Origin of the sequence: Longimicrobium sp., assembly GCF_036399255.1 — a bacterium.
In the GTDB taxonomy this organism is placed as follows: domain Bacteria; phylum Gemmatimonadota; class Gemmatimonadetes; order Longimicrobiales; family Longimicrobiaceae; genus Longimicrobium.
In genome coordinates, this window is sequence record NZ_DASWNM010000102.1 from 1 (window position 1) to 49,279 (window position 49,279).

The window sequence follows — 49,279 nt, forward strand, 5'->3', positions numbered from 1 at the left end:
GCCGGAGCGGTGCGGCGGGGCACCAGCAGCAGACAGTAGATTTCTCAGTCGGCGCGCAGGATTTCGGGCGAGCCGATGGTGCGGTGTGGCGCCTCCTTCGAAATGACATCCGGGCGCGAGCGCAGGGATTCTTAAACACACACTTACCGATCACGGCCACCAATGATATGACAATGCGCCCATTCATCCGCCGCGGAACCGTGCGTGCAGCCGCAATCGCTCTGCTCGCCTCCCTGGCGCTGCCGGCGCAGGCATTTGCCTGCTGGTATACGTGCACGGCAAAATACGGCTACCGCATGACGATCGGCGGTGAGTCGTACGTGCTTCAGTCCTGCACGCAGACCTGGCCCGATGATGCCAATCGTCCAATTACCAATTGTGTGTATTCGCAGGAGTAAACCGCGGGAGAATCCTTGTGCGGCAGGACGCAGAAACGCGGGGCCGGCATCGTTCGGATGCCGGCCCCGCGCTCGTCTGCGCCCGCTCACCGGACGGCGGATCAGCCGCGGTTCAGCGCGTCGATCTGGGCCGCGAGGTCGCGGTCGTTCACGCCCGGGCCCTGCGCCTGCGTGGCGTCGGAGGGCGCCGGGGGGAGCGGGGCAAAGGGCGCGCGCTCCTGCGCCGTGTACGCCGAGCCGTCGTCGGCCACGATCTCGGCGTCGTGCACGGTGGGCTGCGGCGCCGCGGGGGGCACCGCCGCCGAGGCGCCGGTGCCCAGCTGAAGCGAGCTCTGCGATCCCTGGCTCGGCAGCGACGGCTGGGCCGCCGGCGCGCCGGGGGGAAGCGCGATCCCCATCTTCTGCTTCATCTCCAGCAGCCGGTACTCGATGTCCTCGGACGACGAGCCCGCCTCCAGCGCCTTGAACTGCTTTTCCAGCGGGTCGCCGGACAGTTCTTCCGACACTTCGGCGGCGGCCAGGGCCAGGCGCTCGGTGTGCTCGATCTTCTGCGCCATGCGCTCGAAGGTCTGGAACGCCGACTGGTCGCTGAGACCCGCCATGGTCTCGTGGATGCGCTTCTGGGCCTGCGCGCGCTTCTGCTTGGCCACCAGCAGGTTCTTCTTGCGCTGCGCCTCCTCGATGCGCACCTGCAGCTGCCGCAGCGCGTCCTTCACCTTTTCGGTGTCGGCGGCCTGGCGCGTCCAGGTCTCGTGCATGCTGCGGGCACGCTCGGCGTACTCCTGCTGGCGCAGCAGCGCCTGACGGGCCAGGTCGTCGCGGCCCTGCTGCAGGGCCAGCATGGCGCGGCGCTCCCACTCCTGCGCCTGCTTGGCCTCGCTTTCCACCTGCGACTTGAGCTTGCGCTCTTCGGCGATGGCCAGCGCCACCTCCTGCTTGGCCCGGGTCTGCTGCTCGCGCATGTCGATGATGACCTGCTCGAGCATTTTTTCCGGGTTCTCGGCCCGGGCGATCAGGTCGTTCAGGTTGGACCGGATCAGCAGCGAAAGCTTGTCGAAGATTCCCATCGCTCGTTCAGCCGTATCGGGTTCCCCGGCGGGGGGGCGCGGCCGGGGGGCCGGGCCGTTGCGCCGGTGGCATCATACGTTCAGGTACCGCCGCCTTCAGCAGTCGCGAAAGGCGGACAGCGACTCCATCTGCGTGGCCATGGCCATGCCGAACGAGTCGATGGTGGCCTGGAACTCGTTGAAGTCCAGGTTTTCCAGCTCCAGCGACTCGGTAAGGATGACGTCGTCTTCTTCCAGCCCGTACGCCGCGTGCACCAGGTCGCTGGCGTTGGCCTGCAGCAGCTGCTTGTACAGCTGGGTGCACTTTTCGACGTCGCTGGGCAGGTCCAGCACCTTCATCCGGAACACCAGCAGCGGCGGCGCATAGCTCAGCACCACGGGCGTGCCGCCCTCGGCGCCGCCGGGGTACGCCAGCCACATTCCTTCACTTACTTCCTCGAAGTCCAGCTCCATCCGGTTGAGGAAGTTCACCACGTCCTCGCGGGTCACCATCACGTTGTCTCCGGGTTGTGGCCGTCGGGCCGCTCGGGTGCGGAAAGCTCGCCGGCGGGTCGCGCGCCGCCCTCCGAGAGCAGGCGCACCATGAACGACTGCTCTTCGGCCAGGCGGCGGACCTCGCCGTGCAGGCCATCCATCTCTTCGCGCAGGCGCTGGATCTGGGCGTCACGGCTCGCAAGCTCGTATCCGCCCCCTCCGCCTTCGCCCTTTATTGCGGTGATCACCCACCTGGCCGCCAAGCCAATGGCGATGATCATCGCGATCGTTGCAGTTCCCATCGTCCGTCGGGGTACGCGAGGCCAGGAGACAAAGTTTCACCCGCGGGGCGGCGTGTCCAGCCTCGCGCGGCGGATGGGCGGGACTTCGATCGCGCTTCGGTCAATTCGGCGCGAGCGGCGGGCGCCCCCTCCGCTCGCTTAGGCTCGCACCTCCCCCAAAACTGCTGGGGGAGGTTGGGGATGCCGATGGATCGCGGCTCGGCGAATTGCATCGAACTGGCGCGCGCCGGGGGCCCCTCCCCCGGCCCCTCCCTGTTCGTTCCTCACGGAGAGGGGAGCATTCGGTCGCGCTCCGGACGGTTCGGCGCGGGCGCCCCCTCCGGCTCGCTTAGGCTCGCCCCCTCCCCCAAAACTGCTGGGGGAGGTTGGGGTGCCGATGGATCGCGGCTCGGCGAATTGCATCGAACTGGCGCCCGCCGGGGGCCCCTCCCCCGGCCCCTCCCCGTTCGTTCCTCACGGAGAGGGGAGAATTCGATCCTGCTCCGAAATGCCTGTCGGGCGCGTCACCCTCCCCCGCGCTGTTTGCGGGGGAGGGCCGGGGCGGGGGGCGCCGGCCGACGCAGTGCGATCCCCCATCGAACCGCCCGAATCCCTGCCCCACCCCAACCTCCCCCAGACTTGGGGGAGGTGCGAGCCTAAGCGAGCGGAGGGGGCGCCCGCCGACGCAGTGCGGACCCGTTCGCCGAACCTCGGTCCCGAACCGCCGCTCCGCCTACCGGCTGGCGCCGGAGGGGCGCGAGGTGGGGCGGATCTGCACCAGGCGGCGGGCGCTGGGGGTGGCGGCCAGGCCGCCCATCGCCGTTTCGCGGTAGGCGCTGGGCATGCGGCGCCCCACCTCGCCCATCACGTCGATCACCTCGTCGGCGGTTACGGGAAAGTCCAGCCCCGCCAGCGCCATCTCGGCCGCGGCGATGGCCTGCATGGCGGCCGACGCGTTGCGGTAGATGCAGGGAATCTCCACCAGCCCGCCGATGGGGTCGCAGATCAGTCCCAGCATCCCCTGCAGGCACAGCGCAATGGCGGTCTGGATCTGCTCGTGCGAGCCGCCGTGCAGCCAGGTGACGGCGGCGGCGCCCATGGCGGCGGCGGTGCCCGTCTCCGCCTGGCATCCGCCCTCGGCGCCGGCCAGCGACGCGCGCTGGGCGATGACGCCGCCCACGCCGCCGGCCACCAGCATGGCATCCACCAGCCGCTCCTCGCCCATCCCGCCCTCGGCGAACTCGTCCACCGAGATCAGGATGGCCGGCAGCACCCCCGCCGCCCCGGCCGTGGGCGCGGCGACGATGAGCCCCATGGCGGCGTTCACCTCGAGCGTGGAGATGGCGCGGGCCAGCGTGGCCGTCACCCGGCTGCCCAGGATGTTGGGGCCGTTGTCCCACAGCTTCTTGGAGCGCCCGCCCGTCATCCCCGACGCCGACCGCACCTTGCCCTCGAGCCCCTCGTCGATGGCGCGCCGCATGACCTGCAGCGTGCGGGCGATGCGCGCGCGGATCTGCTCCTGCGGCACGCCGGTTTCGGTGGCCTCGGTGTCGAGCACCACCTGCGGCAGCGGGCGGCCGGACTGCTCTGCGTCGCGGACGAGGGATTCGATGGACTTGTGCATGGCCGGACTGCAGGGAATAGGGAATAGGGAACAGGGAACAGCCTGCAAAAACCAGCGCACCCCGACGGATCCCGGTGCCGTCCAGGGCCGTCAGGCCCGCTATTCCCTATTCCCTGTTCCCTATTCCCTGCCTCCTCAGGCGATCTTGGGAACGGCGCGGGCCCAGCGCAGCCACGGAAACCCGCGGATCGCCGCCAGGGCCGCGTCGCTCACGGGCTCGTCGGCCTCGATGGTCATCATGGCGTCCTGGTGCCGGCCGGTGCGGTCCACGCGCATGGTGGCCAGGTTCACGTGGTGGCCGGCCATGATGGTGGCCACGCAGGCAATGGTGCCGGGCTCGTCGTGCGCCAGCAGGACTACGGTGTGGTAGCCGCCGGTGAGCGCCACGGGAAAGCCGTCGATCTCGGACACCTCCACCCGGCCGCCGCCCAGCGAGGCGCCGCGCACCACCAGCCGGTCTTCGCCGCGCTCCACGTGGAAGATGGCGGTGTTGGGATGCGCGTCGTCGCCCAGATCCACCTCCTCGAACGTCCACTGCAGCCCGGCGGCCTGCGCCTCGGCGTAGGCTTCGCGCAGGCGCAGGTCGTCCGGCTCAAGGCCGACGAGGCCGCCCACGATGGCGCGGTGCGTCCCGTGCCCCTCGCCCGTGGCGGCGAAGGAGCCGTGCAGCTGAATGCGCACGCGGTCCGGCATGCCGCCCGCGACGGCGCGCGCTATCAGGCCCAGGCGGCACGCGCCCGCCGTGTGCGACGAGGAGGGGCCGACCATGGTGGGTCCCAGGATGTCGAAGAGTGATACCATGCGCGCAAGATAGGCGTGGTGGACGGCGGAGGCCAGACGGGCGACGGCAGGGGACAGGTTACAGGGGACAGGTTACAGCGAACAGGTGATCGGATGCGCGGATGCTCGATCGGCGAGGTGGATTCCGCGGTTCGCGAGTCCGCGCAGGCGGACTTTGCGATTTTCCAGCGGCGAATTCATTCGCTCCAGCGGGCGGACGGCACGTTGCCGGATCAGAATCGCACCGGAGCATCAATCGCCCGGGACCAGGCTGGCCCAGTGACAGGGTCCACGATCCACGGTCGTTCCGGCCAACAAAAGGCCCACCAGCGGGCATCGGCGGGTGGGCCTCGTTCGTACGCGGAGCGGCGGGCTACTTCGCGGCGTCGGCGCCGAAGCGGACACCGCTGAGGCGCCAGCGCAGGCCGTCGCGGCGCATCACCAGCGCCATCTGCTGATCGCCGGATTCGCGGTCGCGGTACTGCACCACGAACTTGTCCGACGCCTCGTACCTCCGCGCGATCTTCACGTCGTCGCGCCAGCTCTTGCCGTCCCCCGAATCCTCGCCGCCTTCGTTGTCCGTGGGGGTGCGGCCCTTCATCAGCAGGCTGATCCCCTCGGGCGTGACGGCGGCGTTCACCATCGGCTCCACGATCACGCCCGCCACGGCGGCGCCGATCGCGGAGAAGTGGTTGTTGTCCCGCGAGATCCCCCGCGCCACCGTGCTCTGCACCTCGCCCTTGAGGCTGGTGCGCAGCGCGGGAAAGTCCACCATGTCGTTCAGCGCCTCGCTGTCGCCACGCTCGGCGGCGGCCTGCAGCTTGTTGACGGCCATGTACGGCGTGAAGTACAGCCATCCGGCGGCGGCGAACAGGACCAGCGCGAACAGGGGAAACTTCTTCATCTCAGGAAACTCCGGGGAGGGCGATCGGGGAAAGGCGTGGGCCGCGGAAACCGATGTTCAGGCCCGCGGCGGTGCCTGTACCCCGGACGCCGGAGCAGGTGCCCGCCTTGGCGTCCGGTGGATGGATGCGACGCGCGTCACGGAGTCATCCACGTGGGGCCGGCACGCAGCTCGGCTTCATCCTCCAGCGTGTCGCGCTTCGCCTCCACCAGCTCGGCACCGCGGGGGTGGCGGACGATGTGGACGTAGCGGTCGGCATCCAGCGACGTCTGCTCTTCTTCGCGCACCGTCACCAGGCGGCCGTTCGCCCACCGCAGGCGCGCGGCGGTCCACATGCGGCCGCCGTGCCCGCCGCGGTTGAAGGTGGCGTGCTCGCGCGCGGGGGAATCGGGCGTCAGCGTCTCCCACTCGCCCGCCGCGACGAAGCGCCGGGTTTGCGGATCGAAGCGCCAGTACTCGCTGCGCGAGTTGGCCATCGCCGAGTACGACAGGAAGGCGAGGTCCGCGTAGCCGTCGAAATCCAGGTCGATGGTGGACAGGCGCTCCATGTCCACCCCCGGCGGAAGCGAGTTCTCGCGCGGCTTCAGCGTCTGGACCGTCCGCCCGTCGACGGAGACGACGATGCTGTCCACGGCCGACTCGGCGCCGTGCAGGGTTACGCCATGCGGCGGCAGAGATGGATGGATGCGGATCATCTGCCCCGCCCCGCCCGCCGGCACCGTGTCCACCGCCTGCCGCACGGGCGCGCTGTCCGCCGCGGCGACCTCCTCCGCCCGACGCGCGGGCGCTTGGTCCGGCGCAGAGCACGCCGCCAGCGCGCAGGCAGCCGCCAGCATCCCCATCGTCCGCATCACGCAGGCTCCTTCACATTAGTGATTTCGTCCAGAAAACAGATCGTTTAGCGCTTCTCCAACAACATCTCCCAGGCGCCGCAAAGGCACTGGTATTCCTTGTTCTCTCACCAACCCTAACGAATAGAGCCTTATCCGAACGACAGACTGAGACGTTTCATAGCGCTCCGCCAAGATTCGGATTGTCGAGTAGAAATCCGCGTAGCTTCCACGCTGGTTCGTAAGCCACACCACGCCTAGATGTCGATTGATTCCGATATGCCGTTGTACGGCAACGAGCGCAGTCTCCAACGTACTACTCGGTACCAAGATAGCTCCTGCGAACCGATTCGCCTGCCACTCCAGGATAGAACGTGGATTATCGCCTTGGAATCGACCCATAACGATTTCACGGGGACTATCCAAGATGATCTGATCGTCTTCTGCGAGATCAACCAAGTCGGCAGGTGGCATCTCAGCCTGACGATCTCTGAAAACTTCTGGATCTATGTTGCGATGTAGATAGAAGTGACCGAGTTCGTGAGCTACCGTGAAGGCAAGACGGGGATCGCCTTCAAGAAGTGATTTGTGGACATAGAGGATCTTTTGTGTAAGGTGGTACGCACCCAAGTAGTCTTCACCTAAATCAGCCGCGACATACTGGAACCAGCCCTCCATTTGCAGTTGTCGGACAATTCGAAAGATCGGCAGCCGTATGGGCCGCGTCAGACATTGAGGGGCGACCTTACGTAAGAACCGCTCTGCTATACGTTCTATATCATGTTCCGAATAGAACGGAATGCCTTTTCTGTCCCGTTTAACCGGCGTCATTCTTCCTCCACAAAACGCACGGCAGGCACGGTAGCCGAGGACCAATGCCCAGCACGGCACATCCCCATCGTCCACATCATCCCTGCTCCTTTGCGTCACCCGCGTCTGGCAGGCTGCCGGCGAACCGCCGCAGCGCGTCCCAGTACCGCTCGCCCGCCACCCACTGCAGGTCGTTGTGCCCGGCGTCCTGCACCCACAGCCGATGCTTGGGCGCGGGCGCCATCTCGTACAGCCGCTCCCCGTGCGCAAAGGCCACCACCTCGTCGCGCGTGCCGTGGATCACCAGCACGGGCGCCGTTACGCGCGGCAGCTTGTCCGCGGTGCGAAAGCGGTCGAACGGGACCAGCGGATAGCTGCGGACGACGCGGAAGATGGTGGTGAACGTGCTCTCCAGCACCAGCCCGGCGACGGGCCGGCGGCTGGCCAGGTCCGCCGCCACCGCGCCGCCCAGCGACCGCCCGTGCGCGATGATGCGCTCCGGCGGCACGCCCGCGGTGCGCGTCAGGTAGTGGTACGCGGCGTCGACGTCCACGTACGCGGCGCGCTCGGAGGGGCGGCCGGTGCTGAGCCCGTAGCCGCTGTAGTCGTACGCCAGCACGCTGAAGCCGGCGTCGCGCATCTCGCGCAGAAAGGGCAGGTCGTCGCCCAGGTGCTCGCCGTTGCCGTGGCTGAACAGCAGGGTGTAGCGCGCCCGCGGGTTCCGCAGGTGCACGGCCGCGATGGTGCCGCCGCCTTCGCGGGGGATCAGCAGGATCTCCGGCGTCTGCGTGTAGACCTGGCGCGGTGGCAGAAAGATGAGCCGCTCGGCGAACAGCCACACCAGCCCCGCGAACGCGGCGTAGCCGATCAGCACCAGCAGCAGGATCCGCGGCACGCGAAGTTTCGGGAACGGGCGCATGGGTCGGAGCGAGGGGAACGGCGGTCCCGGAAGATAGGGCGCGGCCGTTTCGCGGGCCATCCCGCGGGTGAACGGGTGAACGGGTGAACGGGTGAACGGGTGAACGGGTGAACGGGTGAACGGGTGAACGGGTGAACGGGTGAACGGGGAATCTATCAGGATCCTCACCGCGGACGACGCGGCGGCGTACCAGGCGCTGCGGCTGCGGGGGCTGCAGGAGAGCCCGGCGGCGTTCGGCTCCACCTACCAGAGCGAGGTGGACATCCCGCTGCCGTGGATCGCCGAGCGCCTTGCCCGTGGCGCCGGCCGCGAAGACGTGATGTTCGGTGCGTTCGATGACGGCGGGGCGCTGGTGGGCCTTGCCGGGCTGGGGCGCCAGACCGGCCTCAAGACGCGCCACCGCGCCCACGTCTGGGGGATGTACGTGGCCCCCGAAGCGCGCGGCCGCGGCGTGGGCCGCGCGCTGATGCAGGCCCTGATCGCCCACGCCCGTACCCTGGATGGCGTCGAGCGCCTCACCCTGGTCGTCGAGAGCGGAAACCAGGCCGCCCGCGCCCTCTACCACGCCGCCGGCTTCGTCACCTACGGCGTCGAGCCGCAGGCTTACAAGCTGGACGGCGACTACTGGGACTCCGAACTGATGTCGCTGGCATTGGCCGCTGATGCATCGTCCTGAGAGGAACGGGCAAAGCCCATCGGTTCCCGCGAGTGCACTGTCGTCCTGAGCCTGAGAGGGTGTTGCTAAACCCCGAAACTCACAACGAAGCGTGACTTCCTGAGGGAGCGCACCACGGGGAACCAGAAACTACACAACCCCCTGCGCGCTACCGAAGAATCTACTCTCGGCCACGCCAAGGCCAGATCCAGAGTTGCGATCCAGCCCATTCGTACTGCCGGCTAGATCCTTCGGTCGGCGCCAAGCTTCTTCGTAGCGGCGGGTCAGGCGCGGCGCCTCCCTCAGGAAGTCAATCGCGGGGTGAGGTTTGGCAACACCCTGTGAGGGAGTGCGCCACGTGCAACCAGCGGCCATCTCAGCACTTACGCGCAACCCATGGCTCCTCTCCGCCTGCTGAGGGGTCAGATTCAGAGCGCATGATCCGGCCGCTCGGGTCTGCCGGCAAGATCCTTCGGTCGGCGCTCTGAGCCAGTCGTAACAGATTGTGCGGCGCGGCGCCTTCCTCAGGATGTCAGGCCGGGGTGAGGCCCGGCAGCACGCCGACGCTTCGGCTCTCCGCATCCCCCTACCGTCCAAACTCTTCCCTCTGCTGGCGTTGTGGCGTATTTTCGATGATTGCCGCAGCACATCCGCCCACGAAAAGACCACGCCGATGGACGCACGGTTCGAGGAGCTGAGAAGGCGCGAGTTCAGCAGGCTGGACGCGCAGGGGCACGTGTACCTGGACTACACGGGCGCCGGGCTCTACTCCGAGCGGCAGGTGCGCGCCAACGCGGAGTTCCTGTGCGGCAGCGTGTTCGGCAACCCGCACTCGCGAAACCCCACCTCGCTGGCCGCCACGCAGCTGTGCGAAGACGCCCGCACCCGCGTGCTGGACTACTTCAACGCCGACCCCGAGCTGTACGAGGTCGTCTTTACCCTGAACGCCAGCGGCGCGCTGAAGCTGGTGGGCGAGGCGTTTCCGTGGGAGCCGGGCGGCCGCATTCTCCTTACGGCCGACAACCACAACTCGGTCAACGGCCTGCGCGAGTTCGCCAGCGCGCACGGCGCGGACGTGCGCTACGTGCCGCCCTGCCCCGACCTGCGGCTGAACGCGCTGGAGGAGCACATGGCGGGCGCGGACCGCAACGCGCACAACCTGTTCGCCTTTCCGGCGCAGTCCAACTTCTCCGGCGTAAAGCACTCGCTGGACGCAATCCAGCTGGCGCACGACCACGGCTACCACGTGCTGCTGGACGCCGCCGCGTTCGTCCCCACCAACCCGCTGGACCTGCGCCGGTACGCGCCGGACTTCGTCTGCATCTCGTTCTACAAGATGTTCGGCTTTCCCACGGGCGTGGGCGTGCTGCTGGCGCGCCGCAACGCGCTGGGCGAGCTGCACCGCCCCTGGTTCGCGGGCGGCACCGTGCGCTTCGTGAGCGCGCAGAACAAGGACGTGCACCTGCAGCACGTCACCGGCCGCGCGTTCGAGGACGGCACGCTGAACTACCTGGGGATCGCGGCGGTGCCCGCGGGGCTGGACTTCCTGGAGGAGATCGGCATCGAGCGCATCAACGCGCACGTCATGGGGCTGACGGAAACGCTGCTGAACGACATGCTGGCGCTGCGGCACGGCAACGGCGCGCCCATGGTGCGCATCTACGGGCCGGAGAACATGGAGATGCGCGGCGGCACCATCGCCTTCAACCTGCTGGACCCCGAGGGCGGGCTGGTGGACTTTCGCGCGGTGGAGCAGCGGTCCAACGAGGCGGGCATCTCGCTGCGCACGGGCTTCTTCTGCAACCCCGGCGCGGCCGAGTTCGCCTTCGAGTACCCGGACGAAGAGGCGTTCCGCTGCATCAAGACGCTCACCCCCGAGACTTTCAACATCCAGGTGTTCAGCGACTGCATGAGCGACCACCCCGTGGGCGCCGTGCGCGTGTCGGTGGGCATCGCCAGCAACCGGGCCGACCTGGACCGGCTGATGGAGGTGCTGTGCTCGTTCCGCGACGACGGCTGCGCGGCCCTCCCCGGCGCCGCCGCGCTCCCCGCCCTGGCCACGGTGGACTGAGCCGGATCCGCAGGAACGACCGGTATCACTTCGTCCGTAAAAAGCGGGGGGTACAGAGGGACAGTGAACAGCCAGAGGAGCAGAGGACAATCGATCTCCTCTGCTCCTCTGGCTGTTCTCCGTTCCTCTGTACTTTCCAGCGTTGTTTCTTCCGGACCGAGGGATGACGCACACGCCTTCGGCCTGCATGGATGCACGAAGCCCCTCCCGGACGCCGGGAGGGGCTTCTTCGTTCACCCGCTCACCCGTTCACCCTCTACCGCCGCTCCCGTACCGGCTCGTTGTCAGGCGGCAGAATGGGGCGCGCGGGGTCGTCGGCGGGGTCCAGCGGATCGTGCGAGACCTCGTCGTGCGTCTCGAGCTGCTTGGGGAACATCAGCGACAGCACCACGGCCCCGATCAGCACGCCCGCCACGACCAGCAGCGAGATGGCGACCGGCACGTGGAAGTACCCGCTGGCCAGCATCTTGGCGCCGATGAACATCAGCACGATGGACAGGCCCAGCTTGAGGTAGTGGAACTTGTCGATGACGCCGGCCAGCAGAAAGTACAGCGACCGCAGGCACAGGATGGCGAACACGTTGCTGGTGTACACCAGGAACGGGTCGCGCGTGACGGCGAAGATGGCGGGAATGCTGTCGACCGCGAAGATGAGGTCGGTGGTCTCGACCATCACCAGCACCACGAACAGCGGGGTGGCCGCCGTGCGCAGCGTGCCGCCGATGTTCTCCTTGACGAAGAAGTGCTTTTCGCGGTAGTCCGACGTCACGGGAAAGAAGCGCCGGATGAGCTTGAGCGCCGGGTTGGACTCGGGCTCGATGTCCATCTCGTCCTGGGTGGCCATCTTGATGCCGGTGTACACCAGGAAGGCGCCGAACACGTAGATGATCCAGTGGAACCGCTCGATGAGCAGCGCCCCCGCGGCGATCATCACGCCGCGCATGATCAGCGCGCCCAGCACGCCCCAGAACAGCACCCGGTGCTGAAACTGCGGCGGTACCTTGAAGTACGCGAAGATCAGGACGAAGACGAAGATGTTGTCTACCGAGAGCGCCAGCTCGATCAGGTAGCCAGTCAGGAACTCCAGCGCGTCCTTCTGCCCGCCGACGCCCTCGACCGGCAGGTAGTTGAGCCAGATGGCGCCGGCGAAGATGCTGGCGAGCGTGACGGTAAGGGCCGCGAACAGCCCCGCCTCGCGCACCTTTACCACGTGCGCCTTGCGGTTCAGCACGCCCAGGTCAAAGGCCAGGATCACCAGCACCAGGGCGGTGAACGCCACGTACGGCCAAACTGTTCCGTTCAAAACCGTTCCCATCCTCCACGGCCGCCGCGCATCCGCGCGGCGTAGACACGAAAAAAAAGACGAGCCCTTCGTCCGGGGCGCGGCCGGCGGCCGTCCCCTGCGACGAAGGTCTCGTCCTGACGATGAGTGCCCCTGCGGGCCTTCTGCGTCCCAACCGGACCGTGCGGGCTGTGCCCGCAGTCTTGACGATCCGGCCGCCGGCTTTCTCGCCGGTGGACTACTCCCCTTCTCGTTTTTCGAACGGTGAACCTACGGAGCAATTCTCCTGCCGTCAACGCCGCGGGGTTCCGGGTCGACGAATTCCTCGTCACCCCCGGGTTGAAGCCCGGGGTCAAAGCCCCGGGCTAAAGCCCGGGGCTGGAAAGGCCACAAGCCCCGCCCTGGGCTCGCGGAGCTCGCCCGGCGGGGCTTCAACCGCTCGCGTGGGCCACGCCCGCACTCCGGCGACAGCCAGCCTGTTCGAACATCCTCGACCCGCACGCTGACTTCCTGAGGGAGCGCACCACCTGCAATCAGAAGTCACACGATCGATTGCGCGCGACCGAAGGACCTCCTCTCCCTGCCGCGGAACCGGCTCCGGAGAACAGAGCCGGCCCCTCGGTTCTGCCGGCGAGGTCCTTCGGTCGGCGCCAGGGTCCATCGTACGAGACAGTCCGGCGCGGCGCCTCCCTCAGGAAGTCAATCGCTCCGTATTATTTAGCCGCATCCCGGGCTCAACTCGGCTCCATCATCATCACGGCGGCCATGGTCTCGATGGCGTCCCACAGGTTCTGCAGGCGCAGGTTCTCGTCCTCGGCGTGCTGGTTGTTGTCGTGGTTCACCACGGGCACGGTCACGGTGCGCGTGCCCAGTCACCCCGGGCTAAAGCCCGGGGCTGGAAAGGCCACAAGCCCCACCCTGGGCTCGCGGAGCTCGCCCGGCGGGGCTTCAACCGCTCGCGTGGGCCACGCCCGCACTCCGGGGACGGTTCGTCTCGGCGAACACCTACGAGTCCGCACGTGACTTCCTGAGGGAGCGCACCACCTGCAATCAGAAGTCACACGATCGATTGCGCGCGACCGAAGGACCTCCTCTCCCTGCCGCGGGGCCGGCTCCGGAGAACAGAGGCCGGCCCCTTGGTTCTGCCGGCGAGGTCCTTCGGTCGGCGCCAGGGTCCATCGTACGAGAAAGTCCGGCGCGGCGCCTCCCTCAGGAAGTCAATCATATATCACTCTGTATCATTTGGATGCATCCCGGGCTCAGCTCGGCTCCATCATCATCACGGCGGCCATGGTCTCGATGGCGTCCCACAGGTTCTGCAGGCGCAGGTTCTCGTCTTCGGCGTGCTGGTTGTTGTCGTGGTTCACCACGGGCACGGTCACGGTGCGCGTGCCCAGCGCCTCGCTGATGATGGAAAGCGGCAGGCTGCCGCCCAGCGTGGGAACGGCGTACACGGGCTCGGGGGTGGTGGACCGCACGGCGCGCAGCACCCCCTGCGACACGGGAAGGTCCATGGGCGTGCGCTCGGCGTTGTAGCCGCCGGGGCGCACCCGCACCCGCGCCAGCCGCGGGTGCCGGCCGCGCTCCTCGACCGTGGGCTCGTGGCCGATGACGTGGTAGCCCTGCCGGCGGATGTGTTCCATCAGCCGCTGCGCCTGCCGCCGGTGGTCGTTGCCGCGCACCAGCCGCAGGTCGAGCACCGCCGACGCCTCGGTGGGGATCACGTTGCGCGCGCCCGCCGCGATGCCGCCGCTTTCGAACCCGTTGATGTTCAGCGACGGCAGGGTGATGAGCTCCGCCAGCGAGGGGCCGGTGATCTCGGGGAGGGCGATGCCCAGCTCCGCCATCAGCTGGGGGTCGTTCATCGGCAGCTCGCGGATGGCCTGGCGCTCGGCGGGGCCCAGCGGCTCCACGTCGTCGTACCAGCCGGCGATGCTCACGCGGCCGTGCTCGTCCTTCATGGACGACAGCAGCCGGGCCAGCAGCAGCGCGGGGTTGGGCGCCCAGTTGCCGTAGTGGCCCGAGTGCAGCGGGCGCGCGGGGCCGTACACCGTCACGTCCACGTTCACGTCGCCCCGCACCCCGAACACCACCTGCTTGCGCCCGTCCTGGTGCACCGGCCCGTCCGCCACGATCCAGGCGTCGGCCCGCAGCAGCTGCGCGTGGCCGCGCAGGATGGCGTCCAGGTGCGGCGAGCCGGCCTCCTCTTCGCCCTCGAAGAAGAACTTGAGGTTGGAGGTGGGGGTGAGCCCCGCCGCCTTCAGCGCGTCCACGGCGGAAAGGATGGCCATCACCCCGGCCTTGTCGTCGCTGGCGGAGCGGGCGTACAGCCGCCACTCCGGGTCGATGGGCTGCCCGGCGGCGGGAAGGGGGACGATCTGCCCGCCCCGGTCCAGCCGCGCGGTGCGAAAGACGGGGCGCCAGGGATGGCTGCCGTGCCACGCGGCGCTGTCCGAGGGCTGGCCGTCGTAGTGGGCGTACAGCACCAGCGTGCGCGTGGCGCCGGGCACGTTCCACTCGCCGTAGACGGCGGGCGGCGCGCCCTGGGCCTCCAGCAGCCGGGGACCCAGGCCGCGGCGCCGCATCATCTCCATCAAATGCGCGGCGTTGCGGCGGATGTCGTCCGGGTTGCGCGCCACGTTGGGGAGCGCCAGGAAGTCCACGTACTCGCGCAGCAGCGCGTGCTCGTTGGCGCGCCGCCACTCGCGCACCCGCGGCGTCTGCGTCTGCGCGGGTGCGGGCGGCGGCGCAAGGAGGGCGGAGAGCAGGCCCAGCGCCAGCCCGGCGCGGATCAGGGGGGTCAGGCGGATCATGGAAAGGACGGTGGAGGTCGGGAGGGCGGCCGGTTCCGCAAGGACGATACGTGTCTGGATACGGGTATGGTCGCGACCGGAGCCGCGCCGCGCAACGATCATCCGAAAAACGGACGGCCCCGCACGAAAAACGCGCGGGGCCGCCGGGGCCGCGAAAGGGGCCGGCGCGCCGTCAGCCCACGTTCACGCCGGCCATCTGCAGCACCAGGATGACGACCACCATGGCCGCGAACACCAGCCCGGCCGCGCCGGCGAACGCGCCCACCTGCGCGCCCAGCACCCGGCGCCTGCGCATTCCGTACAGCCGCGGAAGCACGCGGCACGGAAGCACCAGCGCCACGTACGCCAGCAGCAGGGTTTCCGCGGCCAGCGCCACGTCCCAGGCGGTGGGGGTCACCACGATGGCCGCCATCAGCAGCAGGTTGGTGCCCGCGAGGTACGCGTTGAACACCGAGGCCTCCTCGACGGAGACGCGCCGGCCGGTGCTCCAGTGAAAGGCCAGGCCGTACAGGGCCAGGTACACCAGCAGCACCAGCAGGGTGAGCTCCGTGTTCACCTCCTCGGCCAGCCCGCCCATCCCGGGAATGAGCTCGGTGACCGCCGCGCCGGCCGCCTTGCTGGCCAGCACGTTGGCGATGAAGCTGAGGATGAGGAACTTGACGGGCGTCTGCAGCCGGCCGGCGGGGAACGCGTCCGGCACCGGCGGGGGAAAGACGTGGCCGGCGCGCACGGCGGGGCCCGCCATCACCGTGCGAAAGAAGCGGGTGGGGCGCGCGATCATCCACCATGCGGTAGTGGCGTACTCGCGCAGGTCCATCACGCGGTCCACGACGATGGCGTCCCACGCCTCGGCCAGGGTGTGCCTGTGCGTGGGCGCGAGCTCCTTTCCGCAGGCGCTGCAGTACGTGCCGGAATCCAGGGCTCCGCAGTGGGCGCAGGCGATCAGTCCGGTGGCGGCGGCGGGGCTCAGTTCGGTCATGCGGGGATACGGAGGAAGTACGGGATGGGACACCGCGGACGGGTGCGGTCCGCGGCGGCCGGATGCAGGCCCGGAGGGATAACATTCCGTCGGGATTTTGGGAAGTCCCGCCCGCGCCGCGTCCGGAATCCGCCGCAACACCGCAAAAGATTGGGGGTCACGCAGAGGCCATAGAGGCCACAGAGGAAGTGATACCGAATCCCGCAGTTCATTGTGCGCCCAAACTTCTACTGCCGTCTCACGCAAGGCACGAGAGCACGGAGGAGAAACCCTGTTCTCTTGTCTTCTCCGTGTCTCGGTGTGACGCCGAATCCGGGAAAACAACACCTTCATGCGTACAGAGGAACAGAGTCAGACAGAGGAACCAGGATAATATCTCGGCTCGCTTTCTCTGTCTGACTCTGTATCCTCTGTACGATTATTCTTTGTCAGGATCTGGTCTGAGGATGAGACGGCCTGTGGGGAATGCACAATCGGGCTGAGAATCTGGTATGACGCCGCTTCTCTGCTTTCTCCGCGTGAGAAGCCGTTGCGGCGAGCCGGGCTTCTGCGTGAGGGATGCGCGCCCGCAGGGCCGAGAACACGGCGCGGATGCATAAGAGGGGCGGGAACGTGGAGATGATGGTGAGCGCCGAGCCCCCGGCCCGGAGCGCAGCGGAGGGACACGCCCAAACCCGCCGTTGCCGTTCAGCGAATCAGCCGACGCGGAAGATGCCGGTTCGCGCCTCGTAGCGGCGGGAGGGCAGCCCCAGCAGCCGCACGAAGATGCGCCGCACGCCGCGCTCCACCCCGCGCGGCTGCGGGCCGGGCGCCCGGGCCGGCCGCGACTCGCCGCGCAGCCAGCGGCGCATGTCGTCGAGCTCGTCCAGCGACAGCGTTTCCACGTTCAGCCGCACCAGGTAGTAGTGCCGCCCGCCCGTCCGCGGCACCAGCGTGGGCGCCAGGGCGGCCTGCAGCGCGGTCTGGGCCGCGGCGAGCGAGCTGTAGCGCCGCTGCACGCGGCCGTCTTCCAGCGTGTACCCCTCGCCCAGCGGGGCGCGCAGCAGGGCGCGCGACACCTCCTGCGTCCCCACCAGCTGGTCGAAGGGCTCGGCCTTGAGCCACAGCTCCACCCGCAGGTGAAAGCGCAGCGGCAGCCCGTTCTGCAGGGCGTCGCGCAGGGCGCGGTCGCGCATGACGCCCTGCATGCGCACGGTGGGCCGCCAGCGCACGTTTGCGCCGCCCACCGACACGGTGAGCGGCGCAGGCGACTGCGCGGCGGCCGGCGCCGCGTTCAGCAGCCCCAGCGAAAACAGCAGGACGAGCGCGAGCCGCGCGGTTCCGATCAAAACCTGGGCGCCAGCCGGATGAAGAAGTTCACGCCGCCGCGGCCGTAGGGGTCACGCACCGGCGTGGCCACGTACAGCCCCAGGTCGCCCAGCAGGATGCCGGCGCCCACGTCCACGGCGGTGGGCTCGTCGTGGCGGTTTTCCAGGCTGGTCCACCCGGCCCCCGCGTCCACGAACAGCACCCACCCCAGGCCGGCGTCCACCAGGCGGAAGCCGGCCCAGCCGCCCTGGCCCTCCTCGTCTTCGGCGGTCTCGGCGGACTGCAAGCCCAGCCCCGCGGGAAAGGACAGGTCGCCGCGGTACTCGGCCTGGAACAGGGCAAAGCGGTCGCAGCCGTACGCGTCGAAGAAGCGCGTTCCGCCCTGGCCGCCGCGGGTGCCGGAGAACGACCGGGCGCCGCAGTCCAGCGACAGCAGGCCGTAGCCGGGAAGCGAGCCGGCGCCGCCCAGCGCGTGCTGCCGCTGCGGGGGCAGGGGGAACACCGACATGCTGCCCCCCACGGCGATGCGCAGGTTGAGCCGCTGCGAAGGGCTGATGCGGTTGTAGCGGCGCAGGTCCAGCAGCCCGCGCGTGTACTCGCCAAAGCGCACGTCGGGCGCCACCACGGGAATGCCCACGTTGCTGACGTAGGTGGGGCGCACCAGGTCCGAGGCCAGGGTGTGCTCCACCTCGGCGCGCACGTACCACCCGGCGGAGGGGTCCCACTCCTCGCTGCGGGTGTCGACGACGGCGGAGCCCAGCAGCGCCCGCAGCGGCCCCTCGGCCACCAGCGGCTGCATGCGCCAGGCGCGGTCGTTGTCCAGCAGCGCCCACGGGGTGCCGGGGGCCACGCTCTCGTGGTCCTCCCACAGCACCTCGGCCGTCAGCGCCACGGACGAGCCGGGGGGCGTGACCATGGCGTAGGCGCTCCACCCCTGGCGCTGGTAGTGGTCGCGGTGGTCCTGGTGCAGCACGAAGGTGGACAGGCTGTTCTCCAGGTCGGTGAGGTGCCCGCCCTCGATGGGCTCCACCACCGAGAACACCCGCGCGCCCACCCGGAACGCCTGAAAGCCGCCGATGAACTGCTCGACGCGCACGTCGTAGCCGAACCGCTCCGGCCCCTGCTCGGTGGGTTCCTCGCTGCGCATGATGCCGGTGGACCGCACGCGCAGCGGGTTGGAGCCGCCCGTCTCGACCTCGCCGCCAAAGTGCACCGGCAGCCCCTCCACGCGGTTGTAGCTGCGCCCGGGGGTAAGGATGAAGCGCGCGCCGCCGCGCCGGTCCGGCCGCTCGCCGCGCCCGCCGCTCACGGATCCGCCTTCGGCCCCGGGCTGGGCGCCGGCCGCCAGGATGCCGCAGACGCCGCTGACGTCCACGTGGCCGCCGCGGCGGCAGTGGGTCACAGGCTCGGCGAAGACCACCATCTCGCCGGTGACCTCGCCCATGGCCTCGCCCTGGATCTCGCCGCCCACCACGATGACGTCGCCGCCCACCCGGGCGCCGTCCACCAGCTGCAGGTTGCCGTTGACCACCACCACGCTGCCGTCCACGCGGCCGGCCAGCTGCAGGTCGCCGTCCAGCACGGCCACGTCGGACGCGACGGTGCGCCCCGCCTCCACCGCGGTGGCGCCCTCGTGGCGCTGGGTGGCCGGGTCGTTCAGCACTTCGGTAATCCGCTCGGCCAGGTCCCGCGGCAGGGCGCCGGGTTCCTGTGCCCACGCCCCCGCGGGGGCGGCAACCGCCAGCGCGGCAAGGGCGGTCAGCGCAAGGATGCGCATGGTTCACTCAAGGGGTAGGGAATAGGCGCGGCGACGTCCGCTGCCACTGCATGGGTGCAAGGCGAAGCGCGTGCCCGCGCCGCCTTCTGCTACAAACTACCGTACTCCATCCACTTGCGGAATGTACCCCGCACATCCGGCGGCGGGCGGCGTGTCACAGCGACGCGCGCTTCGGACGCGAAACCGCGGCAGTTTTCCGAGAAACCGTCGGTCGGCGCGCCCCGGAGACTGTCATTCCGAGGCCCGGCCACACTGCCGCTGGACGTTCGCGCCGCAGGTTGCAGGGCCGAGGAATCTATTCTCGGCTTGCTCGAAGCCGGACGCGGCAGCCCGCGCCAAGGCCGCGGTGGCGAAACCGCCAGACAGGGCCGGTCCGGGGCATCGCGGCAGGCCACGAGGAAACGGAAGGTAGATTCCTCGGTCGCACGCCGGATCCGGGGTGAGGGAAGGTGCAGTGCGGCGCTCCCTCGGAATGACAGATCCGGGGTGCGGCCAGCGTCCTTTCTATCAGGAGGCGCCGCGCTCCCTCAGGAAGTCATCGCTGCTCGACGACTATTGGACGCCGTCAGCGCACCACGTCCAGGCGGCGCATGCGGCGGTACAGGTTGGCGCGGTCCGTACGCAGCTTGCGGGCGGCCTCGGCCACGTTGCCGTCGGCGTGGTCCAGCGCGCCCACCAGCAGCTGCCGCTCGTACTCGTCGAGCCGGTCGCTGAGGGGGCGGTCGTCGTCGTCGTGGTAGGCGGCGGCCTCGACGGGGAGCGGGCCGTCGGCGGCCAGCAGCGCGCGGATCTCTCCCGCGCCCACCTCGGCGCCCGCGTGCAGGATGCTGATGCGCTCCAGGATGTTGGCCAGCTCGCGGACGTTGCCGGGCCACGGGTGCCGCGACAGCGCCTCCATCCCCGAGGGCGAGATGCGGGGCGGCCGCAGGCCGTGGCGGCGCTGGTTGTGGGCCAGGAAGTGCTCCACCAGCAGCGGCACGTCGCCCGCGCGCTCGCGCAGGGGCACCAGGTGCAGCGGGATCACGTGCAGGCGAAAGAACAGGTCCTCGCGAAACTTGCCGGCCGCCACCTCTGCCCGCAGGTCCTTGTTGGTGGCGGCCAGCACGCGCACGTCCACGGGAATGGGCCCGCTGCCGCCCACGCGCTCGATCTCGCCCACCTCCAGCGCCCGCAGCAGCTTGGCCTGCGCCTCCATGCTCAGGTCGCCGATCTCGTCCAGGAACAGCGTGCCCCCGTGCGCCAGCTCAAAGCGGCCGCGGCGCCGGTCGGTGGCGCCGGTGAACGCCCCGCGCTCGTGGCCAAACATCTCGCTTTCCACCAGGTCGCGGGGGATGGCGGCGCAGTTGAGCTTGATGTACGGCCCGCCGGCCCGGTGCGAAAGGCGGTGGATGGCGGCGGCCGCCACCTCCTTCCCCGTCCCGCTCTCTCCGGTGATGAGCACGCGCGCATCGGTGGGGGCGATGCGGCTGATCATCTCGCGCACCTTCTCGACCGCCGCGCTGCGCCCCACCATCTCCTGCGCGCCGCCCAGCTCCTCGCGCAGCACCTGGTTCAGCTCGCGGCTCTTCCGCAGCTCCAGCGCCGACGCCAGCGTCAGCAGCACCGCCTCGGGGGTGAGGGGCTTTTCGATGAAGTGAAAGGCGCCCAGCCGCGTGGCCTTTACCGCGTCGCCCAGCGAGGCGCGGCCGCTCATCATGATGACGGGCAGCTGCGGCGCGGCCTCGCGCAGCCGGGGAAGCGCGTCGAGCCCCGTGTCGCCGTCCATGTACAGGTCCATCAGCACGGCGTCGGGCTCTTCGGACTGCACCTCGGACAGGGCCGCGCGCGCGTTGGGCGCCTCGCGGATCTGGTATCCCTCGGCGCGCAGCAGGCTGCCCAGCATCCGGCGGATGTTGGGCTCGTCGTCAACGATCAGGATGCTGGCAGGCATGAGGCGCGGGTGCGGCGGTCCATCCAGGATGTAGCTGAGTGACACGCCTTCTACGCCACGCGCGCGGACAAGGTTTCCTCGCGCGTCCTCCAGGCCGGCAAAAGAGGGCATCACACAGAGTCAGCAGAGTCAACAGGGTGCAAGTTCCTCCGTTAACTCTGCTGACTCCGTGTGCGTTCCCCACCTGCTCCGCAGACCCTTGCTCAGAGGGTGTTGCCAAACCTCCCGGCGTGATCGACTTCCTGAGGGAGGCGCCACCCCGTACCTCGCTTGTACACTGCACCCTGGCGCCGACCGAAGGACCTCGCCAGCAGAACGACGGGGCTGGTCCCGCGGGATGAAGCCGGCCCCGCCTCGCCCGGAGAGCAGGTCCATCGGTCGCGCGCAGGCGGTTGTGTGGAATCAGGTTACACGTGGTGCGCTCCCTCAGGAAGTCAGCGCTTCTTTGTGATTTGGGAGTTTAGCAACACCCTCTCAGGAAACCGGGCCGGCCGTACCCGCACCCGACCCGCGTTGCCGACCATCTCCTGTCCCCTGTCCCCTGTCCCCTGTCCCCTGTCCCCTATCCCCTGTCCCCTATTCCCTATTCCCTGTTCCCTGTTCCCTGTCGGCCCAGGCGCACGGGGCCGGCCGGCGTGTCGGCGACCAGGGCGCCGCCGTCCAGGCGCAGGCGGATGCCGGCGCCGGTGGCCATGTCGAACGACTGCCACGCGTCCGCCGCCACGGGGGCAAAGACGACGGGCGGCGGCTCGCGCATCGGCGACAGGCCGGCGACCCTGCCGTTCTCCCAGGCGACGCGCAGCAGCGGCGTACCGCGCTCGAAGCGCATCCGCACCACCGTCACCGCCCCCGGGCCGCGCGGCAAGGTGCCCACGTGCTCCACCCCCTGCAGCGCGCCCAGCCGCGCCCGCGCGTCGGTCATGTACTCTTCGTGCAGCCCGCGCACCTCGTCGGCGGAGGCTTCCGGGCCGAACGCCTGAAGGAGCAGCGCGTAGTCGCCGCGGGCGGCGGCCTGCAGCATGGCCACGGACTGCGCGCCCAGCGCCCGCATCCGCGCGTCGGGCGCGCTGCCGTTCAGCAGCGCGTACGCGGCCTCGCCGTCCGGGCGGATGGACAGGCGCGCGCCGTCCGCGGCCACGAGCAGCGCGCCGCCCTCCGGCAGCCGGTACGTCCCCGCCAGTGCGGCGGCGCGCGCGGCGTCCCCATCCACCGTGACGGGCGGCGCGACGACGGGGCCGCCGCCAAAGATGGTGCGGGCCACGGCGCTGTTCGCCCGCTCGGCGGGGGCCTCGGTGGTGTTGCTCATCACCAGCACCACCACGCCCTCGTCCACGTAGCGGCGAAAGTCGGCGAAGAAGATGCCGTTGCCGCCGTTGTGGGCGATCAGCCTGGTGTTCCTGGTCGTGTTGAAGATGGCCCAGCCGTAGCCGTAGTGCGAGCTTCCCTCCTCGTCCTCGGGGACGTGCGGCGTCCACATCTTCCGCTTCGCCTCCGCGCTGAGGATCTGGTCCCCCGCGAGCGCCTGGTGCCAGCGGAACAGGTCGGTGACGCTGCTGAGCACGCCGCCGTTGCCGCGCAGGTTCCAGTACGGCCCGTCCGCCGCCCACAGCTTGTCGACAGGCGTGCCCCAGCGCTGGTCGTTGCGGTAGCCCACGGCCAGCTCGCCCGGGCGCCACTGCACGCCCGTGTAGCCGGTGCGCGTCATTCCCGCGGGCGCCCACAGCGCCTGGCGCAGGTACGCCTCGTACGGCATTCCCGACGCCTTTTCGACGACCATCGCCAGCAGCGAGTAGCCGGCGTTGCTGTAGCGGTAGCGCGTGCCCGGCGCCCACAGCAGCTCCGAAGCGAGGATGACGCCCGCCAGCGAGTCGCGCTCCGCCACCTGGTAATCGCCGCCGAACACGTCGCGCACCCCGGCCGAGTGGGTCAGCAGGTGGTGCAGGGTGATGGCCTGCTTGTCGGCGGGGACGTCCTGGAACCAGCGGGAGAGCGGATCGTCCACGCTCACCTTGCCTTCCATCTCCAGCCTGAGGATGGCGGCGGCGGTGAACTGCTTGGTGATGGAGCCGATGTCGAACACCGTCTCGGCCGTCACCGGCACGCCGTTCTCCCGGTCCGCCCGCCCGTACCCGTTCGCCAGCACGACCTGCCCGTCCCTGGCGACGAGAAGCGAGCCGGAGTAGCCGAAGGGCACCAGCCGCGACATGTGCTCGTCCAGCCGCCGCGCCACCTCGCGCGGGTCCTGGTCGATGGGAAGGGGTCCGGGCTGCTGCGCCCCGGCGCTCGCGGCGATCGTCATCGTCAGGGCGAGCGGGAGAAGGATTCTCTGCATCGTCATCATTCGTCTCAGGCCAGGGCTCCGCCCCGGGATGCCCGATGTGGACATCCCGCGGGGGCCGTTCTCGATGGATTTCGGTGGATGGATGCCGCCGGTGCTACCAGTGGCGGTTGGGACGGGTGGAATCGGCGAAGTGGGTGAAGATGCGGCGCATCCACGCCTCGCGGTCCATGCCGCTGAAGTCGCCGCTCCATTCGTAGCGGAGGCGGCCGTCCGCGCCGGGGGTGATGCGCACGCGGCGGGTGGCGGAGCCCACCGTCTCGCGGAAGACGATCCAGCCGCCGGGCTCGATGCGCTGCACGGCGCCGCGGTCCGGCCGCAGCGTGACGTACCGGGCAAGAAGGAGCTTCTCGGAGCGCGCGCCGTCGTGCGTGCCGGTGTGGGTCAGGATGGTGGTGGCCTCGGGATCGTCCTCGCGATCCGCGGGGACGGCGCTCTCCGCCGCCTGCGGCGCGCGCCCGTACGCCGCCAGCACCCGCCCGCGCGCCCCCGCGTCGCCGATCCACCCCGCGGCGGCGCGGTACGCCTGCGCCACCTGGGGGTCGCGCGACAGGCTGGGCGCGCCCTGGCTCAGCAGCAGCTCCTTTTCGGCGTCGGATGGCAGCGCGGCCGCCTCGCCGATCACCCGCACCTGCATGGCCGCGTCCAGCGACCCGCTCACCAGCAGCGCCACCAGCGCGCGCCGCCGGTCCGCCGCGTCGTTGATGCGCCCGGCGGCGGCCAGGTAGGCGGCGTGCACCGGGCGCTCCGCCGGCAGCGCGGGGGCAACGGTGCCCAGCAGCAGCTCCAGCTCGCGCCCGCCGCCGATGCGACGGGCGTGGCGAAAGAGCTCCATCCACCCCGCCGTCCCCAGCTGTCCGGGCGCCGCCAGGGCCGCCAGCACGCGGCGCAGCTCCGGCTCCGGCTCCACCCGCGCCGCCGCGCGCAGGTAGGCCGCGTGCACCTCCGCGTCCGCGGGGAGGCGGGGCGCGGCGCGCTCCAGCAGGGCGGGGATGGCGGCGTGGTTTTCCAGCGCGGCCACGCGGTCCAGCACGCCGCGCATGGTCGCCGCGTCCACGCCGGGGCCCAGCAGGGCGTCGGCGTACTCCGCCCGCAACGTCGCGTTGCGGGCCCGGTCCATCTCGCCCGCCACGGCGGCCGGCCCCTGCCGCGCCAGCAGGGCCGCCGCGCGGTGGCCGGCGCCGTAGCTGGTGATGCGCATCATCTGCGGGAGGGTGGCGGCCAGCCACCGCTCCGCCTGGGCGTTCCACGGCAGGTCGCGCCCGCCGGCCCGGATGGCGGGATGGATGCCGCCCTTCTCACCCGGGCGGACGACGACTTCCGTCCCCCGCCCGCCGTCGCGCAGGGCGATGCGGAACGATCCGCCCGGGCTCACGGAGCGCACCGCGTCCAGGGCGTCGCTGAAGCGGATGTCGCCCTGGATGCGCGCCGTGCCGGTGCACGAGCCGCTGGTCCAGCGCACGTGGCGCACGCCCGCGTCGTCCACCTCTTCGTCGAACGTCCCGCGCCCGGGGACGAAGCACCCGCCGGGGGAGACGGCAAACGGCTCCGCCGCGCCCGCGCGGGCCGGGGTCAGCGCCGCGATCAGCGCCAGCAGCACCCCGCCGCCGATGAGCGCCGGCGCCGCCACGTACGCCGGTACGGGGCCGCGCACCCGGTCGGCGCTGAGCACCGCGTGCAGCCGCGTCTTGAGCTGGCTGGGGCGCGCCATGGGGACGGCGGCAAGCATGGCGGCGCGGGGCGGGCGCAGCGTGCGGGCCACGTCCAGCAGGTGGCCGGCGTAGTCGGCGCCGCGCGATCCGGTCAGCAGCACCTGGTCGTCGCAGGCGTGCTCGCTTTCCAGCCGCATCCGCCGCGCGGCGGCCCAGGCCAGGGGGTTGAACCAGTGCAGCGCGCACGCCGCCTCGGCCACCAGCTGCCAGGCGCAGTCGCGGCGCCGCACGTGCGCCAGCTCGTGCGTAAGCACCGCCTCCAGCCGGTCCGCCGGCCACCGCTCCGTCCCCGCGGGGAGCAGCACCCGCGGCCGGACGATCCCCCAGGTGAGCGGCATGCACCCCTCCGCCCCCTCCAGCAGCGTGACGGGACGGTCGATGGACAACCGCCACACCAGCCGGTCGCGCATCTCCACCGCCGGCCCGTGCGCCAGCGGCCGCGCCGTGCGCCCCTCGCGCCGCACGCGGGTCACGCTGGCCGCCAGCCGCAGCAGCGCCAGCGCCGCGCCGATCATCCACGCCAGCAGCGCCACCCGGCCGAGCATGTCGAGCCTCCCGCCCCGCTCGTCCGCCGCCCCGGCGGCCTGCGCCACGGAGCGAAAGGGCTCGGCGAGGGGCGCGCCCATGCGGACGGTGGTTTCCGTCGTCTCCACCCGCGGCGCGGGCGCCGGCTGGACGGGGGCGGGGGACGCGGAGGGCGCGGGATGGGCGGGAAGGACGTCGATGCGCAGGCGCGGCAGGGCAATCCCCAGCACCGGCAGCGCCAGCAGGCCGGCGAACGCCAGCGTCCACGCCAGGTGCCGCGCGGACGCCGCCGCGCGCCGCAGGGCCAGGGTGGCGATCGCCGCGGCGGCCAGCACCACGGTGCCCTTGAGCGCCAGGTCCGCGACCGCGCTCACCGCCGCCGCCGTATCGACCGAGATCAGGCCGCTCACTTGCCCTCCTTCTGGCGCCGGATCAGCTCCTCCAGCTCGCGCATCTCGTCTTCGGAGAGCGCCCCCTCGTCGGGATCCAGCAGCGCCGCCACGGCCTTGGCGCGCGACCCGTCGAAGAAGGTGCGCACCAGCCGGTGCAGCGCCGACTCGCGCGCCTCGTCGCGGGGAATGACGGCGGCGTACAGGTAGCGCGGACCGTCCTGCGTGGCGAGCAGGTAGCCCTTGTCCTGCAGCTTGCGCAGCATGGCGCGCACGGCGCTGTAGCTGGGCGGCTCGGGAAGGTCGGCCAGCACGTCGGCCGCAGTGGCGGAGCCGCGCCGGTACACGGAGTCCATGATCTGGCGCTCCCGGCGGGTAAGGTCGCGGTAGGCTTCGCGCATGGGGATGAACGACGGAGGAGGAGGAAGGCGGTGTGCTACGTCCGTAGCACCATGCTACGAACGTAGCATCGGCTCCGGGAGACGTCAAGCGTTTTGTATCTGGTGATGGCGGAGGTGTGTCCGCGGCCTCGGCGGGAGCGAGTAAACTCGCCGCAACAAAAGCGGAAAGCCCCGCCACGGGCTCGCAAAGCTCGCCGGGCGGGGCTTCAACACCATGGGCGCTGCGCGCACGAGATCCGTCATCCCGAACATCCAGCATGGGGATGCTCCTGGCTTGTCGCGGCGCTTCGATCCTCGCGGACGATCCCTCTACTCTGTTGACTCTGCTGACTCTGTGTGAGGCCCGTCCGTTACGGAGCCTGATGAAGATCCGGAGACTCCGCGGAAACGCAGCCACCCTCCCCCGGAAGGCCGGAGGAGGGTGGCTGAATCACGTCAGGTGGCGTCCGCCGGGCTCAGGTGAGCGCGGCCTTGCGCTTGCGGCGGCGCCTGGGCTCCGGCTCGTCCTCCGGTGCCTCGGAGGGGACGAACAGGTGGGGGATGGCGATGCGGCCAAGGCCACGCGGCCCATCCCCGGCCGCGGGCTCCGGCTGCGCGGGGGCCACGCGCAGCTCGCCCACCAGGCTGCGCAGGTCGCCCGCGTTCAGGGTAAGCCGCCCGGTGGCCTCGGCCACCATGCGGCAGGCGGCCTCCTGCTGCCCGGTGGCGGCGCGCACCCCCTCCGCCGCCTCGGCGTGGACCACGGCCGTGTCGGCCACGGCGGCGATGTCGTGGGCGGCCTCGACGGCGGCCAGCGCGTTGCCGTCGGCCAGCTCCGTCACCCGGTCGGCGGCCACGCGCGTGCGCTCGGCCGCGTGCACGATGGTGGTGAGCGCGCCGTCCACGGCGTGCGCCACGCGCTCGATCTCTTCGACGTGCGCGGCGCCGGCCGCCATGGCCGCCGCGGTGCTGTTGACCTGCTGGGTGATGGTGCGCGTGAGCACCGCCACGTTCTCGGCCCCCTCGCGCGCCTGCATCGCCAGCTTGCGCACCTGGTCGGCGACCACGGCGAAGCCGCGCCCCTCCTCGCCGGCGCGCGCCGCCTCGATGGCGGCGTTCAGCCCCAGCAGGTTGGTCTGCTCGGCGATGTCGTTGACCGTGCGGACGAAGCTGCTGACGTCGGCCACGGCCTTGTTGAGCGCCACCGTCTCGCCCGCGGCGGCCTCGACGGTCGCCTTGATCTTGAACAGGGTGCCGATGGTGCGCTCCGTCTCGGCGCGGCGCGCCTGGGCCTCGTGCTCGATGCTGGCCGCCAGCGCCGCCACCTCGCGCACCTCGGCCACCATCCGCCGCGCCGTGTCGAGCATGGCGCGCAGGGCGCCGTCCACCCGCCGCAGCTGCGCCACCTGCCCCGTGGCGCCCGCCGACACCTGCTCGATGCTCTCGGTGACCTCGCCCACGGCCGCGGCCAGCTGGGTGCTGATGGACGACAGGTCGTCGGCCGACGAGGCGATGCCGTCCGCCGCCCGCGCCGCCCCCGCGCCGATGCGCGAAAGCGAGTCGCTGGTGCGGTTCATCGCCGTCGCCAGGATGTGCAGCTCGTCGGGGAGCCGGTCTTCCGTGCGCGCCGTGAGGTCGCCCTCCGAAAGCCGCCCGGCGTGCGCCGCCAGCTGGTCCAGCGGCCCCGTGATGGAGCGCAGGATGGTGAGCACCACGCCGCAGCCGATGACCAGCGCCGCCGCCAGCAGCGCCGCCAGGATCAGCCGCCACCGGTTGGCGTCGGCCTCGAGCTCGCTCTCGGCCCGGCCCACGCGGGCGCCCTTGACCTGCGCCAGCTTCCCCAGGTCCGTCAGCATGGCGGCCTCGATGGCGCGCGCTGTGTCGGTCTGCGCCACCGCCTCGTCCGCGCGCTCCAGCTGCGCCAGGCGGCGGGCGGCCACGTAGCGCACCTCGGCGTCGCTGAGCTGCTGGTCGATCCCTACCACCAGCTCCACCTCTTCCTGCGTCTGCCCTTTGCGGCGCAGCAGCTGGCGCTGGGTGCGGTGCGTCTGCCAGCGCAGCGAGTCGAACTCCGCGGCCGCGCTTTCGCCCTGCTCGATGTAGCGCGCCGCCACGGCGATCTCGCGCGCCACGTCCGTCGACAGCGTCACCGAAAGCCGCGCGTCCTGCTCCACCCCTTTCATGGAGTGGCGGATGGCGCCGCTCAGCACCGTCATCGACCGCCATCCCACCGTGCCGGCGATGGCCAGCAGCACCAGCACGATGCCAAAGCCCAGCACCAGCCGGGCGCGGATGCCCGACCACAGGCGGCGCATCAGGGGGCGGCGCATCACCGGGCCTCCAGGGGGACGAGGGTGCCGCCGCGCGCCTGCGTCATCACGAAGCCGCCGCGGTCGGGGTCGCGGTCCGGCCGAAAGCGCAGCGGCCCCGTCACGCCGCTGAACGCGCGCCCGCCGTGCACCGTGGCCAGGTAGCCGCGAATGGCCTCACGCCCAAAGCCCACCTCGGTCATGGCCTTGGCCAGCAGCTTCGTGGCGTCGTACGCCATGGCGGCGTTGGCGTCGGGCTCCACGCCGTAGCGGGTGCGGAAGGCGTCCACGAAGCGCACCGCCTCGGCCCGCGTGTCGCGGATGCTGAAGGGCACGGCCACGTACACGCCCTCGCTGGCCGCCGTGTCGGTGACCACCCCCGACCAGCCGTCGCCGGCCACCCAGCGGGTGGCGAAGCCCTGCCGCCGCGCCTCGCGCAGCAGCGCCTGCCCGCTGATCTCCGTTCCCGCCACGAACACCAGGTCCGGCGCCACCTGCCGGTAGTAGCTCACGAACGGCTCCACCCGCTTGCCGTCGCCGCCGATGGGGTCAACCCCCACCAGCTCGCCGGGATAGGCGGCGCGAAAGGCGGCGGCCAGGCCGCGGCCGTAGGTGTTGTTCTCGTACAGTACCGCGACGCGCTTCGGCCGCAGCCCGGCGGCGAAGCGGGCCAGGTTGGCGCCGTTGGTGGAGTCGTTGGTGGTCACGCGGTACACCCAGGGCGACACGCCCGTCAGCTCGGGCGAGGTGGCGCTGGGGATGACGGCCACCAGGCCGCGGTCGTACACGCGCGCCGCGCCCACCATGGCGCCGGAGTTGGCGTGCCCCACCACGGCCTTTACGCGGTCGTCGGCCAGGAACTGCTCGGCGATCTGGGCGGCCTTCACGCCGTCGCCGCCGTCATCCTGGGCCTCCACCGACAGGCGGGTGCCGCGCACGCCGCCCCCCGCGTTGATCTCGTCCACCGCCATCTCGACCGCGCGGCGCACCATGCGGGCGTAGCCCTCCTCGAAGGGGCCCGCCGTGCCGATGGCGACCTCGCCGCCGCCCCTGGCGCAGGCGGCCAGCGCAAGGGCGAGCGCCGCCGCGCCGAGCGGGCGCCCGGCCGTAACCTTCCAGTGCAAGGTGGAGCTCCGCGTCCGGGGGGGTGAGATGAAGGAGGGAGGCGTGATGTGTTTGCGCCGTGCCCTAAAAGGCGTTTGCCTTCGCACCGCAGGGGAGCGCGGTTCGGGCAGGCCGGCGGGACGGCATGGATTGGATCACAGGAGTATACACCAACAAACTTCTGTCGTCAAATGCTGCAGCATCAAACGGGAGCAGTCTCTTGGATCACGCATCCATCCTCATCGTCAGGGCATCACATCTCCTCTATTGGCAACGCCTTGATGACTTTTGGCGAAGCTGCCGAACCGCTCCGGAAACACGTAGCCGCGACGCAATCAGCGCAAGAGAAGTCGGATGAGGATGGGGATGCGCGAGGCACCACGCCGTGCACAATGCGACGCGGTGCCGCAAAACGCCCTGGCTGCCTGACGCTGCAGAAACGATGACTCATGCGAGACGCGGAGAGAACCGTTCTTCCTTTCCCTCTGCGCCTCTGCGTGACACCGGATCCTGAAAAAGAATCATCGTACAGAGGAACAGAATCAGACAGAGGACCCCAAGATGATGTTTCAGCCCGCTTTTCTCTGTCTGACTCTGTTCCTCTGTACCCATGAAGCCGTTGTTTTCCCGGATTCGGCACGAGGCCTGTTGCCGCGATGGGGGACGAACGAAAGAGCCCTCCCCCGCGCGCACGGAGAAGGGCTCGTCATCCATCCATCGAGCAGAGCCGGGCGGTCAGATCTTCCAGGAAAACCCGAACACCGGCACCAGCGGCAGCGCCCCGATCCCCGGAATCCCCCCGCCCTCCTCGCCGCCGAAGTAGCGGTAGAACAGCCCGTCGCGGCGGTCCAGGTCGTTGATGACGCGCAGGTACGGCGTCACCTGCGTGCTGCGCCCCGCCACCGTGGGCGTCCAGGTGCGCGAGATCTCCAGGTCCAGGCGCAGAAAGCCGTCGGGGACGGCGTTCAGCGGCGCGTCGGTGTCCAGGTCGACCCCGCCGGCGTTGGGCTCCGGGCCCGGGATGGAACCCCCGTCCAGCACCCCGTCCGGCAGGGTGGAGCGCGGCGACGACAGCCCGGGGAGCCCGGACCCGTACGCCAGCCGCACCCCCACGTCCGTGTGCTTCCACGCCAGGCCCTTGATCCCGGCGCTCACCGTCTGGCGTCCGTCGCCCCGGCCCCCGGCCCCCATGCCGGCCTCCGTGCCGATTTCCGATCGCCACGTCCAGGTGAGCGAGTACCCGAACCACCCCGTAAGCCCCCCGGTGGTGCGCCGCACCCACACGTCCACCCCCGAGGTGTGCGCCGTGCTGGCCAGGGTGTCGGCCGCCGCGTTGCTGGGCAGGCCGCTGAAGCGCTTGTAGAAGCCTTCCAGCCCCAGCCGCACGCCGGCGTCCATCTGCTGGTCCAGCTCCAGGGACAGGTGCGTGGCCCCGCCCACCGCAAGGTCGGTGGGAATGCGCGCCGCGTCGGCGAAGTTGCCCGGCTCGTTGTTGAAGGGGATGCGGCGCGGGACGCGGATGTACTGGTGGTAGCGCCCGCCGGCCAGCGTGAGCGTGGCCCCGTCGCCCACCACCACCGTGGCCGAAAGGCGCGGCGCCAGCGTCCCCACGCCGCCCACCGAAAAGGCGTCGGCACGCACGCCGCCGCGCAGCACGAAGAACCGGCTGGGCTGCCAGGTGCCGTCCAGGTACCCGCCCGCCGTGGCGCCCGGCGCCACGTTGCGCAGCAGCTTCTTGACCGGCTGGGGCTCGTACGCGCGGTACCGCACCACCGTGTGCTCGAACGAGGCGCCGTAGCGCAGCACGATGGGCCCTTCGGCGCGGAGAAAGTCCAGCCCCGCGCGCACCCGCTCGCTGCGGCCCACCAGGTTGAAGTAGCGGGTGCGGTCGCTCAGGGGCAGGTCGGCGTCGTAGCGCCCGCCCGCCAGCGTCATCTCCACGTCGGCGCCCTCGAAGCGGCCCCGGTAGCGAATCGACCCCGCCAGGTTGCCCCAGCCGGCCTGCCGCTCGCGGCCGCCGGGAAGCGTGTCCACCCGCACCCCCTCGGTGTTGGCGAACAGGGTGGCGCTGATGCCCCCCTCGGGGAGCGGCAGGTCTACCCGCAGCAGCCCGTCGGCGAAGTCGTAGGGAAAGGGGCCGCCGTCCAGCCGCACCAGGCTGGCGCCGTGCACCGTGCGCACCGAGCCCAGGTAGCGGGCGGCGCCCAGCGGCCCCTCCACCCGCCCCGCGGCGCTCACCATGTCCAGCATTCCCGCCGCCGCCGGGCGCTCGCGGCCGCTGCGGGTGGACAGGTCCATCACGTAGCTCAGGCCGCCGTCGTACCGGGCCGGCGCGCCGCCCAGGTACATCCGCGCGCTTCCCACCACGTCGGGCTCGAAGGTGTCGATGAGCCCGCCCATGTGGAAGGGCGCGTACACCGGCGCGCCGTCCAGCAGCACCAGCTGCAGGTTGGCCGCGGAGCCGCGCACGTACAGCGCGTCGCCGTTCACCGTCTCGGCGTCGCCGGGACGCTGCCCGATGGGGTCGCCGAACGCGGCGTCCAGCGCCGCGTGGTGGTCCACCACCAGCTCCACGTCCGGGCGGGGAGCGGCGATGCTGTCGGCGCGGGGGTCGGCGGGGGGCAGCACGCGCACGGTGGCCAGGGTGATGGGGCGGTGCACCAGCGACACCCCCACCTCCACCTCGCCCCCGGCCGGCACCGTCACCCCGATCTCGTACGGCGCGTGCTCCAGGTGCCGCACCCGCAGCATCTGCTCGCCCCCCACCACCTGCAGCCGGTAGGCGCCGGTGCTGTCGGTGATGGCGTGCACGGTGCGGCGGCCGTCGTCGGCCTCCACCACCGCAAGGCGCACGGGAAGCCCCGTCGGCTCGCTCTGCACCGTTCCACGGATCACCCCCCGGACCGTGTCCTGGGGCGGGGCGGAAGCGGTGAGCAGCGCGAGCACGACGGGGATCAGCATGAAGAGCCTGGCGTCTTCTTTGTCTCGATTTCGGGCGGGTGCCTCCGCGTGCGGCGAAGGGCGCCCCGGCTTGCTTCGGCGGCCCGCCCGGGGCGGGCCGCGAACTTTTAGTTGTCGCCGGCGCGGAACACCGGCTCGGTGGCGGAGCCCGCCACCCGCGGCGCCAGCGAGCGCAGCCGGCCGCCCTCCTTGGCCGCGTACACCCGGCCGTTCACCTCGACGAACGCCGCGTCGGCGCTGGCGGGGAGGGTGACCACCAGCTCGCCGGGCCCGGCGCCCTGCACCTCGATGCGGCCCGGTCCGGTAAGGAAGCGCGCCGTGGTGGCCGCGCCGGTGGCGGTGACCTCGGCGCGGGCGCCGGGAACCAGCTTGGCGCGCACCCGCAGCTCGGGCGACGAGCCGCTCACCGCGATGCGCACCCGCCCGCCGGAGGGAAGGATGGACACCGCCTTGGGCGCCGCCTCCACCACCTCGGGGGCCGGGGCCGGCGCGGGCGGGAGCGCCACCGGGGCCTCCTGCACGACGCGCTCGGGCGCATCGATCCCCACCCACTCGCGCACGGGCGAGCCGGGGATGGTGGCCGCCGCGGCGGCGCCGGCCAGGGCCAGCACCAGCGCGGCGGCGCGGGGGAGCGCGCGGCGGGCCTCACCCATGGCGCCGCCCGTGCGGCGGTGCCGCGCAAAGCGGGCCTGGGCGGCCAGCACGGGCGGTGTGGCCTCCACCAGCCCCAGCAGGGCCGAGGTCCGCGCCGTCAGTCCGCGCAGCTCGGCCAGCTCGCCGGCGCACGCGGAGCAGGAGGCCAGGTGGCCCTCCGCCTCGGCGCGCGCGCCGGGCGAAAGCTCGCCATCCAGCAGCTCCTGCAACGTTCCTTCACCCAGGTGTGTCATCCCTCCTCCAGTCGGGCGTCATACACCGCCAGGAACCGCCGTGTTGCGCGGGCCAGCAGCGTGCCTACGGAACCCGGGGCCACCGCGGCCACCCGGGCGATCTCGTCGTATCGGAACCCCTCTTCGCGCATCAGCAGCATCTGCCGGTCGCGGGCGGGGATCTGCTCCAGCGCTTGGCGGACGGAATCCACCTTGCGCTGGCGCTCCAGCGCCTCGTCGGGCGCGGGAAGTGCGGACGGCTTCCACGGGGTGGCGCTCAGCAGCCGCTCGCGCCGCCGCGACGTACGGGTGCCGTCGCGGAACAGGTTGGTGGCCACGGTAAACAGCCACAGCCGCGCCTCCTGCTCGGGCATGGACCGGCCCAGCAGGCGTACGAACGACTCCTGGGCAATGTCCTCGGCCGAGTCCTGGTCGCCGGTAAGGCGGTGCAGGTAGCGGAACAGCGACGGATACACGTCGCGGAACAGCGCGTCGTAGTCGGTGCTTCCCCCGGACACGGCACTCACGGTCGCACCTGCTTCCGCGGCGCCCCTGCCGGGACGATGGGCATGCGTAGAGTGCACGGGACGTCGGTCATCGCGGGGAGAAAGCCGATTCCAGGCCGGAGCGCGGGGCGTGTGCCCGCAGTCGGCGTCGCACAAAGAACGCCCTTGCCGCGGCAATCGTGACACCGGCCGCCGGAGGGCGCAAGTGCGTGCGGTGTCACGACGCCGCGTGCTGGATCGTTCTTCCTGCGTACCGGGCCGCGGACCGTCCGCGCCGGGTGCCCCGCTCCCGCACGACTCACGTTCTTTCGTGGTACCATGAAGATCTCTGCGCTGCTGGCGCCGGCCCTTTGCCTTGCGCTTGCCGGCTGCGACAACTCGGCCCTCTCGGTGGTGTGCCCCGACGACCCGCAGCCTTCGGTGGTGGTGGGCGTGTTCGACTTCGAGGGCACGGCCATGGCCCACGAGACCCGGGGCTGGTACACCGTAGCCGGCGTAACGGACTCGCTGCGCCACGCCACCGTGGGGGGCGTGCAGCAGCTGGCCGCCTACGGGCCGCCGGGCGTGTACGACGTGCGGGTGGAGCGTCCCGGCCAGCCCGACTGGTCCGTCACCGGCCTGCAGGTAGAGGACACCGAGTGCGGCCCCGCCACGCGCCGCATCAACCTGCAGGTGCAGGCGGCGTCGGTGAACTGATTCCACCCCGCCCCGCGCGACGGAAGCCCCGCTCCCCGGCGGGGCTTTTTTCGTTCCCGATCCATCCTCCCGATCCGCCAGGGCCGCACAAGACAGCACCGCGCGGCGCCCTCCCTCATACCGAATCTCGAAAAAGAATAATCGTACAGAGGAACAGAGTCAGACAGAGGAAGCGAGCTGAAATATCATCTTGGTTCCTCTGTCTGACTCTGTTCCTCTGTACCCATGAAGGTGTTGTTTTCCCAGATCCGGTATCAGAATGACGATTTTGTCGGATCTGGCACCACGCGCCAAGCCCGTCTTCCGGAGATCACTGCCAGCGGAACCAGCGGACGGAGAGAAGGAAGGTCACCGCCATCCACGCGGCCAGGATGGCCAGCTCGCCGGCGTACGCGGCGAAGGGAAGCGCGTCGTTGTAGACGGCCCGCAGCGCGTCGTTCAGCGCGGTCAGCGGCAGCGCCTGCACGAAGGGCTGAATGGCGTCGGGGTAGCGGCTGGCGGGAAAGAACACGCCCGACAGCACGAACATGGGAAACATCACCAGGTTCAGCGCGCCGCTCAAGCCCTCGATGGTCTTGGCCCGCGCGCTGGCCAGCAGCCCCAGCCCGGCAAAGGTCATCGCCCCCACCAGCGTGACCAGCGCCAGCCCCAGCAGCGAGCCCTGCACCGTCACCCCGAACGCCAGCCAGGCGAACAACACCACCGGCGGCACCTCGAACGAAAGGAACGAGAGCCGCGCCAGGATCTGCGCCAGCAGAAAGTCGCGGCGGCGCATGGGGGTGGAGGACAGCCGCTTCAGCTGCTTCTTCTGCCGCATCTGCACCAGCCCGAAGCCCATCCCCCACATCCCGGTGGACATCAGATTCATTCCAATTAGCCCCGGGAGCACCCAGTCGATGTAGCGCCCGCCCGGCCGCCGCTCGCGGTCGTGGATGGACGGCACCCGTTCGGTGACGCCGGCGGCGCGCTGCACCACGCGGTCCGCCACCAGCTGCGCGCTGCGGCTCTCCGCGCGGGCCGGATCGTAGCGGTAGGTGAGCGCGTCGCGCCCGGCCAGGAGTACCGCGATGTCGCCCTTACGGATCGCGTGATCAGTCGAGTCAGGCGGCAGGATCGTAAGCTCCACCTCATCCGAGTGGGCCAGCGCGGGAGCGTAGCGCTCGGCCACCGACCCACGCTCAACGCCTACAGCGACTCTTTCGGCCGGGCGCTCACGAAAGGCGAGCCCCAGGCCGATCGCCATGATGATGGGGAAGCCGAAGGTCCAGAACAGCGCCTCAGGCTCACGGAGGAAGCTGCGGATGCGTGCGAGCGTGAGCTCGCGCAGAGGACTCGGACCGTGCATGCGGCGGACTGTCTCAGATAGGGAGAAAACTCGGAAAATTAGCGGTAGCCGCCGAGCTTCCTGGATGCGCTGTCGCGGCGCTGGGAGGGCGCATTCGTGACAAGATTCGTGACAACGCTGGCGCCACATGCACAGGGCTTGCCGCCCCAGTACCCGCGCGGCCTTTTCCAGCCGGTGAAGCGCAGCGGCGCAGCGAACAATCCGTGCTCCCCAGTGCAGTGATCATTATCAGAGAGAATGTGGATTCGTTGGGGGACGGCGATGTCCTCAATCGAACGGTCCTACGGGTTCACCGATGTGCTGAGCAACCGTGAGTGGAAGCGGCCGCAGACATTTCTGGTGTTCATCTCAACCGATAGGAGCCGTCCCGAGATTTGCATTATACGCCGGGTTGTGCTACACTAGGCAGACCATTCATCCGCCTTGGACAGTTCTTCCTCGCTGGACGATTAACTCCGCCTAATCGTCTAGCTGGCCTCGCTGCCCCCCCCCCGCGCCCCACCGGCCTACCCTTTGAACGCCATATCCGAGGCCGTCCGTGATGAGGTTGAATTCGCTTTTGCAGAGCTTCCGTTCTTTCGAAGCCATTTAACGGCGGCCGGAGTTCGGCCCGAGGATCTCCACACCTCCGACGATCTGCGTCGTATCCCGCCTACCCACAAGGTACACTACCGGGCCCATTTTCCTTCAGGAGTGGTGGCGCCTGGCTGGAGGATGGGCGACCCGATGGTCACGCGGCTGCAGAGCTCCGGTACCGAGGGTGACCGTCTCGTTACACTTGTCCACACCTTCACACTTGCGGACCGCATGGCGAATTGCCTGCGGCTGAACGAGCGGCTGCACTTTCTCCTCGCGGCGGAGCGTATCAGCACGTGCCGGTATGCCGCGCCCAACTGCTCGGACGTGGAGTGCGCGAATCCGAACAGCCGGATGGAGGATCGCCTGTTGGAGGACGGCACGCTCGTGCTTCCGGTATACCACGACCTTCTTGTAACGCCCGGGTTCATGCTTGACCGGGCGTTTGCGGAGATCCGCGAGTTCCGCCCGAACTGCCTCTACGTCGATCCTATTCACTTTTCGCACCTCCTCGACCACGCCGAGCGCCACGACCTCCCTCATCCAGACTGGAGTGGGGCCGCCGTGCTCACCAGCTACAGTCTGCTCACGCGCACCCACCGCAGCCAGATCGAGCGTGCGCTCGGGCCCGGCGTGCCCGTCGTAAACGTGGTGGCGATGTCGGAGTTGGGCTTCGTGGCGGCGGAATGCACGCAGAGGCGCCTGCACCTCAACACCATCGACTTCTTCGTAGAACTCGTGGACGAGGCGTGCGACGAGGTCCCGGATGGGGGCGTGGGGGAGTTGTGTATCACCACTGTGGGCGATCGGCTCTCTCCCAAGATCCGCTATCGCACCGGGGACCTGTACCGCCGGCACCCGGATCGCTGCGCATGCGGAAGCGCACTTCCCGTGGCGGACTACTTGGGACGCCGCCGCCACTCGTTCCTCCGTCCGGATGGGACGCTGGTGACACCGGCCGACGTCGATATGGTGGTCGGGGAGCGTCCCTGGCTGCGTAATTACCAGCTGGCGCGGGGCAGCAGCGGCCGGTTCGTCTTCCGCTGCATCGGCAGCCTTTCCCCGCCGACCGAAGAGTTGAAGGAGATCCAGGAAGCCCTTCAGCGGCTACTTGGCGCGGACCGGGTACGCGTGGAGACAACCGGGTACATTCCGGCAGAGCGGAGCGGCAAGTTCCTCACCTGCAAGAACGACTATTTTGAGGGGGAAGGGCACCTGTGAACTCGGTGATGCTTCCCTCTGCTCCCGTGGTCGGCGACGCGGCCGGCTACTTGGGAGTGGAGGACGACTTTCCGATCTTGGCCCGGCAGATCGACGGCCAGCGGATCGTGTACATGGACAGCGCGGCGACGACGCTCAAGCCCAGGAGCGTTATCCGCGCCGTGACCGGCTACTACGAGCGGTACACCGCCAACATCCACCGGGGAAAGCACCGCCTCTCGGAGGAAGCGTCGGACCGCTATGAGGAGTCGCGCCATCGCGTGGCTACCTTTCTCGGCTGTCAAGGCAACGAAATAGTCTTCGTCCGTAACACGACCGAGGCGTTGAACCTGGTGGCAAAGGGGCTGGCGCTCGAACGCGGTGACTGCGTGGTGACCGGCTTCGACTCGCACCACTCTCACCTTCTCCCCTGGCGCGAGTTCGCGACCGTAAGCACGGTCCGGCACGGCCCCGATGGGAGCGTTGACCTGGACCACTACCGCTCGCTGCTCGCCGTGCGTCCGCGGGTGGTCGCGCTCACCCACTGCTCCAACGTGACGGGCGTATACCTGCCCATCGCGGAGATGTCCGCATGGGCACGGGAAGCGGGCGCGCTGGTGGTGGTGGACGCGGCGCAGTCGCTGCCGCACCGGCGCCTGAACCTGCGTGAGCTTCCGATCGACTTCCTGGCCTTCTCGGGGCACAAGATGCTTGGGCCCTCGGGCGTGGGCGTGCTCTTCGGCCGGGCGGAGTTGCTCGAGGGGCTGCGGCCGGCGAACCACGGCGGGGGGATGGTGGACTGGGTGACGCCGGAGTCGTCAAGCGTCCGCAAGATCCCCCACCGGCTGGAGGCCGGGACGCCGGCCATCGAGGGGGCCATCGGGCTGGCCGCGGCCATCGAGTATCTGGACGACCTGGGGACGGAGGCGATCGAAGGTCACGATCGCGAATTGGCGGGCATCCTGCTTCGCGAGGCCGGCGCGCGCCCCTACCTGCGTGTGCTGGGCTCCACTCTCGCCGACCGCGCCGCCGTGGTCAGTTTGGTCGTGCCCGGCTTGGACGATCTGGGGGACGTGGCTCGGGCCTTGAGCGACAGCTACGGCGTAATGTGCCGTAGCGGCCATCTGTGCGCACAGCCGTATGTGGACGCGAATACCGCGGGCGAAGTCCTTCGCCTTTCCGCGTACCTGTACAATACCCCTGAAGACGTCCTGCATGCGTTCGGAGCGCTGGACGAGGTGGTGGCCCGGCTCGGTGGGCGGGTTTGATCCTTCTTTCCGGCCCGTGCGGCCTCCCCGGATCCTCACGCACTAGTACAGAAGCATTACGGAAGATGTGCCGGGATGGAGAACGACGGCTGTTCGTCGGCTCCTGCGTTCGTGCACGCGCACTTCCCCCGTGAGCCGGTCCATTGTGACGGTATGTCGGTGGGCCAAGCACGGGTCCACCGTCTCATCGCACTCCGTCTGGGAGTGTGGCGGCAGCCACGGATCCGGCCTTCCGTGACACGCGCTCGCGCACCCACTCTCACCGATTATGAGCTCTAGAATGCCAATCCTGACGGCGCGCCCCGGGCCTCACGGCTTCCGTCCCCCGCTGAATACGCGCATGTCACTGCGCACTCGCGCGCTCCTTTTGCTGCTGGGCTCGCTGGCCCTTGCGCCCGCGGCCGTCGGTCAGGCTGTGGACGCCCCCCCGTACGTCATCAGGCGCGTGTCGGAGCCCATCCGGCTCGACGGAGTTCTGGATGAGGCGGTGTGGGATTCAATAGAGCCCGTGCCGATGGTGAAGCACTGGCCCAGCTACGGTGGGGATCCAACCGAGCGCACTGAGGTCCGCTTGGCGTACGATGGCGCGTACGTGTACGCCAGCTGCCGCTGCTACGCGACGCCCGGAAGCATCCAAGCCACCACCTTCAAGCGCGACTCGTGGAACCTGACCAATGACCAGTTTGCGCTGGTGCTGGATTCGTTTCACGACAACGAAACTGCGCTCATCTTCGTGGTCTCGCCCAGCGGCGCCCGCTCCGACGCGGCGATCTCGGGCGACGCGGCGGGGTCTACGCCCAACAACGACAGCTGGGACACCTTCTGGGACGCTGAGGTTACGCGTACCGACTCGGTCTGGTACGCGGAGATGCGCATTCCCATCTCCAGCCTGCGCTTTCAGGACCAGGGGGGCGACGTGGAGATGGGGCTGATCACCTACCGGCTGATCGCCTCCAAGAACGAGATGGCCACGTATCCGGCGATCGAGCCCAAGTGGGGGTTCTGGAGCTTCGCCAAGCCTTCGCGGGCGCAGACGGTGCACATGACGGGGCTGCGCAGCCGCAACCCGGTGCAGGTGACGCCGTACGTGCTGGCCGGGGTGGGGCAGGACTTTCTCCTTAACGCCGACACCACGGGGTACGCCCGCATCGACAACCCCTCGCAGGACGTGGGGCTGGACGTAAAGTACGGGGTGACGAATAACCTAACGCTAGACGTGACCGTCAACACGGACTTCGCGCAGGTGGAGGCCGATGACCAGCAGATCAACCTGACCCGTTTTTCCCTTTTCTTTCCCGAGAAGCGGCGCTTCTTCCAGGAGCGGGCCAGCATTTTCCAGTACGATCTGGGCGGCAGCAACCGACTGTTCTACACGCGGCGGATCGGGCTGCATCAGGGGGGCGAGGTGCGCCTACTGGGCGGCGCTCGTCTAGTGGGACGCATCGGCGAGTGGGACGTGGGATTGCTGAACATGCAGGCCGCCCGCGACGACGCGCTGGACCTTCCGTCGGAGAACTTTGGCGTGGTGCGGCTGCGTCGGCAGGTGCTGAACCCCTACTCCTATGTCGGCGGCATCGCCACCTCGCGCCTGGCCGAGGGGGGTGGGTACAACGTGGCGTACGGGCTGGACGGAGTGCTGCGCCTGTTCGGTGACGAGTACCTGACTCTGAACTGGGCGCAGACCTTCGATGATTCGCTCTCCTCCGGCGTGGTGGACCTTTCCAGCGCCCGCCTTCGCGCGCTGTGGGAGCGCAGGCGGTTCGACGGATTCGGGTACCAGTTCAGCGTTGCGCGGGCGGGCCGGGACTACAATCCCGAGATGGGGTTCGAGTTGCGCGACGACTACACGCGGCTGGGTGACCGCCTCTTCTACGGGCGGGTGTTCCGAGGCAAGCGCAGCGTGCAGCGGCTGCAGGTGGGGCTGGACGGCAACGTGCACTTGCGCAATGTGGATGGTGCGGTGGAAACCAGCGAAATCTCCCCGACGCTCGAGGTGACCTTTCGGAGCGGCGCCACGCTGGTCGCCCGGGTGCGCCGGTCGTTCGACGACGTGCTGACGCAGTTCGCCCTGACGCCGCAGGTGGGCGTGCCGGTTGGGGAGTACGGCTTCACCAGCTTCGAAGTGACGCACAACACGTCGCCCGCCCGAATGCTGCGCCACCGCACCGCGCTGAACACCGGCACGTACTACGACGGCAGGCGGGTGACGCTTTCCCTAGGTCCCACATGGTCCGCGTCCCGGTTCCTGGAGCTGGCCGCCACCTACCAAGTTAACTGGGTGCAGTTCGGGGAGCGTGGCCAGGAGTTCACGGCCCACGTAGCGCGGCTGCGCGCCGAAACCACGTTGAACACCCGCTTCACGCTGACCACCTTCGTCCAGTACAACAGTCTAGCCGACGGGGTGACGGGCAACCTGCGCTTTCGCTACACCCCGCGCGACGGGCGGGACTTCTACCTGGTGGTCAACGAGGGGATGAACACTGACCGGTACCGGGTAGAGCCCACACTACCGTTCACCAGCAGCCGCACCATCCTGCTCAAGTACAGCCACACCTTCCAGTTTTAGCATGCAGCCCAGCCCGTCCCCCGCCGCCCGGGTCGTGTTCGACTGGGCGGAGGTCAACTGCTTTCTTCGCCCCCAGGCGATGCTCTGCGACGAGGTGGCGCCCGGGTACGATCTCCTACTGCTGTGTATGGCCTCGCTGTACCGCGCGTGGGGCACCGACGGGTTCTTCGTGGTCCCCGGGCGCGGGCACTTCGCCTTTGCCGACGCGGTGTTCGCGCCGCTCGCGGGGATCGGCTTCGAACTGACGTATGTGGACGAGAAGGAGGCGGTGGGCGGGGTGCTGCGGGACCTGCTGCGGGACGGCGGCCCGGTGGTGATGCCCGCCAACATCCGGCCGCTGCCGTACTTCGTGGGGCACGGGGAGGAAGACAAGCTGCACTTCTTCATCGTCCGCGGCTACGACCGGGCGGCGGACGAGTTCCATCTGTTGGATTACCTGCACGTGCGGGAAGACAACCTGAGCCTGGAGTACGCCCCTGCCACCCTTTCCGGCGCGATGCTGCGGGAGGTGACGGCATTGTACTGGGACACCTATGTGGGCGACGCGCCTACCCCCGACTGGGACCCGCGCTACTGGCTGCTGCGCGTGCGCCCCGCCGCCGCCTTTCGCCCGCTGGACCCGGACGCGCTCCTGGCGTTGCTCCTGTCCGAATGCGCCCGGATCCTCGACCGCCGGGACGCGGCCGCGCCCGACGCCCTGGACGACCGTTACTTGGCCCAACTGCGCGCGACGCACGAAATCGGGAACGAGGAGCGGCTGTCCTCATTAGCGCATACCTACCTGGCCGACGCCAACGCCGCCCTAGTGCACGTCCGCATCGTGGAGCACGCGCTCCAGGCCTTGGGCCACGCCGACGCGGCGGCGGAGCTCGCCGCCCGGCTGGAGGAGCATCGCGCCCGGACGGCCGCGCTCCGTAGCCGGTTGCTGGTGCGGTGCATGGTCTCGCCCTCGCTCCCCCACGCCGAGTGGACGGCGTTTGGTGAAGAGCTGGGCTCCCTCGCCGCCGCGCTCGGATGCACCGTACGCGAGCAGATTCCCGCCGGTTATTGAAGGCTGCTCCGGGCCCGCTCTCGAGCGAGGCCCGCCGTCCCAACGCATCACCGCATCGGAGCACGAGATGGAAGACGGGTTTGTAGCGCCGCGCACGCCGCTCGAGGAATCGCTCTGCGCCTTCTGGTCGGAGGTGCTCAAAAAGCCCCGGGTGGGGATCCGCGACCGGTTCGACGAGCTGGGAGGCAACTCGCTCCTGGCCATCCGCATCGCCGCGCGGCTGGTGCAGAGCACAGGCATCGAGGTCCCCGTGCGCAGCCTCTTCGACCATCCCACGGTCGAAGAGCTCGCGGCGCATGTGGAGGAGCTGCGCTGGGCCGGCACGGCGGTCGCCGCGTCCATCGAAGAGGCTGGTGGAGAGGACCGCGAAGAGGGATCGCTGTGACCACCCTCCAGTTCGTGGCCCAGCTGGGACGGTCGGGGATCAGGGTGTGGGCGGAGGGAGAGGCGCTGCGCTTCAGCGCCCCTCCGCAGGCGCTCACGGCCGAGATGCGCCGCGAGATCGCCGCCCGCAAGCCGGAGCTGATGGCATTCCTGCGCCGGGCGGGGAGCGCGCCGCGGGTGCACGTGGGCCGGGTGGCGCGCACCGGAGCGCTGCCGCTCTCGTTCGCGCAGGCGCGGCTCTGGTTCTTGGACCAGCTGGAGCCGGGGAGTGCCTTCTACAACCTTCCCGCCGCGCGCCGGCTGCGCGGGCCGCTGGACGTGCGGGCGCTGGAGCGCGCGCTGGGTGAGGTGGTGCGCCGGCACGAGGCGTTGCGCACCGTGTTCCGGGGCGGCGAGGGCGACGACCCGGTGCAGGTCGCCCTCGCCGCGCCCGAGCCATACGTCATTCCCACGCTGGACCTGCGGGCCGGGGCGCCGGAGGCGCGCGAGGGCGCGCTGGCGCGGCTGGCGACGCAGGACACGGAGCGGCCGTTCGACTTGGCGGAGGGGCCGCTGTTCCGGGTAACGCTGGTGCGGCTGGCTGACGAGGACCACGCGCTGCTGCTGTGCATGCACCACATCGTCAGCGACGGGTGGAGCATGGGGGTGCTGTTCCGTGAGGTAGGCGCGCTGTACGCGGCGTTCCGCCGGGGCGAGCCGTCGCCTCTGGACGAGCTGCCGGTGCAGTACGCCGACTACGCGGTGTGGCAGCGCGAGCACCTGCGCGGCGACGCGCTGGAGGAGCAGCTGGCGTACTGGAGGGAGCGGCTGGCCGGGGCGCCGACCCTCCTAGAGCTCCCCACCGATCGTCCGCGTCCCGCCGTGCAGGGGCACCGGGGGGCACTGCTGAACGTGATGTACGGCCCCGCCCTACGCGATGGCCTTCAGGCGCTCGCCCGGCGGGAGGGCGCCACGCTGTACATAGTGCTCCTGACCGCATTCCAAGTCCTGCTCTCGCGATACGCGCGGCAGGAGGACGTGGTAGTGGGCTCGCCGATCGCGGGGCGCACGCGCGCCGAGGTGGAGGGGCTGATCGGCTTCTTCGTTAACACGCTGGTGATCCGCACGGACTTGCGGGGCGACCCCTCGTTCCGCGCGCTCTTGGCGCGGGTGCGCGAGGAGGTGATGGGCGCCTACGAGCGTCAGGACGTCCCCTTCGAGAAGCTGGTGGAGGAGCTGCGCCCGGAGCGCAGCATGTCGCACTCGCCCCTGTTCCAGGTGATGTTCGCGCTGCAGAACGTGGCCGCGGGCGAGCTGGAGTTGGAGGGGGTGGAGATGGGGGAGGTGCAGGGCGAGAGCCATGTGGCCAAGTTCGACCTGACCGTGGCCGTGGAGGAGGTGGACGAGGGGCTGCGCGTCTGGGTGGAGTACGACACGGACCTCTTCGACGCGGCCACCATCCACCGCATGCTGGGGCACTTTCGGCTGCTCCTGGAGGGGGTGGCGGGCGGCGCGGACGCGCGCATCTCCGCGCTCCCCCTGCTCACCGCGCCGGAGCGCGAGCTCCTGTACGGGTGGAATCGCACGGAGGCGCCGTATCGGCGCGAGGCGCTCATCCACCAGCGCTTCGAGGAGCAGGCGGCGCGCACGCCCTCACGAACAGCGGTGGTGTTCGGCGAGGACGAGCTTTCGTACGCGGCCCTGAACGGGCGCGCCAACCGCTTGGCGCACCGGCTGCGCGCTTACGGCGTGGGCCCCGGCGTGCCGGTGGGGATCTGTCTGGAGCGCACGCCGGACCTGGTCGCGGGGATGCTCGCGGTCCTCAAGGCGGGCGGGGTCTACCTTCCGCTCGACCCGGCGTACCCGTCCGAGCGGCTGGCCTTCATGGTGCGGGACGCCGGTGCCCCCGTGCTCCTTACGCAGGAGCGGCTGGCTGGCCGCGTCTCGCCGGCGCCGGAGCGGGTGGTGCTGGTGGACGGCGGTGCGGGGGAAGGGGCCCCGGCGGACGACCGCGACCCCCCCCCGTCGGCCGCGTCGGCGGACTTGGCGTACCTGATCTACACCTCCGGCTCCACCGGCCGGCCCAAGGGGGTGCAGATCGAGCACCGCAACGCGGTCGCCTTCCTGGAGTGGGCGGCGGAGGTGTTCCCCGACGAGGTGCTCCAAGGCGTGCTGGCCTCCACTTCGGTGTCGTTCGACCTGTCGGTCTTCGAGATCTTCTTGCCGCTGGGCCGCGGCGGCTGCGTGATCCTGGCTGAGAACGCGCTGCAGCTGGGTGCGCTTCCCGCCCGCGGCCGGGTGACGCTTGTGAACACCGTTCCCTCCGCCGGGGCCGAGTTGGTGCGCCTGGGCGCCATTCCCCCCTCGGTGCGCGTGGTGAACTTGGCCGGCGAGGCGCTGCCGCGCGAGCTGGCGAACGCGCTATACGCCCACACCACGGCCCACAGCGTCTATAACCTGTACGGTCCCAGCGAGGACACCACCTACTCGACCTTCGCCTGCATGGCCGCGGGGGAGGCGGGCGCACCCAGTATCGGGCGGCCGATCTCCAACACCCGCGTGTACCTGCTGGACCCGGGGATGGCGCTCGTCCCGGTGGGGATACCGGGCGAGCTGTACCTGGCGGGCGACGGGCTGGCCCGCGGGTACCTGGGGCGTCCCGGGCTCACGGCAGAACGCTTCGTCCCCGACCCCTTCTCGCCCGCGCCCGGCGCGCGACTGTACCGCACGGGCGACCTGGCGCGGTGGACCCCGGACGGGTCGCTGGACTACCTGGGACGGATCGACCACCAGGTGAAGGTACGCGGGTTCCGCATCGAGCTGGGGGAGATTGAGAGCGTACTCTCCACGCATCCCGCCGTGCGCGACGTGGTGGTGCTGGCGCGCGAGGACGTGCCCGGCGACCGGTGGCTGGTGGCGTACGTGGTGTGGCGCCAGGGTGCCGCCGGCGACCCGGGGGCGCTGCGCGAGCACGTGCGCGCAGCGCTGCCCGAGTACATGGTGCCGGGCGCGGTGGTCGTCTTGGACCGCCTTCCGCTCACCCCCAACGGCAAGGTGGACCGCCGGGCGCTCCCCGCGCCGGAGCGGGGCGGTAGCGCGGCGGTGTACGCGCCGCGCACGCCAGTGGAAGAGGTGCTGGCGGGGATCTGGGGCGAGGTGCTGGGGGTGGAGCGGGTGGGCGCGCGGGACGACTTCTTCGACCTGGGCGGCCACTCGCTCATCGCCACGCGGGTGCTCTCGCGGGTGCGGCGGGTCCTGGGCGTCGAGTTGCCGCTGCGGACCCTGTTCTGGCACCCCACGGTGGAAGGGCTGGCGCTGGAGGTGGAGCGGGTGCAGCGGGGCGAGAGTGGCGCCACGCTCCTGCCGCCGGTGCGTCCGGAGCCCCGCGACGGCCCGCTGCCGCTGTCGTTCGGGCAGGGGCGCCTGTGGTTCCTCGACCAGCTGGAGCCGGGGAGCGCCTTCTACAACATCCCGTTCCCGCGGCGGCTGCACGGGTCGCTGGACGTCGGCGCGCTGGAGCGGGCGCTGGGCGAGGTGGTGCGCCGGCACGAGGCGCTGCGCACGGTGTTCCGGGTAGGCGGCCTGGGGGATCCCGCCCAGGTCATCCTAACGGCGCCGGAGCCGTACGCCCTCCCCCGGCTGGATCTGGGCGGGCTGGCCCCCGAGGCGCGGGAAGCGGCGCTGGCGCGGCTGGCGGAGGAGGACGCGGTCCGGCCGTTCGATTTGGCCGAGGGGCCGCTGTTCCGGGCGGCGCTGGTGCGGCTGGCCGACGAGGACCACGCGCTGCTGCTGTGTATGCACCACATTGTCAGCGACGGGTGGAGCACGGGGGTGCTGTACGGGGAGTTGGGCGCGCTGTACGCGGCGTACCACGCGGGGCGCGAGTCGCCGCTGCCTGAGCTGCCGGTGCAGTACGCCGACCACGCCGTGTGGCAGCACCGCCACCTGCGCGGCGAGGTGCTCGACGCGCAGCTGGCCTTCTGGAAGGCGCGGCTGTCGGGCGTGCCCACGTTGCTGGAGCTGCCCACGGATCGTCCGCGCCCCGCGGTGCAGAGTCACGTGGGCGGGATCGTCCACGCCACCCTGCCGCCGGCGTTGCGCGACGCGCTGGCCGCGCTGGCGCGGCGGGAGGGCGCCACGGTGTACATGGTGCTGCTGGCCGCGTTTCAGCTCCTCCTCTCCCGCTATGCGCAGCAGGAGGACGTGGTGGTGGGGTCGCCGATCGCGGGGCGCACGCGCGCCGAGGTGGAAGGGCTGATCGGCTTCTTCGTCAACACGCTCGTCCTGCGCACGGACATCTCGGGAAACCCCACCTTCCGCGGGTTGCTGCAGCGCGTGCGCCACACGGCGCTCGAGGCGTACGCGCACCAGGACGTGCCGTTCGAGCAGTTGGTGCAGGAGCTGAGGGTGCCCCGCTCGCTGAGCCATTCGCCCCTGTTCCAGGTGATGTTCGGCCTCCAGAACGTGCCCGACGGCGACTTAGAGATGGCGGGGCTGCGTGCGCCAGTCCTCCCAGACACCGCCGCTACCGCGCGCTTCGACCTAATGGTCCTGGTGCACGACGGGGCCGAGGGGCTGAGCGCATACGTAGAGTATGCGGCGGCGCTCTTCGACGCGGCGACGGTGGCGCGGCTGATGCGGCACTTCGAGGCGCTGCTCCGCGCCGCCGTCACCACGCCCGACGTGCCCGTCGGCGCCCTGTCCATGCTGCCGGAGGACGAGCGTGCGCGGGTGGTGCAGGGGTGGAACGCGACGGAGCGTTTCGCCGCCGACGGCGTGTGCGTGCCCCACCTGTTCGCGCGGCGGGCCGCGCTCGCTCCCGGCGCGCCCGCGCTGGAGTTCGCGGGAGCGACGCTATCGTACGCGCAGGTGGACGCGCGCTCCAGCCGGCTTGCGCGGCGGCTGCGGGCGATGGGCGTGGGGCCCGACGTGCGCGTGGCCGTCAGCCTGGAGCGGTCAGTCGACATGCCGGTCGCCGTGCTCGCCGTGCTCAAGGCGGGGGGCGGATACGTGGCGGTCGACCCCGGCTATCCACCCGACCGTGTCGCGTACATGCTTCGGGACAGCCGCGCCGCCGTCCTCATCACCACCTCCGGCGTAGCCGCGCGCCTGCCGCGCGAGGAGACACCGCTGCTCCTGCTGGACACGCACGCCCGAGCCATCGCCGCGGAGGCTGACGGCCCGCTCCCGGTGCAGGTCGATCCGCAAAACCTGGCGTACGTCCTGTACACCTCGGGAACCACCGGACGGCCCAAGGGCGCCGCCCTTCCGCACCGCGCGCTGGTGAACCTGCTGCATTGGCAGCTGGCGAGGTTCGGCGACGGGGCGGCCGCGCGGACGCTGCAGTTCGCCTCGCTGAGCTTCGACGTCTCGTTCCAGGAGATCTTCAGCACCTGGGCGGCGGGCGGGTGCCTGGTCCTTGTGGACGAAGAAACCCGGCGCGACACGGAGGCGCTGGTCGGCTACCTGCGCGAGCATCGCATCCAGCGGCTCTTTCTCCCCTTTGCGGCGCTGCAGAACCTGGCGGAGACGGCGGAGGGCGCGCGGCTTCCGGAGATGCGCGAGATCATCACCGCTGGCGAGGCGCTCCGCTCAACGCCGCAGCTGCTGGCGCTCTACCGGGCGAACCCCGGGCTGCGGCTGGACAACCACTACGGCCCGTCGGAGACGCACGTGGTGAGCGCGCACCTTCTCGCGGACGATGCGGGGGCGTGGCCGCTGCTGCCGCCGATCGGCGCGCCGATCGACAACGTACGCCTGTACGTGCTGGACGCCTGGATGCGGCCGGCGCCGATCGGCGTGCCGGGCGAGCTGTACTTGGGCGGCGCCGGGGTGGCGCGGGGCTACCTGGGGCGGTCGGCGCTAACGGCGGAGCGGTTCGTTCCCGATCCGTACGATGAGCCGGGGGCGCGGCTGTACCGCAGCGGCGATGGGGCGCGGTGGCTCGCTTCCGGGGAGCTGGAGTACCTGGGTCGGCTGGACCAGCAGGTGAAGATCCGCGGCTTCCGCATCGAGCCGGGCGAGGTGGAAGGGGTGCTGGCGACGCACCCGGGTGTGCGGCAGGCGGTGGTGGTGGTGCGCGAGGACGTGCCGGGGGACCGCCGGCTGGTTGCGTACGTCGTCTCGCCCGAGGGCGTGGGGGCGGCGGAGCTGCGCGAGCACGCGCGCACGCGCCTGCCGGACTACATGGTGCCGGCCGCGTTCGTGCCGCTGGACGCGCTG

Annotated in this window: 35 protein-coding genes; 10 read left to right on the top strand and 25 right to left on the bottom strand. The window is 70.4% G+C overall.

The features are described 5' to 3' along the window. Positions 1-398, top strand: a 398-nt coding sequence (locus VGC13_RS18775; protein ID WP_331126813.1) for a hypothetical protein, incomplete at its 5' end; no start/stop codon positions are given. A gap of 101 nt (positions 399-499) precedes the next feature. Here VGC13_RS18775 and VGC13_RS18780 read toward each other — a convergent pair. The 9 genes from VGC13_RS18780 to VGC13_RS18820 all read right to left on the bottom strand — a co-directional run bounded on the left by VGC13_RS18780 (position 500) and on the right by VGC13_RS18820 (position 8,063). After that, positions 500-1,465, bottom strand: a complete 966-nt coding sequence (locus VGC13_RS18780; RefSeq protein ID WP_331126814.1) for a PspA/IM30 family protein — start codon at positions 1,463-1,465, stop codon at positions 500-502. Between the two features lie 96 nt (positions 1,466-1,561). Next, the gene (locus tag VGC13_RS18785; RefSeq protein ID WP_331126815.1) at positions 1,562-1,957 is read right to left on the bottom strand and encodes a hypothetical protein; all 396 of its coding nucleotides are present in this window, start codon (positions 1,955-1,957) and stop codon (positions 1,562-1,564) included. Beyond that, positions 1,957-2,241, bottom strand: a complete 285-nt coding sequence (locus VGC13_RS18790) for a hypothetical protein (RefSeq protein WP_331126816.1) — start codon at positions 2,239-2,241, stop codon at positions 1,957-1,959. Before VGC13_RS18790 ends, VGC13_RS18785 begins: the two co-directional genes overlap by 1 nt. 712 nt (positions 2,242-2,953) lie before the next feature. Then, entirely contained in the window at positions 2,954-3,844 is an 891-nt protein-coding gene (sdaAA, locus tag VGC13_RS18795) for an L-serine ammonia-lyase, iron-sulfur-dependent, subunit alpha (RefSeq protein WP_331126817.1), read from the bottom strand. 135 nt (positions 3,845-3,979) lie between these two features. Continuing rightward, a complete protein-coding gene (gene sdaAB, locus VGC13_RS18800; protein ID WP_331126818.1) occupies positions 3,980-4,645 on the bottom strand; it encodes an L-serine ammonia-lyase, iron-sulfur-dependent subunit beta in 666 nt (221 codons plus the stop codon). A 352-nt stretch (positions 4,646-4,997) separates the two neighbouring features. Then, positions 4,998-5,528, bottom strand: a complete 531-nt coding sequence (locus tag VGC13_RS18805) for a DUF2939 domain-containing protein (RefSeq protein WP_331126819.1) — start codon at positions 5,526-5,528, stop codon at positions 4,998-5,000. A gap of 137 nt (positions 5,529-5,665) precedes the next feature. Next, a complete protein-coding gene (locus VGC13_RS18810; RefSeq protein WP_331126820.1) occupies positions 5,666-6,379 on the bottom strand; it encodes an XAC2610-related protein in 714 nt (237 codons plus the stop codon). An 18-nt stretch (positions 6,380-6,397) separates the two neighbouring features. Next, the gene (locus VGC13_RS18815; protein ID WP_331126821.1) at positions 6,398-7,189 is read right to left on the bottom strand and encodes an ImmA/IrrE family metallo-endopeptidase; all 792 of its coding nucleotides are present in this window, start codon (positions 7,187-7,189) and stop codon (positions 6,398-6,400) included. A gap of 76 nt (positions 7,190-7,265) precedes the next feature. Next, on the bottom strand, positions 7,266-8,063 hold the full coding sequence (locus tag VGC13_RS18820) for an alpha/beta hydrolase (protein WP_331126822.1): 798 nt from the start codon (positions 8,061-8,063) through the stop codon (positions 7,266-7,268). A 163-nt stretch (positions 8,064-8,226) separates the two neighbouring features. On the opposite strand from VGC13_RS18820, the gene VGC13_RS18825 reads away from it, so the two are divergent. Beyond that, the gene (locus VGC13_RS18825) at positions 8,227-8,763 is read left to right on the top strand and encodes a GNAT family N-acetyltransferase (protein ID WP_331126823.1); all 537 of its coding nucleotides are present in this window, start codon (positions 8,227-8,229) and stop codon (positions 8,761-8,763) included. Between the two features lie 652 nt (positions 8,764-9,415). Then, positions 9,416-10,813 (top strand): aminotransferase class V-fold PLP-dependent enzyme, encoded by a 1,398-nt coding sequence (locus tag VGC13_RS18830; RefSeq protein ID WP_331126824.1) that lies wholly within the window; start codon positions 9,416-9,418, stop codon positions 10,811-10,813. A 256-nt stretch (positions 10,814-11,069) separates the two neighbouring features. Here the strand turns inward: VGC13_RS18830 and VGC13_RS18835 are convergent, their stop codons facing one another. The 15 genes from VGC13_RS18835 to VGC13_RS18905 all read right to left on the bottom strand — a co-directional run bounded on the left by VGC13_RS18835 (position 11,070) and on the right by VGC13_RS18905 (position 34,013). Beyond that, positions 11,070-12,116 (bottom strand): TerC family protein, encoded by a 1,047-nt coding sequence (locus VGC13_RS18835; protein ID WP_331126825.1) that lies wholly within the window; start codon positions 12,114-12,116, stop codon positions 11,070-11,072. 713 nt (positions 12,117-12,829) lie between these two features. Then, on the bottom strand, positions 12,830-12,952 hold the full coding sequence (locus VGC13_RS18840; RefSeq protein ID WP_331126826.1) for a hypothetical protein: 123 nt from the start codon (positions 12,950-12,952) through the stop codon (positions 12,830-12,832). Between the two features lie 402 nt (positions 12,953-13,354). Then, entirely contained in the window at positions 13,355-14,908 is a 1,554-nt protein-coding gene (locus VGC13_RS18845; protein ID WP_331126827.1) for a M20/M25/M40 family metallo-hydrolase, read from the bottom strand. Between the two features lie 172 nt (positions 14,909-15,080). Beyond that, positions 15,081-15,887, bottom strand: coding sequence for a hypothetical protein (locus VGC13_RS18850; protein WP_331126828.1), 807 nt, complete (start codon positions 15,885-15,887; stop codon positions 15,081-15,083). 695 nt (positions 15,888-16,582) lie between these two features. Continuing rightward, positions 16,583-17,215 (bottom strand): DUF4390 domain-containing protein, encoded by a 633-nt coding sequence (locus VGC13_RS18855; protein WP_331126829.1) that lies wholly within the window; start codon positions 17,213-17,215, stop codon positions 16,583-16,585. Next, positions 17,212-18,972: a hypothetical protein gene (locus tag VGC13_RS18860; RefSeq protein ID WP_331126830.1), complete on the bottom strand. Its 1,761-nt coding sequence runs from the start codon at positions 18,970-18,972 to the stop codon at positions 17,212-17,214. The genes VGC13_RS18855 and VGC13_RS18860 overlap by 4 nt, the downstream gene beginning before the upstream one ends. A 565-nt stretch (positions 18,973-19,537) precedes the next feature. Continuing rightward, on the bottom strand, positions 19,538-20,902 hold the full coding sequence (locus tag VGC13_RS18865; protein ID WP_331126831.1) for a sigma-54 dependent transcriptional regulator: 1,365 nt from the start codon (positions 20,900-20,902) through the stop codon (positions 19,538-19,540). A gap of 583 nt (positions 20,903-21,485) precedes the next feature. Beyond that, the gene (locus VGC13_RS18870; RefSeq protein ID WP_331126832.1) at positions 21,486-23,240 is read right to left on the bottom strand and encodes a serine hydrolase domain-containing protein; all 1,755 of its coding nucleotides are present in this window, start codon (positions 23,238-23,240) and stop codon (positions 21,486-21,488) included. 97 nt (positions 23,241-23,337) lie between these two features. Continuing rightward, a complete protein-coding gene (locus VGC13_RS18875; protein WP_331126833.1) occupies positions 23,338-25,887 on the bottom strand; it encodes a M56 family metallopeptidase in 2,550 nt (849 codons plus the stop codon). After that, positions 25,884-26,267, bottom strand: a complete 384-nt coding sequence (locus tag VGC13_RS18880) for a BlaI/MecI/CopY family transcriptional regulator (RefSeq protein WP_331126834.1) — start codon at positions 26,265-26,267, stop codon at positions 25,884-25,886. The genes VGC13_RS18875 and VGC13_RS18880 overlap by 4 nt, the downstream gene beginning before the upstream one ends. Before the next feature lie 455 nt (positions 26,268-26,722). Beyond that, complete coding sequence (locus tag VGC13_RS18885) at positions 26,723-28,576, bottom strand: methyl-accepting chemotaxis protein (protein ID WP_331126835.1); 1,854 nt, start codon at positions 28,574-28,576, stop codon at positions 26,723-26,725. Continuing rightward, entirely contained in the window at positions 28,576-29,679 is a 1,104-nt protein-coding gene (locus VGC13_RS18890; protein WP_331126836.1) for an ABC transporter substrate-binding protein, read from the bottom strand. The genes VGC13_RS18885 and VGC13_RS18890 overlap by 1 nt, the downstream gene beginning before the upstream one ends. 715 nt (positions 29,680-30,394) lie before the next feature. Further along, a complete protein-coding gene (locus VGC13_RS18895; protein WP_331126837.1) occupies positions 30,395-32,620 on the bottom strand; it encodes a TonB-dependent receptor in 2,226 nt (741 codons plus the stop codon). 107 nt (positions 32,621-32,727) lie between these two features. Continuing rightward, positions 32,728-33,507, bottom strand: coding sequence for a zf-HC2 domain-containing protein (locus VGC13_RS18900; RefSeq protein WP_331126838.1), 780 nt, complete (start codon positions 33,505-33,507; stop codon positions 32,728-32,730). Continuing rightward, positions 33,504-34,013 (bottom strand): sigma-70 family RNA polymerase sigma factor, encoded by a 510-nt coding sequence (locus tag VGC13_RS18905; protein ID WP_331126839.1) that lies wholly within the window; start codon positions 34,011-34,013, stop codon positions 33,504-33,506. The genes VGC13_RS18900 and VGC13_RS18905 overlap by 4 nt, the downstream gene beginning before the upstream one ends. A 297-nt stretch (positions 34,014-34,310) precedes the next feature. Here VGC13_RS18905 and VGC13_RS18910 point away from each other — a divergent pair, with 297 nt between their 5' ends. Beyond that, positions 34,311-34,688 carry a hypothetical protein gene (locus VGC13_RS18910; protein WP_331126840.1) on the top strand — a complete coding sequence of 126 codons (378 nt, stop codon included), beginning with the start codon at positions 34,311-34,313 and terminating at the stop codon, positions 34,686-34,688. A gap of 310 nt (positions 34,689-34,998) precedes the next feature. Here the strand turns inward: VGC13_RS18910 and VGC13_RS18915 are convergent, their stop codons facing one another. Continuing rightward, positions 34,999-36,033: an ABC transporter permease gene (locus VGC13_RS18915; protein WP_331126841.1), complete on the bottom strand. Its 1,035-nt coding sequence runs from the start codon at positions 36,031-36,033 to the stop codon at positions 34,999-35,001. Between the two features lie 726 nt (positions 36,034-36,759). Between VGC13_RS18915 and VGC13_RS18920 the strand changes: the two genes are divergently transcribed. The 6 genes from VGC13_RS18920 to VGC13_RS18945 all read left to right on the top strand — a co-directional run. Further along, positions 36,760-37,830: a hypothetical protein gene (locus VGC13_RS18920; protein WP_331126842.1), complete on the top strand. Its 1,071-nt coding sequence runs from the start codon at positions 36,760-36,762 to the stop codon at positions 37,828-37,830. Beyond that, positions 37,827-39,077: an aminotransferase class V-fold PLP-dependent enzyme gene (locus tag VGC13_RS18925; RefSeq protein ID WP_331126843.1), complete on the top strand. Its 1,251-nt coding sequence runs from the start codon at positions 37,827-37,829 to the stop codon at positions 39,075-39,077. The genes VGC13_RS18920 and VGC13_RS18925 overlap by 4 nt, the downstream gene beginning before the upstream one ends. A gap of 340 nt (positions 39,078-39,417) precedes the next feature. After that, positions 39,418-41,643, top strand: a complete 2,226-nt coding sequence (locus VGC13_RS18930) for a carbohydrate binding family 9 domain-containing protein (RefSeq protein WP_331126844.1) — start codon at positions 39,418-39,420, stop codon at positions 41,641-41,643. Between the two features lies 1 nt (position 41,644). Then, positions 41,645-42,694: a hypothetical protein gene (locus tag VGC13_RS18935; protein ID WP_331126845.1), complete on the top strand. Its 1,050-nt coding sequence runs from the start codon at positions 41,645-41,647 to the stop codon at positions 42,692-42,694. A gap of 67 nt (positions 42,695-42,761) precedes the next feature. After that, the gene (locus tag VGC13_RS18940; protein ID WP_331126846.1) at positions 42,762-43,079 is read left to right on the top strand and encodes a phosphopantetheine-binding protein; all 318 of its coding nucleotides are present in this window, start codon (positions 42,762-42,764) and stop codon (positions 43,077-43,079) included. Continuing rightward, on the top strand, positions 43,076-49,279 hold a 6,204-nt coding region (locus VGC13_RS18945; protein WP_331126847.1), incomplete at its 3' end, for an amino acid adenylation domain-containing protein. The genes VGC13_RS18940 and VGC13_RS18945, both read left to right, overlap by 4 nt.

Bases quoted from the DNA above. Each gene is read 5' to 3' on its own strand.
- VGC13_RS18885 (WP_331126835.1), bottom strand. From the start codon at position 28,576: ATGCGCCGCCCCCTGATGCGCCGCCTGTGGTCGGGCATCCGCGCCCGG.
- VGC13_RS18790 (WP_331126816.1), bottom strand. From the start codon at position 2,241: ATGGGAACTGCAACGATCGCGATGATCATCGCCATTGGCTTGGCGGCC.
- VGC13_RS18810 (WP_331126820.1), bottom strand. From the start codon at position 6,379: ATGCGGACGATGGGGATGCTGGCGGCTGCCTGCGCGCTGGCGGCGTGC.
- VGC13_RS18815 (WP_331126821.1), bottom strand. From the start codon at position 7,189: ATGACGCCGGTTAAACGGGACAGAAAAGGCATTCCGTTCTATTCGGAA.
- sdaAB (WP_331126818.1), bottom strand. From the start codon at position 4,645: ATGGTATCACTCTTCGACATCCTGGGACCCACCATGGTCGGCCCCTCC.
- VGC13_RS18780 (WP_331126814.1), bottom strand. From the start codon at position 1,465: ATGGGAATCTTCGACAAGCTTTCGCTGCTGATCCGGTCCAACCTGAAC.
- VGC13_RS18880 (WP_331126834.1), bottom strand. From the start codon at position 26,267: ATGCGCGAAGCCTACCGCGACCTTACCCGCCGGGAGCGCCAGATCATG.
- VGC13_RS18920 (WP_331126842.1), top strand. From the start codon at position 36,760: ATGGTCACGCGGCTGCAGAGCTCCGGTACCGAGGGTGACCGTCTCGTT.
- VGC13_RS18930 (WP_331126844.1), top strand. From the start codon at position 39,418: ATGTCACTGCGCACTCGCGCGCTCCTTTTGCTGCTGGGCTCGCTGGCC.
- VGC13_RS18915 (WP_331126841.1), bottom strand. From the start codon at position 36,033: ATGCACGGTCCGAGTCCTCTGCGCGAGCTCACGCTCGCACGCATCCGC.
- VGC13_RS18910 (WP_331126840.1), top strand. From the start codon at position 34,311: ATGAAGATCTCTGCGCTGCTGGCGCCGGCCCTTTGCCTTGCGCTTGCC.
- VGC13_RS18940 (WP_331126846.1), top strand. From the start codon at position 42,762: ATGGAAGACGGGTTTGTAGCGCCGCGCACGCCGCTCGAGGAATCGCTC.
- VGC13_RS18805 (WP_331126819.1), bottom strand. From the start codon at position 5,528: ATGAAGAAGTTTCCCCTGTTCGCGCTGGTCCTGTTCGCCGCCGCCGGA.
- VGC13_RS18935 (WP_331126845.1), top strand. From the start codon at position 41,645: ATGCAGCCCAGCCCGTCCCCCGCCGCCCGGGTCGTGTTCGACTGGGCG.
- VGC13_RS18860 (WP_331126830.1), bottom strand. From the start codon at position 18,972: ATGCGCATCCTTGCGCTGACCGCCCTTGCCGCGCTGGCGGTTGCCGCC.
- VGC13_RS18870 (WP_331126832.1), bottom strand. From the start codon at position 23,240: ATGACGATGCAGAGAATCCTTCTCCCGCTCGCCCTGACGATGACGATC.
- VGC13_RS18785 (WP_331126815.1), bottom strand. From the start codon at position 1,957: ATGGTGACCCGCGAGGACGTGGTGAACTTCCTCAACCGGATGGAGCTG.
- sdaAA (WP_331126817.1), bottom strand. From the start codon at position 3,844: ATGCACAAGTCCATCGAATCCCTCGTCCGCGACGCAGAGCAGTCCGGC.
- VGC13_RS18895 (WP_331126837.1), bottom strand. From the start codon at position 32,620: ATGCTGATCCCCGTCGTGCTCGCGCTGCTCACCGCTTCCGCCCCGCCC.
- VGC13_RS18830 (WP_331126824.1), top strand. From the start codon at position 9,416: ATGGACGCACGGTTCGAGGAGCTGAGAAGGCGCGAGTTCAGCAGGCTG.
- VGC13_RS18865 (WP_331126831.1), bottom strand. From the start codon at position 20,902: ATGCCTGCCAGCATCCTGATCGTTGACGACGAGCCCAACATCCGCCGG.
- VGC13_RS18850 (WP_331126828.1), bottom strand. From the start codon at position 15,887: ATGACCGAACTGAGCCCCGCCGCCGCCACCGGACTGATCGCCTGCGCC.
- VGC13_RS18900 (WP_331126838.1), bottom strand. From the start codon at position 33,507: ATGACACACCTGGGTGAAGGAACGTTGCAGGAGCTGCTGGATGGCGAG.
- VGC13_RS18845 (WP_331126827.1), bottom strand. From the start codon at position 14,908: ATGATCCGCCTGACCCCCCTGATCCGCGCCGGGCTGGCGCTGGGCCTG.